The sequence below is a fragment of the Bacillus cereus group sp. BceL062 genome (genome assembly GCF_051780025.1).
Classification (GTDB): Bacteria; Bacillota; Bacilli; order Bacillales; family Bacillaceae_G; genus Bacillus_A; species Bacillus_A toyonensis.
The window spans coordinates 1-56,304 of record NZ_JBPWGY010000018.1; the positions used below are offsets into that span (position 1 = coordinate 1).

Here is a 56,304-nt window from a genome sequence, read left to right on the forward strand (position 1 = left end):
AGTTAGTTTGTCTAGCATCTAAAAATAAAAATTGACGTTTCACGTTGTTTGTTTCGTTCAGTTTTCAAAGAACTACTTGGTCGCTCATTTGCGACTTCCTTATGTTAACATTTTCGTTTTTCGATGTCAACTAAGTTTTTCAATTTCTTTCTTGTCGTTTTCTGCGTTTCCGCATCAGCGACGTTTATTAATTTACCATATACTAATCATTAACGTCAACACTTTTTAATAAAAAATTCTTTTTCTTACATAACGAATACATTCTTCTGCGTTAGCAACTCTTCGAAATAAACAAAAAATGATTTTATATCTTTCTTCCATCGCTTTTTTTACAACCTCATGAATACGCTCATCTTCAAAATCAAATAAAAGTTCCTCTAACTCTCTCTTCAATATGTATTCCATTTCTTTTTTCTCTTCTTTCGTCAACATAAGCCCAAGCAAATCATCACCTCAATCATTCCTTACAGAGCAATACAAGTTCCGCTAATTTTTACTTATCAAAAACAAATCATCAAAATCCTATCATTCATTATATCCACCACTTACGATATTAATCCCTTGTTCTCTTTTTTATATTTAAAGCATATATGTAACTGAAAAGGATTGGACAAAGGGGCGTAATATTATGTTTTTCTTTTTTATTACGAGCAAAAGAACTTTTAAACACATTAGCTTAATAGTGATACTTTCCTTATTTACAGCATGGCTACTCTTTTTAAAAACATATTCACATGAATCTGCTTTTTCAACTGCTACAGGTCCTAAGGTAATTTACAAAGGAGATACTGCTAAAAAACAAGTTGCGTTCACGTTTGATATTAGTTGGGGAGACAAAAAAGCGATTCCAATCCTTCAGACACTCAAAGAAAGAGAAATTAAGAATGCAACCTTCTTCCTTTCTGCTGCATGGGCCGAAAGACACCCCGATATCGTCGAACGTATCATGAAAGATGGACATGAAATCGGTAGTATGGGTTATAATTACACGTCTTACACTTCTCTAGAGCCAAATGAAATAAGAAGAGATCTTTTACGAGCCCAAGATGTTTTTACGAAACTTGGCGTAAAACAAGTCAAGCTATTGCGTCCACCTAGTGGTGAATTCAACAAAGCAACTCTTAAAATCGCAGAATCGCTCGGATACACTGTCGTTCATTGGAGTAATAATTCAAATGATTGGAAAAATCCAGGTGTAAATACTATCGTTTCCACTGTCTCTAATAATTTGAAGGGTGGAGATATTGTCTTATTACACGCATCTGATTCTGCTCTTCAAACAAATAAAGCTTTACCGCTACTTCTACAAAAGTTAAAGAGTGACGGATATCAACAAATATCCGTATCACAACTCATTTCCAACACAAGTACGAAAAGTGAAGATGTGAAGTAGTTTCTTTTCTGCTACCCTTTACACATAAATAGCTCTATTACCTTATCGAAAGGTAATAGAGCTATTTCCATCTCACTATTTCTCGTAGTATAACTCTCGCTGCGTAAAAATTCAAAAGTACTTTTCAATTAAGCAGCTTTACTCGTTTTTCCGATTAAACGATGTAATATAAGTAACTGATATGCATTACATAATAAAAGTGGTATAACCATTAAATATAACCAATCTGTATCATTAATCCTTAGTGCTGGCACCCATTCAAGAATTGTTACAACAACCATAAAGAACAGGGCAGGCACAAATGCTTTTTTATTTGTTTCTTTACTTTTTATATAAGCAACAATCGCTCCAAACACAAATAATATTCCAGCAACAAGTATGTTATTCCCTAATGAAACTTCTCCATTTGCAATGAGTACAGATCTTAAATACACAAAATCAAATAAAACGAATGCAATAAAGAAGAGCTGGACTACATTCCATAAAGATGACGATCGGAACATACCTAGTCCAAAACGATGAATCGTTAAATAGGCAAAGAACCCCATTTGACTTATAACACTAAAAATAAACCCTACACCCATCAACCAGAAAGAAACTGCTAAAATCTCCTTTACGTCGAAATTTTGAAAAAATTTATCGTACTTGTCCCACTCCAAAACAAACCCAATAATAACCGTGCTGACTCCACCAAGAAACAACGTCGTTAAAAATAGTCGTACCCACTTGCGGCTATTCACAACACATCCCCCATTATCCTTATATTTCTAATTAAATTGTATCAATGACAATTTCAAAAAGCTAGCCATGTTCATGTATAAATTCCTTAAAGATATTTATATTAAAAAGAGAGAACTGTGTTGAAAGGAGTTCCAACTTATGAAACGGATACTACTCGTTTTCGTTTCTTCTTTTCTACTTATTGCACTTGTAGCATGTGCACAAGGAAAAGAAACGAAATCCGAATTAGATTACGATCAAACAAAGAAAATGATTGTTGATATTTTAAAAACTGATCAAGGTAAGAAGGCCATTCAAGATGTATTAACTGATGAAAAAATGAAACAAGCACTCATACTAGATGAAACAGTAGTAAAGAAAACGATTGAAGATGCAATGGTATCCGACAAAGGGCAGCAATTCTGGGAAAAGCTCTTTAAAGACCCTGAGTTCTCATCGAAATTCGCTAAAAGTATGGGGAAAGAACAAACAAACTTAATGAAAACCTTACTAAAAGACCCTGAATACCAAGCAGGCGTTATAGAGATCATGAAAAACCCTGAAGTAGAAAAAATGATGTTGCAAACAATGAAGAGTAAAGAATACCGTCAATATTTACAACAAGTACTAACAGAAACTACTGAAAGCCCACTCTTCCAAGCTAAGATGATTGATATTATTAGTAAAGGTGTGCAAAAGGCTGAAAAAGGTGGCTCTGATAAAAAAGATGCAGGTGGCGAAGGTGGCTCCCAAAGCGGGAGTAAGGAACAACAGTAAAAAATAATAACTATAATAATGAGTGGACAATATATACCGTCCACTCATTATTATTTTATTTTTGCGCGACAGCTGTTTTATCAATTACTGTTTCAGCTATCGTGCGATAAATAATCCCCGTTGTATGCGTATCTTCATATACTGAAGGAGCGAAGTCTTCTTTATTCCAATCAGGTTGTTGAAGTGGAATGCGACCTATTACATCTGTTTGTAATTCGGCAGCTAATTTATCTCCTCCACCTCTTCCAAATACATACTCCTTCTCACCAGTTACTTTACTTTCAAAATACGCCATATTTTCAACGACACCAAGAATACTGTGTTCAGTGCGCAAAGCCATCGCTCCAGCACGCGCTGCTACAAATGCCGCTGTTGGATGAGGCGTCGTTACTATAATCTCTTTACAAGCCGGCAACATGGAATGCAAGTCTAGCGCAACATCACCTGTACCTGGCGGTAAATCTAATACTAAGTAATCTAAATCACCCCATTCTACTTCTGTGAAGAAATGATTTAACATTTTCCCAAGCATAGGTCCTCTCCAAATAACCGGTGCATTATCTTCCACAAAGAATCCCATTGAGATTACTTTTACACCTAGACGCTCCACTGGGATTATTTTATCTCCTCTTACAATAGGACGTTTTTCTATCCCCATCATATCAGGTACACTAAAACCGTAAATATCCGCATCAATGATACCAACTTTTTTCCCTAGACGAGCTAAAGCAATGGCAAGGTTAACGGAGACTGTTGATTTTCCCACTCCACCTTTTCCACTCGCAACTGCTAAAAATGTCGTTTTTGAATTCGGTGACAATAAAGATTCAATTTGCTCTTCTTGCGGTGGTACAAACTGAGCTAATTCCTCTTCTGTAAATTCTGCAAAACGAAGTCCAACTGTTGCTGCCCCAAGTTCCTTCACTAACTTTACGATGCCCGACTGCAACTGCATTTGTTCCGCAGTACCTGTTTTTACAATTGCAATTTTAACACTCACATGTTCCTTCTCCGGCTTGACTGTTACCTCTTTAATTGCATTTGTTTCTTTTAACGTTTTATGTAAAAACGGATCTACAATCCCTTCTAACGCTTCCACTACTTGCTCTTTCGTTACCATAATTAGCCCAGCCCCCTGTATGAAAAATAACGTAATGTTAATTGAATTTATCTCTCTTTATCCTTGAAATAAATGCGTTTACATTTTCAGTATAACATATTTTCCGAAAACTTCGTTAACGAGAGAAACTCAAAAAATCCCCCTTATTCTGGAGGATTTCCTTTTTCCGTGAAATAACGCAATATACCTCGATATACGGCAGCCGCTACCTTTTGCTGATATTTTTCCGAATTTAACATATACCTTTCGTTCACATTCGATAAAAATCCAGCTTCAATTAGAGCGCCTGGTGTTTTCGCATACTTTAATAAATACACATGAGAAATGGTTTTAGCAGAACGGTTCGTATTTTCTAAACTCGTTCTCAATTCAGCTTGTATAAACTTCGCAGCACGTTCATTTTCAGTTAAAGAACGATAGTAGAACGTTTGTGCCCCTTTAGAACCGCTACTAGTTAATGCATTTAAATGAATACTTGCAAAGAAATCGACATCTGGCTTATTAATAATCTCCACACGTCTTCTTAAATCCTCTGCTTTACGTCTACTATACGACTTTGTATCTTTGTTAGCTAAATCATAATCTCCTTCACGTGTCAAAATAACTAATGCACCTTGCTCTTGCAAATAATCTTGCACTTTTTTTGTAATTTCAAGAGTTATGTCTTTTTCTATAATATCCTTTCCACCAACAGCTCCTCCGTCTGGTCCACCATGCCCTGCATCTAATACAATTACTTTCCCTGATAAGGGTAAATTCCACGCTCGCCACGATTTTGTAATTTGAAATTCTTGTTTGACTAAAAAAAACAAAACAACCGCAGCGAGCGCAAAAGAGATAATTCGAATTCTCTTCATACCTTTCCTCCTCCAGCTAGTCCCTCTAATTACTTATATGGGACAAGAGGAAAGTTTATGCTTGTCTTAATGTAGCTTTAAACGATATCTTCTTTCACCTTTTTCATATCCTTCCTGCCACCACAATCCGATAAACTGCTGACAAGATTCAAAAAGTAATTCCTCATCTTTTAACTTAATTTCTCGTATAGTCATACTCGTTAAAAATTGAAATAGTGTTTCCGTTAATTGTTGCTCTTCTTCTAAAGCCCTATATTTCACATCAAAGAACGATTCGCCATAATAACCAAACTTACTGTATCTCGCTCCTAATAAATAAGATTCTATTCCTAGTTCAATACAGTAATCTTCATACTGACGATGAAGCTCTTGCATCTGAAAGGCATCACGAATATTTGAACGCAACGTTTTTAATGATAATTCTCGTAGCATCTTCCGCTCATATTTTAATTGCTTTTCTTTTTGTTTTTCTTTTAAGCTGACAATGACATTCATAGTACTTATAAAACCTCCCTAATACGTATTAGTCTAAACTTCTAAAGAAGAAGCATACGCGGGACGGTAGCACTAAAATATTCCAAACTTCAAAAATAAATAAGAGGAATTAAACATAAAAAAACCCCAACCAAAATGGTTGAGGTTTGTAGTTCGCAAAAATTAACGTTTTGAGAACTGAGGTGCACGACGTGCGCCTTTAAGACCGTATTTTTTACGCTCTTTCATACGTGCGTCACGAGTTAATAGACCTGCACGTTTTAGTGTTAGACGGTATTCTGGATCAGCTTTTAATAAAGCGCGAGAAATACCGTGACGAATAGCACCAGCTTGACCAGTGTATCCACCACCATTTACGTTTACAAGTACATCGTAGTTACCTAAAGTTTCTGTTGCAACTAGAGGTTGTTTAACTACTTCACGTAATGCAGCAAATGGGATATAGTTTTCAAAATCACGACCGTTAATGATAACGCGTCCTTCGCCTGGAACTAGGCGTACGCGCGCTACTGAACTCTTACGACGTCCAGTGCCATAGTATTGAACCTGTGCCAAAGTAAGCCCTCCTTTAATTAATTATCCGCGAAGTTCGTAAACTTCTGGTTTTTGTGCTTGGTGTGGATGCTCTGCTCCAGCATACACGTTTAATTTCTTAGATACTTGACGTCCTAAACGTCCTTTTGGAAGCATCCCTTTAATTGCAAGCTCTAACATTTGTACAGGGTAGTTTGTACGCATTTCTAGAGCTGTTCTTTGCTTAAGTCCACCTGGGTGGTTAGTGTGACGGTAGTAAATTTTATCGTTTAATTTATTACCTGTTAAATGAATTTTCTCAGCGTTAATAATAATTACATGATCACCCGTGTCAACGTGTGGTGTAAATGTAGGTTTGTTTTTACCACGTAAAATGGATGCTACTTCAGTAGATAGGCGACCTAAAGTTTGACCTTCAGCATCAACCACATACCATTTACGCTCAACTTCGTTAGCTTTTGCCATAAAAGTCGTACGCATGTGTTTCCCTCCTCGTTATCTTTTCCATAGAAAAAATCTATTGTTTATCTTAAACACGATTTCCTTCCGGGGCTAATCGTGGTTTTAGAAACAATACCATATGTTATGATATACTTTTGAGTTTCTAATGTCAAGCAAATGTTACACCAGGATTAGTTGTTATAGTTTACTTGCCATAAGTAAAGTCCATGACCTGGAGCCATCTTTCCAGCAAACTGGCGATTTTGTTTTGCTAAAATCTCTGGAATGCTATCAGGATCAACCTTTCCTTGCCCTACGTTAAGTAACGTACCAACAATAATTCTGACCATATTATATAAAAATCCATTACCTACAAAACGAAAAATTAATTCATCATCTTGCTCAATTAACTCGATTTCAAAAATTGTTCGCACTTTATCTTTTTTGTCAGTTTTTGCCGAACAAAAAGAAGTGAAATCATGCGTTCCAATAAAATAAGGAATCGCTTTTCTTATAGAGTTTATTTCAAGCGGATATGGATATTGATATACGTAATTTCTACGGAATACATCCGCAGTCTTTGATAATAATACACGATAACGATATTCTTTTCTCTCAACACCGTAACGTGCATGAAATTCTTCTGTTTTCTTCTCTACTTGCCTGATAACAATATCATCTGGCAACATTGTGTTTAAAGCATTACTCCATTGCCACTCTTCAAGAGACAAAGGTGTATCAAAGTGTATGACTTGTCCTTTCGCATGAACGGTAGAATCCGTTCTGCCTGATGCCTGAACACGAACAAGTTCACCCTTATGCAATTTCTGTAATGCCTTCTCTATTTCTTGTTGAACAGTACGATGCTGTGGTTGAATTTGGTAACCACAAAAATGCATGCCATCATATGCAACTGTACATTTTATTCTTTCCATCTTTCCGTTCTCCATTACAATCGCAACCATACTAAAATACAAGCTAGACAAAGTAAACTTATAATTGTTACTGTATCGCTCATTTTCCAGCGTAGTTGCCTAAATTTAGTTCGTCCTTCACCATTTCGATATCCACGTGCTTCCATCGCAATTGCTAAATCCTCAGCACGCTTAAAAGCACTAATAAAAAGTGGAACGAGTAGTGAAATAATTGCCTTCATCCTATCTTTTATCGGACCTCCAGCAAAATCAATACCACGTGACGCTTGTGCTTTCATAATTTTACTCGTTTCATCCATTAATGTCGGAATAAAACGAAGAGAAATAGACATCATTAATGCGATTTCATGAACAGGAACCTTTATACGCTTCAACGGCTTTAATAACGTCTCCAAACCATCTGTAATCTCAATAGGTGTCGTTGTTAACGTTAATAATGTCGTCATTAAAATAATAACAAAGAATCGTATAGAAATGTATATCCCTTGCTCTAATCCCTTTTCATGTATTGAAAACCAACCAAGCTGGAATAGTACATCCCCTTCTTTAGTTGTGAAGATATGCAGGAAAAATGTAAAAAGAAAAATCCATAAAATTGGTTTTAAGCCCGAAAGTACATAACGAATCGGCACTTTTGCAAAAAATAAAGCAATGAGTGCATATAAAAATAAAAATCCATATGAAATCGCATTATTTGCTAAGAAAACAACAAATACATATAAAAAGACAATCAACAGCTTCGTACGAGGATCAAGTTGATGAATGAGTGACTTACCTGGAATGTATCTCCCAATAATCAACTGCTGCATGATTCATGACCACCTTTTCGTAACACCTGTACAACTTCATGAGTAAGATCCTCTAAAGATAAGGTAGCCTTTGGAATTGAAATACCAAACTTCTCTTCAATTGCACGTTTATACTTTAAAGACATCGGAAGGTCCACACCAATTTGTTCTAGTTCATCAGCATGTGAAAATACTTCCTCTGCACTTCCTTGCAAAAAGACCGTTCCTTTATGCATGACCACAATTTGATCTGCATACTTAGCGGCATCCTCCATATTATGGGTAACAAGAATGACTGTAAGCCCCTGCTCCTTATGCAAACTATAAAACATCTCCATAAGCTCGTGCTGTCCTTTCGGATCAAGCCCCGCTGTAGGTTCATCTAATACAAGTACCTCGGGTTCCATCGCAAGTACGCCCGCTATTGCAACACGCCTCATTTGCCCACCGCTTAATTCAAACGGAGAACGTGCTAATAACTCTATATCCAATCCAACAAGCTGAATGGCATCTTTTGCCTTTTGCTTTGCCACTTCTTCAGATAAACCGAAATTAGTAGGCCCAAAACAAATATCTTTCTCCACTGTCTCTTCAAATAACTGATGTTCTGGGAACTGAAAGACAACCCCTACTTTTTTTCGTAGTGGCTTAAGCTTCTTCTCTTTCTTCCCTGCTGAAATTAAATGTTCACCAATTTGAACCGTACCATTTGTCGGCTGCAATAAACCATTTAAATGTTGAATCATCGTCGACTTACCTGAACCAGTATGACCGATAATGGCATAATAGCCTCCACTTGGAAACGACACGTCTACATCATAAAGCGCGCGTCTTTCAAATGGAGTTTTATATTGATAACGATGTTCTACTTTTTGGAATATAATCTCCAAAGTTCGTTCACCAAACTTTCCATTGTAAGATGCGTATTTTGCAAAAGAATTTCACTTCTTTTTAATAATTCTGCTATTTTTACTGAAAAAGGTACATCTAACCCAATTTCTTGGAGCATATGAGAGGACTTGAAAATTTGCTTTGGGGTCCCTTCCTCTAATATTTCTCCCTTGTTTAAAATAATGACACGGTCTGACTGTGCCGCTTCTTCTAAATCATGCGTAATTGATAATACGGTAATACCTTTTTGATTAACAAGCTGTCTAACCGTTTCTACTACTTCACGTCTCCCTTGAGGGTCTAACATTGACGTTGCTTCATCTAGTATTAAAATAGATGGCTGAAGTGCTAAAACACCTGCTATTGCAACTCGCTGCTTTTGCCCACCAGATAACGAATGGGGCTCATCATTAAGAAAATCTTCCATACGGACAAGTCGCAGGGCTTGTTCTAATCTTTCTACCATCTGTTCCCTTGGCATTCCGATATTTTCTAAGCCAAATACAACGTCATCTTGTACTGTCGTTCCAACAAATTGATTATCTGGATTTTGAAATACCATTCCAATTTGTTTTCGAACATCCCATACCGTTTCTTCTGATAAAACCATTGTATCATTTACAGTAATTGTCCCTGATTCCGGCAAAAACAAACCATTCAATAATTTTGCAAGTGTAGATTTACCTGAACCATTTTGTCCGATAACAGATACCCATTCTCCTTCATATAAGGAAAACGAAACATCTTTTAATGCATACGAGGCTGCCCCAGGATATTGAAATGATACATTTTCTGTCCGAAGTTTCTCTTTTTTCAATACAAGGCACCCTTTCCTTCGCCAAGTTAGCCTTTTTTATATTTAAAAAAAAAGGGCCATGACCAGTTACTTGAAAAGAACTGTCCTGCCCTTTTAATTATCATTATACTAACTCGATAATTACCATTGGTGCTGCGTCTCCGCGACGTGGACCAATTTTTGCAATACGAGTGTATCCGCCTTGGCGCTCAGCATAGCGTGGAGCTACATCAGCGAATAATTTTTGAAGTGCATCTTGACCAGTCTCAGCGTTAGCAACTTCATTGCGAATGAAAGCTGCTGCTTGACGACGAGCGTGAAGATCTCCGCGTTTACCTAAAGTGATCATTTTTTCCACTACAGAACGAAGTTCTTTTGCACGAGTTTCTGTCGTTTGGATGCGCTCGTTGATAATTAAATCAGTAGCTAAATCACGTAACATAGCTTTACGTTGCGCACTTGTACGGCCTAATTTTCTGTATGCCATTCGTAGTTCCCTCCTTTGTTGATGGGTTTAAATCCTCAGTCGTCTTTACGTAAACCTAAACCTAATTCCTCAAGTTTATGTTTAACTTCTTCTAAGGATTTACGTCCTAAGTTACGAACTTTCATCATATCTTCTTCTGTTTTGTTCGCAAGCTCTTGTACAGTATTAATTCCTGCACGTTTTAGGCAATTATAAGAACGAACAGAAAGATCTAGTTCTTCGATAGTCATCTCAAGAACTTTCTCTTTTTGATCTTCTTCCTTCTCGACCATAATCTCAGCATTTTGTGCTTCATCAGTTAAACCAACAAAGATATTTAAATGCTCAGTTAAGATTTTGGCCCCTAAAGAGATAGCTTCTTTTGGCCCGATGCTTCCATCCGTCCATACATCAAGCGTAAGCTTATCATAATTAGCCACTTGTCCGACACGTGTCTTTTCCACTTGGTAAGTTACACGTGATACTGGAGTATAAATAGAATCAATAGGAATTACTCCTATTGGTTGATCTTCGCTTTTATTTGCATCAGCTGGCGTATACCCACGGCCACGCTTTGCAGTTAAACGCACGCGGAAATGCGCATCCTTTGCTAACGTTGCAATGTGTAAATCTGGATTTAAGATTTCTACATCACTATCGTGAGTAATATCAGCAGCTGTGACAATACCTTCGCCCTGCACATCAATTTCCAACGTCTTCTCTTCTTCAGAGTAGATTTTAAGAGCTAACTTTTTCAAGTTTAAGATGATCGTCGTAACGTCTTCTACTACGCCCTCAACTGTTGAAAATTCATGTAATACGCCATCGATTTGGATAGCAGTAACAGCGGCACCAGGGAGTGAGGATAAAAGAATACGACGTAAGGAGTTACCCAAAGTAGTACCATATCCACGCTCAAGCGGTTCAATTACGAATTTACCATATTTAGCATCTTCGTTAAGTTCAACCGTTTCGATTTTCGGCTTTTCGATTTCAATCATTAACTAAACCCTCCTTCAAAACGTCGAAACCCCGGTTAAACAAAGGTATACCCCTTTGATTAACCGAAAGTCCCCCTTAGGCAGTTCCCGATTGTGCACAACAAGCGATGTTTCTGTACGAAATTTCTCGATAATGCATCATATCCATTATAGACAAAAGGGAAAATTCTATACAGAAAAATTACACACGACGACGTTTTGGTGGACGACATCCATTATGAGGAACTGGAGTAACATCTCTAATTGCTGTTACTTCTAGACCTGCAGCTTGAAGAGCACGAATTGCAGCTTCACGACCAGCACCAGGACCTTTAACAGTAACCTCTAAAGTTTTTAAACCGTGCTCCATTGCAACTTTAGCAGCAGCTTCAGCAGCCATTTGCGCAGCGAATGGAGTAGACTTACGAGATCCACGGAAACCAAGTGCACCAGCACTAGACCAAGAAAGTGCGTTACCATGAGTATCTGTAAGTGTTACGATTGTGTTGTTGAAAGTAGAACGAATATGAGCTATACCAGCTTCAATATTCTTTTTCACACGTTTTTTACGAGTGTTTGTTTTACGTGCCATTGTTAGTTCAACCTCCTTTACTTATTATTTCTTTTTATTTGCTACTGTACGACGTGGACCTTTACGTGTACGAGCATTGTTTTTAGAGTTTTGACCACGAACTGGTAAACCACGACGGTGACGAAGACCACGGTAAGAACCGATCTCCATTAGACGTTTAATGTTAAGAGATACTTCACGACGAAGGTCTCCCTCAACTTTAATGCTATCGATAACATCACGGATACGTCCTAGCTCGTCTTCCGTTAAATCACGAACTCGTGTTTCTGAAGAAATACCAGCTTCAGTAAGAATTTTTTCAGCAGTTGTGCGACCAATGCCGAATACGTAAGTTAAAGAAATAACAACGCGTTTGTCTCGAGGAATATCTACACCTGCGATACGTGCCATTCTGAATGCACCTCCTTCTGATTAACCTTGTTTTTGTTTATGTTTAGGGTTTTCACAAATAACCATTACTTTTCCACGTCTACGAATAACTTTACATTTTTCGCAGATTGGTTTAACTGACGGTCTTACTTTCATGTCTCGAACCTCCTTAAAGATTACGGAGTGCTATATTATTTAAAACGGTACGTAATACGACCACGATTTAAATCGTACGGAGATAATTCTACCGTAACTTTGTCTCCTGGTAAAATACGAATGAAGTTCATACGGATTTTACCAGAAACGTGAGCCAATACGACATGCCCATTCTCTAATTCTACTTTGAACATAGCATTTGGCAACGTTTCAAGAACGGTACCTTCGACTTCAATTACATCATCTTTAGCCATTCAATAGTTCTCCCTTCTTCAAATCAGTAACATTTTACACTGCTCTGAAATTCCGGAGAGCCAGCTACTTATAAAGTGGTAAGGATTTCGTATCCTGCTTCTGTAAGAGCAATCGTGTGCTCAAAATGGGCACACCATTTACCATCTACCGTTACCACTGTCCAGTCATCAGATAGTGTTTTTACATATCGTCTTCCTTGATTCACCATCGGCTCAACACAGATGACCATTCCCGGCTTTAATCTAGAGCCTCTATTTGGAGGACCATAGTGCGGGATTTGAGGGTCCTCATGTAAGTCTTGCCCGATTCCGTGACCAACATACTCCCTAACGATCGAGAATCCGTTCTCTTCAGCATGGGTTTGAACCGCATGTGAGATATTTGATAATCTTTCGCCTGGTTTTACTTGTTCTAAACCAAGATACAACGATTTTTCTGTGACATCAAGTAGCTTTTGAACAGATTCAGAAATGTTTCCAACTGGATACGTCCATGCAGAATCTCCATGGTACCCATTGTATTTCGCACCAATATCGATACTGATGATATCGCCCTCTTCGAGCTTTCGCTTCCCTGGAATTCCGTGTACAAGCTCTTCATTTACAGAAGCACATATGCTCCCCGGAAATCCGTTGTATCCTTTAAAAGATGGCGTAGCACCATATTTTTGAATCGTCTTTTCCGCTATTTGATCGAGCTCTTTCGTTGTAATTCCTGGAGTAATATGCTGTTTCAACTCTTGATGAGTTAAAGCAACGATCCTGCCAGCTTCTCGCATGATTTCTATCTCGCGAGGAGTTTTGCAGATGATCATTACGCTAAGCCTCCGATGAGAACATCGATATCAGCAAATACTTTATTGATGTCTTGCTCACCATTAATGCTTTGCAAGTAACCAAGCTCCTCATAGAAATCAAGCAAAGGTTTTGTTTGCTTAATATTTACATCTAAACGATTTGCTACAGTTTCTTCATTGTCATCAGAGCGTTGATATAAATCGCCACCACATTTATCGCACACATCAGCGTTTGCTGGTGGATTGAATTCTAAGTGGTAAGTCGCACCGCACTCTTTACAAATGCGACGGCCTGTAAGGCGTTTTAATAACAACCCTGAATCCACATTAATGTTTAAAACATAGTCGATTTTTTTGCCAAGATCTTTCATAATCTCTTCAAGAGCTGATGCTTGTGCAACAGTTCGTGGGAAACCATCTAATAAGAATCCTTTTACACAGTCTTCTTGACTTAAACGTTCACGAACGATTCCGATTGTAACTTCATCTGGAACAAGAGCACCTTTATCAATAAAAGATTTTGCTTGTAAACCCATTTCAGTTTCAGCCTTCATAGCTGCACGGAACATATCTCCTGTTGAGATGTGAGGGATGTTATACTTGGCAACAATCTGTTCGGCTTGTGTACCTTTACCAGCACCAGGAAGCCCCATTAAAATTAAGTTCATCCTTGTTCCCCCTCAGTACATGAGCATGTAGGGAAGACAAGCCTTCCCACTTACTCATTGCTTGATAAACCCTTTGTAATGGCGTTTTACCAGTTGGCTTTCTAGCTGCTTCATTGTTTCTAAAGCAACGCCGACAACGATTAACATACTCGTTCCACCGATCTGTGCAGATGGAGGAAGATTTCCCAATTTCGTAAAGATAACTGGTAAGATTGCAATCGCTGCTAGGAAAATTGATCCTACAAAGGTCAAACGATACAAGATTTTTGTTAAATATTGTTCCGTATTCTTACCCGGACGAATACCTGGAACATATCCACCTTGCTTATTTAGATTCTCTGACATTTGCTCTGGATTAACCTGAACAAATGCATAGAAATATGTGAAGGCTACAATGAGCGCAACATATATGATCATTCCCACTGGGTGAGAATAGTTAAAGTTTGCAATAATCCACTGCGATACATCATGTTTCGGGAAGAACTGTGCAATAGTTGGAGGTGTAATTAAGAATGAAACAGCAAAAATGACTGGAATAACACCCGCACTATTTACCTTAAGTGGTAAATGAGTGTTTTGTGCTCCAGCATGATTCCCATTCGCTCCTGTTACACGCTTCGCATATTGAATTGGGATCTTTCTAACAGCCTGTTGAATGAAAATAACACCAACAATAACTGCTAGCACAGCTAGTAAGATCAATACAACTTTAACGATACTCATGAACAATTGATCTCCGATATTTTGAAACTGTTGTTGATACACTTGAGATATAACACTTGGGATCGCTGCGGCAATACCACCAAAGATAAGGATGGAAATACCATTACCTACACCTTTAGCTGTAATCTGTTCACCTAACCACATTAAAAATGCAGTACCAGCAGTCAGTACCGTAGCAATGTATAAATAAGTGCTCCAACCAGGATTCAAAATTAATTGCCCACCTACCATACCGTTAAAACCGATTGACATACCAAACCCCTGAATAAACGCAAGAACAATTGTAAAGTAACGCGTGAATTGCGTTAGTTTACGACGGCCCATTTCACCTTGCTTCGACCATTCCGAAAATTTAGGAACAACATCCATCTGCAATAATTGCACGATGATGGATGCTGTAATATACGGCATGATTCCCATCGCGAAGATGGAGAAGTTTTTCAAGGCGCCACCGCCAAATGTATTTAGGATACCTAAGGCATTTAATTGATCTTGTGCTTTCAGTACGTCTCCATTTGTAAATGGCACTGGGATAAACGTGCCAATCCTGAATACGATTAACATCGCTAAAGTGAATAATATTTTACGTCTTATCTCAGCAACGCGCATAAAGTTGGAGATTGTACGAAACATTAGATCACCTCAACTGATCCGCCAGCTGCTTCAATTGCTTCTTTAGCACTTGAAGAGAACTTGTGCGCTTTAACAGTTAATTTTTTCTCTACTGCTCCGCTTGCAAGAATTTTAACACCGTCGTTTAACTTGCTGATAACGCCAGTTTCCAGCAATAATTCAGGTGTTACTTCTGTACCATCTTCAAAACGATTTAACGTTGATAAGTTTACAATAGTAAACTCTTTACGGTTAATGTTTGTGAAGCCGCGTTTTGGTAAACGACGGAATAATGGAGTTTGACCACCTTCGAAGCCAAGACGAACACCGCCACCAGAACGTGCGTTTTGTCCTTTATGACCTTTACCAGCAGTTTTACCGTTACCAGAACCGATACCACGACCGACACGGTTACGTACTTTACGAGAACCTTCTGCAGGTTTTAATTCATGAAGTTTCATTCCCAGGCACCTCCTTATATTAATGAGTTATCCTTAAGCTTCTTTTACAGTTATAAGGTGAGAAACTTTGTTGATCATACCAAGAATAGCAGGAGTTTCTTCCTTAACTACAGTTGAATTCAACTTTTTAAGACCTAAAGCTTCTACCGTCGCACGTTGATCTTGTGGACGACCAATTACACTACGAGTGAGGGTAATTTCTAACTTTTTCGCCATTTGTTTTCCCTCCTTAACCTAGTAGCTCTTCTACAGATTTACCGCGTAATTTTGCAACATCTTCAGCGCGCTTAAGTTCGCTTAATCCGTTCACAGTAGCGCGAATCATGTTGATTGGTGTGTTAGAACCAAGAGATTTCGAAAGAATATCTTGTACACCAGCTAATTCAAGTACCGCACGAACAGGTCCACCAGCAATAACACCAGTACCTTCAGCAGCAGGTTTTAAGAATACTTCACCAGCTCCAAAATGACCGTTGATTGTGTGTGGAATTGTTGTACCAACTAATGGTACAGCGATTAAGTTTTTCTTAGCGTCTTCGATAGCTTTGCGAATTGCGTCTGGTACCTCTTGTGCTTTACCAGTACCGAATCCAACATGACCGTTTTTATCGCCAACTACAACTAGTGCAGCAAAGCGGAAACGACGACCACCCTTAACAACTTTCGCGACACGATTTATCGTAACTACACGTTCTTCAAGTTCTAATTTACTTGGGTCAATGCGATGCATCAATTTTCCCTCCTTTGACCATTAAAATTGTAATCCAGCCTCACGAGCAGCTTCAGCTAGAGCTTTAACACGGCCATGGTATAAGTAACCACCGCGATCGAATACTACTTCTTTAACGCCTTTCTCTACAGCACGCTTAGCAACTGATTCTCCAACTTTCGTAGCAGCTTCAGTATTGCTAGTACCGTTAAGAGCAAGGTCTTTATCAAGAGTAGATGCACTTACTAACGTTACACCATTCACATCATCAATAACTTGAGCGTAAATATGTTGGTTAGAACGGAACACGTTTAAACGTGGACGTTCTGCAGTACCAGTAAGTTTAGCACGTACACGTGCATGTCTTTTCTTACGAGTCGCATTTTTATCAGCTTTAGTGATCATTCTTGTCACTCCTTTCTCTCACCTAACGGGTTTACTTAGCAGTTTTACCTTCTTTACGACGAACAACTTCGCCTTCGTAACGAATACCTTTACCTTTATATGGCTCAGGAGCACGTACAGCACGGATGTTAGCAGCAAATTCGCCAACACGTTGCTTGTCGATACCTTTAATTACGATTTTAGTTGGTGCAGGTACTTCAACTTCGATACCTGCTTCCGGAGTCATTTCTACTGGATGAGAATAACCTACGCTTAATACAAGTTTATCTCCTTGTTTTTGAGCACGGTAACCAACACCGACTAATTCAAGTCCGCGTGCGAAACCTGTAGTTACACCTTCAACCATGTTTCCGATTAAAGCACGAGTTGTACCGTGTAATGCACGGTGTTCCTTCTGTTCAGATGGACGCTCAACTGTTAGTGTATTTTCTTCAATTTTGATAGACATATCAGCATTGAATTTACGAGTTAATTCACCTTTAGGGCCTTTTACTGTTACAGTATTGTCTTCTGCAATTGTAATAGTAACACCTGCAGGGATTTCAAGAATCTTTTTACCAATACGAGACATGTGGTCACACCTCCGTTCGTTTTAAATATATATTACCAAACGTATGCTACTACTTCTCCACCAGTTTGTAATTGACGAGCATCTTTGTCTGTCATTACTCCCTTAGATGTAGAAACAAGAGCGATACCTAATCCGTTAAGTACACGTGGTACTTCATCAGCTTTAGCGTAAACGCGTAAGCCAGGTTTACTGATACGTTTTAATCCAGTGATTACACGTTCATTGTTTGCACCATATTTCAGGAAAATACGAAGGATACCTTGTTTGTTATCCTCGATGTATTCTACATCACGAATGAAACCTTCACGTTTTAAAAGTTCAGCGATCTCTTTTTTGATTTTAGAAGCAGGAACCTCTAATTTCTCATGACGTACCATGTTCGCATTACGGATGCGAGTAAGCATGTCTGCAATTGGATCTGTCATCACCATGTGTTTTACCTCCTTCCCATTTGTGGGTTTTACCAACTAGCTTTTTTAACACCAGGAATTTGACCTTTATATGCAAGTTCACGGAAACAAATACGGCAAAGTTTAAATTTGCGGTATACAGAATGCGGACGACCGCAGCGTTCGCAACGTGTATACTCTTGTACTTTAAACTTAGGAGTACGCTTTTGTTTCGCTATCATAGATTTTTTAGCCACGTTTTCGCCTCCTCTACTTAGCGTTGGCTTCCATTATTTTTGGAATGGCATACCGAATTGTGTTAAAAGTTCACGAGCTTCTTCATCAGTTTTCGCTGTAGTAACGATTACGATGTCCATACCGCGGACTTTGCTTACTTTATCATAATCGATCTCAGGGAAGATAAGTTGCTCTTTAACACCTAATGTGTAGTTCCCACGACCATCGAATGATTTCTTAGAAACACCACGGAAATCACGTACACGTGGTAAAGAAACTGACACTAATTTGTCGAAGAACTCATACATTTGCTCGCCGCGTAAAGTTACTTTCGCACCGATTGGCATACCTTCACGAAGACGGAAACCAGCGATTGATTTTTTAGCACGAGTTACAACAGGTTTTTGACCTGCGATTTGTGTTAATTCTTCTACTGCATTGTCTAAAGCTTTTGAGTTAGATACCGCGTCACCAACACCAGTGTTGATTACGATCTTTTCGATTTTCGGTACTTCCATCACAGATTTATAGTTAAACTTGCTCACTAGAGCAGGAGTAATTTCCTTTTGGAACTTCTCTTTAAGGCGATTCAATGAAGTGACCTCCTTTCTTAAGAAAATTATTTATCTAATAATTCACCAGATTTTTTTGCAATACGAACTTTTTTACCATCTTCTACTTTGAAGCCTACACGAGTAGGTTCACCTGTTTTCGGATCTAAAATCATAACGTTAGAAACGTGAATAGGTGCTTCTTTAGTAATAATTCCACCTTGTGGATTTAATTGAGATGGCTTAGAGTGCTTCTTAACGATATTGACACCCTCAACGATAACACGGTTTTGCTTTGGGAAAGCCACAAGGATAACGCCTTGTTTTCCTTTGTCTTTACCAGTGATTACCTGTACTTTATCACCTTTTTTTACATGCATCTTAATTCTGCACCTCCTTAGCAAGGCAATACCTTAAATTATAGAACTTCTGGAGCTAAAGAAACGATCTTCATGAAGTTGCTATCACGTAATTCACGAGCTACTGGTCCGAAGATACGAGTACCACGTGGGCTCTTATCGTCTTTAATGATAACCGCTGCGTTTTCATCAAATTTGATGTAAGAACCGTCCGGACGACGAGCTCCGCTCTTCGTACGTACTACTACTGCTTTAACAACGTCACCTTTTTTAACAACGCCACCTGGTGTTGCTTGTTTTACCGTAGCAACGATAATATCACCAATGTTAGCATATTTACGACCAGAGCCGCCTAATACTTTAATTGTTAAAAGTTCACGTGCACCAGAGTTGTCAGCAACTTTCAAACGAGATTCTTGTTGGATCATGTTATGAAACCTCCCTTCGGACTAAAAATTCCGATTCGTCTATTTAGATAATAACCGCTTCTTCAACGATTTCAACTAAACGGAAACGCTTAGTAGCAGAAAGCGGGCGAGTTTCCATGATTTTAACGATATCGCCAAGTTTCGCTTGGTTTTGCTCATCATGGGCTTTGTACTTCTTAGAATACTTAACACGTTTTCCGTACAAGGAATGAGTTTTGTAAGTTTCAACTAAAACTGTAATCGTTTTGTCCATTTTGTCAGACACTACACGACCAGTATAAACTTTGCGTTGGTTACGTTCGCTCACTATGCAAACCTCCCCTCAATTTATCGATTAATTCCGATCTCTCTTTCACGAACTACAGTTTTCATACGAGCAATTGCTTTACGCACTTCACGAATGCGAGTTGGATTCTCTAATTGTCCTGTAGCAAGTTGGAAGCGAAGATTAAACAACTCTTCCTTTAAAGCTTTAACTTTTGTTTCGATTTCGGCAGTGGTTAATTCACGAATATCATTAGTTTTCATTAGATTCACCACCATTTTCTTCACGTTTTACGAATTTACATTTCACAGGTAACTTGTGAGCTGCAAGACGTAATGCTTCGCGTGCTACCTCTTCAGACACACCCGCGATTTCGAACATAATTTTCCCAGGTTTTACTACTGCTACCCAGCCTTCTGGTGCCCCTTTACCGGAACCCATACGTACTTCTAGAGGTTTTGCAGTGTAAGGCTTAGAAGGGAAAATTTTAATCCATACTTTACCGCCACGTTTCATGTAACGAGTCATTGCACGACGAGCAGCTTCGATTTGACGGTTTGTAATCCATGAAGCAGCTTGTGCTTGTAAACCGAATTCACCGAAAGCAATTTCAGTTCCACCTTTTGCACGACCACGCATTTTACCACGATGCTCTCTACGATATTTTACGCGTTTTGGCATTAACATATTATTTTCCTCCTTCCTCAGAAGCTTTCTTTTTTGTAGGAAGGACTTCTCCACGGTAGATCCATACTTTTACGCCTAATTTACCGTATGTTGTATCAGCTTCAACTGCTGCATAGTCAATATCAGCGCGAAGTGTATGAAGTGGAACAGTTCCTTCACTGTAAGATTCTGCACGAGCGATATCAGCTCCGCCAAGACGACCAGAAACCTGTGTTTTAATACCCTTAGCACCTGCACGCATAGCACGTTGAATAACTTGCTTTTGTGCACGACGGAATGATACACGGTTTTCTAATTGACGAGCGATGTTTTCGCCTACTAATTTAGCGTTAAGATCAGCTCTCTTAACTTCTAAAATGTTGATGTGTACACGCTTGCCTGTTAATTGGTTAAGAGCTTTACGAAGTGCTTCAACTTCAGTACCACCTTTACCAATTACCATACCAGGTTTTGCAGTGTGAATTGTAACATTTACACGATTTGCTGCACGTTCGATTTCTACTTTAGCAACAGCAGAATCTTTTAAGCGTACAGTAATGTACTCACGGATTTTGATGTCTTCATGTAATAATGTAGCGTAATCTTTCTCAGCGAACCAACGAGATTCCCAGTCACGGATAACACCGACACGAAGACCAATTGGATTAACCTTTTGACCCATCGATTATCCCTCCTTCTTTTCTGATACCACAACTGTGATGTGGCTTGTGCGTTTGTTAATTTGGCTTGCACGACCCATTGCACGTGGACGGAAACGTTTCAACGTTGGACCTTCGTCAACGAAAACTTTTTCAACAACTAGGTTGTTAATATCCATCTCATAATTGTGCTCTGCATTTGCGATTGCAGATTTTAAAACTTTTTCTACAACTGGAGAAGCAGTTTTTGGTGTGTGGTTAAGGATAGCAATCGCTTCACCCACTTGCTTACCTCGGATTAAGTCTACTACTAAACGAACTTTACGAGGAGCAATACGAACTGTTCTCGCTACTGCTTTAGCTTGCATTGAAGTGCCTCCTCTCATTATCTTCTAGTTTTCTTATCGTCAGCAAGGTGACCTTTATACGTACGAGTTGGTGCGAATTCACCTAACTTATGGCCAACCATATCCTCAGTGATGTACACAGGTACGTGTTTACGACCATCATATACAGCGATTGTGTGTCCGATGAACTGAGGGAAGATAGTTGAACGGCGAGACCAAGTTTTAACAACTTGTTTTTGCTCAGATGCAACTAATTTTTCCATTTTGCTCATTAAGTGATCATCGACAAATGGTCCTTTTTTTAAGCTACGAGCCATTTTGGTGCCTCCCTTCGTGATTGGCGTACGGTTCTTGAAACGAACCGTACTACAATCCCATTATTTTTTACGACGACGAACGATAAATTTATCAGACGCTTTGTTTTTCTTACGAGTCTTGAATCCAAGAGTTGGTTTACCCCATGGAGACATTGGAGACTTACGTCCGATTGGAGAGCGTCCTTCACCACCACCGTGTGGGTGATCAACCGGGTTCATTACAGAACCACGAACTGTTGGGCGCTTACCTAACCAGCGAGAGCGACCTGCTTTACCGATTTTGATAAGTTCGTGTTGTTCGTTACCAACTTGACCGATTGAAGCGCGACAAGCAGATAATACAAGACGTACTTCACCAGAAGTTAAACGTACAAGTACGTATTTACCTTCTTTACCAAGTACTTGAGCAGATGTACCAGCAGAACGAACTAATTGTCCGCCACGACCAGGCTTAAGCTCGATGTTATGAACAACAGTACCTACTGGAATGTTGATTAATGGTAATGCGTTACCGATTTTAATGTCAGCTTCTGGGCCAGACATAACTTCCATACCTACTTCTAAAGATTTAGGAGCAAGAATGTAACGTTTTTCACCGTCAACGTAGTTAATTAATGCGATATTCGCAGAGCGGTTTGGATCGTATTCGATCGTAGCAACGCGTCCTGGAATTCCATCTTTGTTACGCTTAAAGTCGATGATACGGTATTGACGCTTATGTCCGCCACCTTGATGACGTACAGTAATTTTACCTTGGTTATTACGACCCGCCTTCTTGCTTAAAGGAGCAAGTAATGACTTTTCGGGTCTGTCAGTCGTGATTTCAGCGAAATCATTCGTAGTCATATTACGACGACCGTTAGTAGTTGGATTATACTTTTTAATTCCCATCTCAATTTCCCTCCTTCTTTAGTAAGAATTAAACGCCTTGGAAGATTTCGATTTCTTTGCTGTCAGCAGTTAGCTTAACGATTGCTTTACGACGACGGCTAGTAAAACCAGCGTGACGACCAACGCGTTTTGCTTTCGGCTTGTAGTTCATGATGTTCACTTTTTCTACTTTAACACCAAAGATCGCTTCAAGAGCATCTTTAACTTCTGTTTTATTAGATTTAACGTCCACATCGAACGTGTATTTTTTTTCAGCCATCATTTCCATAGAACGTTCAGTGATAACTGGGCGCTTAATGATATCACGAGGATCTCTCATTATGCAAGCACCTCCTCTACTTTTTCCACTGCCGCTTTTGTCATGATTAGCTTATCATGATGAAGCACGTCTAAAACGTTTACGCCATCAGCAGTGATTACTGTTACTCCAGGGATATTGCGAGCAGATAACTCTACAGATTCGTTTGCATCAGCAGTTACGATAAGAGCTTTCTTCTCAACAGTTAATCCTTTAAGTACTGCTAGCATATCTTTTGTTTTTGGTGCATTTAACACTAGGTCTTCAAGAACTACAATGTTGTTCTCAACTACTTTAGTAGCTAATGCAGATTTGATTGCTAAACGACGAACTTTCTTAGGAAGTTTGTACGCATAGCTTCTTGGTGTAGGTCCGAATACCGTACCACCACCACGCCATTGAGGAGAGCGGATAGACCCTTGACGAGCACGTCCAGTTCCTTTTTGACGCCATGGTTTACGACCACCACCGCGAACTTCAGAACGAGTTTTTACTTTGTGTGTACCTTGACGTAAAGATGCACGTTGCATCATTACAGCTTCGAAAAGTACAGCTTCATTTGGTTCGATACCGAAAATAGCTTCAGCTAATTCGATTTCACCAACCTGTGAACCAGTTTGGTTATATACAGTAACTTTTGGCATTGGAATTCCTCCTTCCTATTGTGAATTATTTGCTAACCTTCACAGCGCCTTGAACAACTACAAGAGATTTCTTAGCACCTGGAACGTTACCTTTTACTAGTAATAAGTTGCGCTCAGTGTCAACTTGAACGATTTCTAAGTTTTGGATAGTAACTTGGTCTCCACCCATACGTCCAGCAAGTTTTTTGCCTTTGAATACACGGTTCGGAGCAACTGGGCCCATTGAACCTGGACGACGGTGATAGCGAGAACCATGAGACATAGGTCCGCGAGATTGTCCGTGGCGTTTGATAACACCTTGGAAACCTTTACCTTTAGAAATTCCTGTTACGTCAACGATTTCACCTGCAGCGAAAACTTCAACTTTTACCTCTTGACCAACCTCTAATCCGTCCACGTCTGCATCGCGGATTTCGCGAATGAAGCGCTTAGGAGTTGTAGATGCTTTAGCAGTGTGGCCTTGTTCAGGTTTGTTAGTTAACTTTTCACGTTTATCTTCAAATCCTAACTGGATTGCATTGTAGCCATCAGTTTCAGTTGTTTTCTTTTGAAGAACAACGTTTGGATTAGCAGCGATAACTGTTACTGGGATTAACTCACCGTTCTCAGCAAATACTTGAGTCATACCGATCTTTCTTCCTAAGATTCCTTTGGTCATGAGTTACACCTCCTACATTTTTAAGTTATATAATTTATAGTTTGATTTCGATATCTACACCAGACGGTAAGTCTAAACGCATTAATGAATCTACTGTTTGTGGAGTAGGACTCACGATATCGATTAAACGTTTGTGTGTGCGCATTTCGAATTGCTCACGAGAATCTTTGTACTTATGAACAGCACGAAGAATTGTGTAAATAGTCTTCTCAGTTGGTAATGGGATCGGACCAGAAACTGTTGCCCCAGAACGCTTAGCTGTTTCTACAATTTTCTCAGCTGATTGATCAAGAATACGGTGATCATAAGCTTTTAAACGGATACGAATTTTTTCTTTTGCCATTATTTTCCCTCCTTCGTTCGCCTATTTCTAAAATAGACCTTCTCCATGGAAATTTCCCCACACCATGCCATGGCAAAGCGGCCGGGTGTGTCAGCAACCTTCCACTTCATCGCAGTCAAAGACCAACATTGTCTATTATACAATGTTATTCGTCTAGATGCAAGCATCTTTTTGTTTGCATCTGCTTTTCTCTACTTTTGCTATTATACATGGCACTTTAAAGAATTTCAAGTTTTCATCTAACAGAATTCATTTTACAGTTTTTGGGTTTTGTTTTGTTGGTTTTATATTACTATAGAAGAAACTCGTCAAAACATAAAAATAAAATCTTACTCATTATATAAACACAAACAAAAAACCCAAGGGAGAATCCCTTGGGTTTTTATATCAGTTAAGATTACTCAACGATAGTTGCAACTACGCCGTAACCTACTGTGCGTCCACCTTCACGAATAGAGAATTTAGTTCCCTCTTCGATAGCGATTGGAGCGATAAGTTCGATAGTCATTTCGATGTTGTCACCAGGCATTACCATTTCAGTACCTTCTGGTAATTGGATGATACCAGTTACGTCAGTTGTACGGAAGTAGAACTGAGGACGGTAGTTAGCGAAGAATGGAGTGTGACGTCCACCTTCTTCTTTAGATAATACGAAAACTTCAGCTTTGAATTTAGCGTGTGCTTTTACAGAGCCAGTTTTAGCAAGAACTTGTCCACGTTGGATGTCTTCACGAGCAACCCCACGAAGAAGAGCACCGATGTTGTCTCCAGCTTGAGCTTGGTCAAGAAGTTTACGGAACATTTCTACACCAGTTACAGTTGTAGAAGCATTCTCTTCAGCAAGACCGATGATTTCTACTACGTCACCAACTTTAACGATTCCGCGCTCTACACGACCAGTTGCAACTGTACCACGACCTGTGATAGAGAATACATCCTCGATAGGCATTAAGAATGGTTTGTCAGTTTCACGTTCTGGAGTTGGGATGTAAGCATCAACTTCAGTCATTAATTCAATGATTTTTGCTTCCCAATCAGCTTCTCCTTGAAGAGCTTTAAGAGCAGAACCTTTGATTACAGGAATGTCGTCGCCTGGGAATCCGTATTCAGATAATAGGTCACGAACTTCCATTTCTACTAATTCTAATAATTCTTCGTCGTCTACCATGTCGCATTTGTTTAAGAATACAACGATGTAAGGTACACCTACTTGACGAGAAAGAAGGATGTGCTCACGTGTTTGAGGCATTGGGCCATCAGCAGCAGATACTACTAAGATACCGCCGTCCATTTGAGCAGCACCAGTGATCATGTTTTTAACATAGTCAGCGTGACCTGGGCAGTCAACGTGTGCATAGTGACGAGTTTCAGTTTCGTACTCAACGTGTGCAGTTGAGATTGTGATTCCGCGCTCTCTTTCTTCTGGAGCAGCGTCGATTTGATCGTATCCGCGTGCTTCAGCACCACCAGCTTTTGCAAGAACTGTAGTGATCGCAGCAGTTAATGTAGTTTTACCATGGTCAACGTGGCCGATTGTACCGATGTTAACATGGGGTTTAGAACGTTCGAATTTAGCTTTAGCCATTCTAAATTCCTCCTTAGTTTATATAGGTTATTTTATATTTAGACTAGAAAGCGAAACCAAAGTCTCACTTTCTAAGCTTACATAAGTAGTTATACTTGAACAATCGATAAAAATCAATTATTCACCTTTATTTTTTTTAATAATTTCTTCTGAAACAGACTTCGGTACTTCTTCATAATGATCAAATGTCATTGAGAATGTTCCGCGTCCTTGAGTGTTTGAACGTAATGCTGTCGCATAACCGAACATTTCAGAAAGTGGAACCATAGCGCGAACAACTTGTGCGTTACCGCGAGCTTCCATACCTTCTACACGTCCACGACGAGATGTTACGTCACCCATGATGTCTCCCATGTATTCTTCAGGAATTACAACTTCAACTTTCATCATTGGCTCAAGAATTACTGGGTTACATTTAGAAACCGCAGCTTTAAGTGCCATAGATGCAGCGATTTTGAACGCCATCTCAGATGAATCGACATCATGGTAAGAACCGTCAACTAATGCTGCTTTAATGTCAACTAGTGGGTAACCAGCTAGTACACCATTTTTAAGTGAGTCTTCAAGACCCGCTCCAACAGCTGGGATGTATTCACGTGGAACTACACCGCCGACGATTTTGTTTTCGAATTCAAATCCTTTACCTTCTTCGTTAGGTGCAAACTCAATCCAAACGTGACCGAATTGTCCACGTCCACCAGATTGACGAGCGAACTTACCTTCAACTTTCGCAGCAGCGCGGAAAGTTTCACGGTATGCTACCTGAGGAGCACCAACGTTTGCTTCAACTTTGAATTCACGGCGCATACGGTCAACGATGATATCAAGGTGAAGTTCACCCATACCAGCGATGATTGTTTGGCCAGTTTCTTGGTCAGTGTGAGCACGGAATGTTGGATCTTCTTCAGAAAGCTTAGATAATGCTGTACCCATTTTATCTTGGTCAGCTTTAGATTTTGGTTCGATAGCTACAGAGATAACTGGCTCTGGGAATTCCATAGACTCAAGGATAACAAGGCTCTTCTCGTCACAAAGAGTATCACCAGTAGTAGTATCTTTTAAACCTACAGCAGCAGCGATGTCACCAGCGTAAACTGTTGAAATCTCTTCACGGCTGTTAGCGTGCATTTGTAGGATACGACCTACACGCTCACGCTTACCTTTAGTTGAGTTTTTCACGTATGATCCAGAGTTTAACACACCAGAGTACACACGGAAGAACGTTAACTTACCAACATAAGGGTCAGTCATGATTTTGAATGCTAAAGCTGCAAATGGTTCTTCATCGCTAGACTTACGTTCTACTTCTTCCTCTGTATCCGGAAGAGTACCTTTAATAGCAGGTACATCTAATGGAGATGGTAGGTAGTCGATAACTGCGTCTAACAGAATTTGAACACCTTTGTTTTTGAATGCAGAACCACAGATTACTGGGAAGAATTCTACAGAAGTTGTAGCCTTACGGATACCAGCTTTAAGCTCTTCTACAGTGATTTCTTCACCTTCTAGGTACTTCATCATCATTTCTTCATCAAGCTCAGCTACCGCTTCAATAAGCTTTCCACGGTATTCTTCAGCTAGCTCTTTGTGCTCTTCAGGAATTTCGACACGCTCGATGTCTGTTCCTAAATCGTTACCGTACATGTAAGCACACTCTTCAACAAGGTCAATGATACCATTGAACTCATCTTCAGCACCGATTGGTAACTGAATTGGATGTGCGTTTGCTTGTAAACGATCGTGGATTGTTCCTACAGAGTATAAGAAATCTGCACCGATCTTATCCATTTTGTTAACGAATACGATACGAGGTACACCGTAAGTAGTAGCCTGACGCCAAACAGTTTCTGTTTGTGGTTCTACACCAGATTGTGCATCAAGTACTGCTACCGCACCATCAAGTACGCGTAAAGAACGTTCTACTTCTACTGTGAAGTCTACGTGTCCTGGAGTGTCAATGATATTTACACGGTGACCTTTCCATTGAGCTGTAGTTGCAGCAGAAGTAATTGTGATACCACGCTCTTGCTCTTGCTCCATCCAGTCCATCTGAGATGCACCTTCATGAGTTTCACCGATTTTATGAATACGTCCTGTGTAATACAGAATACGCTCAGTTGCTGTAGTTTTACCAGCATCGATGTGAGCCATGATACCAATATTACGAGTGTTTTCTAAAGAGAACTCTCTTGTCATTTGGTGTCTTGCTCCTTCCATATATGGATTGGATTTTTTTATTTTAAGTAGCAAAAAAGCCACTTTATATTGTTACATATGCCAGTGTCCAGTACCCTCATTATGTAAAACGAGCGCCCAACGAAAGGGAGAGGCATTCTCCCTCTCCACACTTCCATAAGCGACAAATAAAGCGGTTTATGCTTACATTTATTTTACGTTGAATCCTACCAACGGTAATGAGCAAATGCTTTGTTAGCTTCTGCCATTTTATGAGTGTCTTCACGTTTCTTAACAGATGCACCAGCGTTGTTAGCTGCATCTAAGATTTCGTAAGCTAGACGCTCTTCCATAGTTTTTTCACCACGAAGACGAGCATAGTTTACTAACCAGCGAAGACCTAAAGTTGTACGGCGTTCTGGACGAACCTCAACTGGAACTTGGTAGTTAGCACCACCAACACGACGAGCGCGTACTTCAAGAACAGGCATGATGTTCTTAAGAGCTTGCTCGAATACTTCCATTGGTTCTTTATCTGAACGTTCACGAACGATATCGAAAGCGTTATAAAGAATTGTTTGAGATTTACCTTTTTTACCGTCAACCATCATTTTGTTGATTAGGCGTGTTACAAGTTTAGAATTGTACATTGGATCAGGTAACACGTCACGTTTCGCAACAGGTCCTTTACGAGGCATATTGAGTTCCTCCTTTCATTATAAGTTTATTATTTTTTAGCAGGTTTTGGTCGCTTAGTACCATATTTAGAACGTCCTTGCATACGTTTGTCAACACCAGCTGTATCAAGCGCTCCACGAACGATGTGGTAACGTACCCCTGGTAAATCCTTTACTCGACCACCGCGAATTAATACTACGCTATGCTCTTGTAGGTTATGACCGATACCTGGGATGTAAGCTGTAACTTCAATACCGTTTGTTAAACGTACACGAGCGTATTTACGTAACGCTGAGTTAGGTTTCTTTGGAGTCATTGTACCAACACGAGTACATACACCACGTTTTTGAGGTGCAGAGATATCAGTTGATTTTTTCTTTAAAGAGTTAAAACCTTTGTTTAACGCAGGTGATTTAGATTTCCATACTTTATCAGTACGACCATTTCTCACTAATTGGTTAATAGTAGGCATTTGATTATCCTCCCTTCGCATGTTTGTATGACCACATATCCAGGTGGTTCATTATTAGTTGAAAACAAAGTTTTTGCAAGGAAGAGCAAATGCTCTCTCCTCACAAAAACAGTTTTAACTTATTATTCCTATTGCTGAAGCTCCCACTTGAATCCTCGAAACTTTTCCAAGCTTACGAACTGATTCAACTTTGGTTATGGGTATGTTATGTTGCAAAGCAGTGCGAATGATAATATGGGTTAACCGCACATCAGCATCTTCTGCAATAACAACTTCTTTAACTATACCATTTTTGATTGCTTCCAATGTTCGTTTATGACCAACGACTACATTTTCAGCATTTGACACTTTTTGATAAGACATATAAATATCCTCCAAAGCATCGTTCAGGAGCAACCTTGATTATAGTAACATTTTGACTCATACAATGTCAACTAGGATTAGATGTTTTTATACAAAATTTACGACGGAAAATTTTACTGTTCCACATAAATCTCATCGTTTTCTACATTCATGTCATCTTGTGTTGTTTTTACAAGATCCACTTTGCGATAACGATTCATACCTGTTCCAGCAGGAACAAGTTTACCGATAATAACGTTCTCTTTCAGTCCTAGAAGCTCATCACGTTTACCTTTAATTGCTGCATCAGTTAAGACACGAGTTGTTTCTTGGAATGATGCTGCAGATAAGAATGAATCAGTTTCAAGTGAAGCTTTTGTAATACCAAGTAGAACAGGTCTAGCCGTTGCTGGTTGTTTACCTTGCAGTAACACCTTCGCATTCGCATCAGTAAACTGATGGATATCTAGTAATGTTCCTGGTAATACATCTGTTTCACCTGCATCACTTACACGAACTTTACGTAGCATTTGACGTACCATTACCTCTACGTGTTTGTCACCAATTTCTACCCCTTGCATACGGTATACTTTTTGAACTTCACGTAATAAGTATTCTTGAACTGCCGTAATGTCCGTTACTTTTAGTAATTCTTTCGGATCAATAGAACCTTCTGTTAACTCTTTACCGTGGCTAATTGGCTGTCCTGGCGTTACTTTCAGACGAGCACCGTAAGGAATAGCATACGTACGGGCTTCAACCTCACCCTGTACAACTACTTCTTGGCGATCTTTAACATCGTTGATCGCTGCGATAACACCGTCGATTTCACTGATAACTGCCTGACCTTTCGGATTACGAGCTTCAAAGATCTCTTGGATACGAGGTAAACCTTGTGTGATATCATCACCGGCAACCCCACCTGTATGGAACGTACGCATCGTTAACTGTGTACCTGGCTCACCGATAGATTGAGCCGCGATAATACCTACCGCTTCTCCTACTTCTACGTCTGTACCAGTTGCTAAGTTACGACCGTAACACTTCTTACATACACCATGGCGAGTGTTACACGTAAACGCTGAACGAATGTTTACAGTTTCAACACCCGAATTTTCAACGATATGAGCGATATCTTCAGTAATTAATTGATTTTCAGCAACTAATACTTCACCTGTTTCAGGATGTTTTACAGTTTTTCTTGCAAAACGTCCAACAAGACGATCATATAATGACTCAATTACTTCATTACCCTCTTTAATCGCACCGATTAGTAAACCGCGATCTGTTCCACAATCATCTTCACGAACAATTACATCTTGTGCAACGTCTACAAGACGACGTGTTAAGTAACCAGAATCGGCAGTCTTAAGTGCTGTATCGGCAAGACCTTTACGAGCACCATGCGTAGAGATGAAGTACTCAAGTACTGTTAAACCTTCACGGAAACTTGATTTGATCGGAAGTTCAATGATACGACCAGATGGATTGGCCATCAGACCACGCATACCAGCAAGCTGAGTGAAGTTAGATGCGTTACCACGGGCACCGGAATCACTCATCATGAAGATTGGATTGCGTTTATTCAAGGACTTCATCAGTTTTCCTTGGATAACGTCTTTTGCATTACTCCAAATAGAGATAACACGATCGTAACGTTCTTCTTCCGTGATTAAACCGCGACGGAATTGTTTAATTACATTATCTACTTTTGCTTGTGCTTCGTGGAGAATTTCATCTTTTTCACCTAATACAAGAATGTCAGATACCCCAACTGTAATACCAGCTTTTGTAGAGTATTTAAATCCTAAGTTCTTCATACGGTCAAGCATGCGAGACGTCTCTGTAATTTTGAAACGCTTGAATACTTCCGCAATGATGTTACCAAGAATCTTCTTGCTAAATGGTGCCACTTCTTCGCGACTAGCAATAATTTCTTTAATGTTCGCACCTTTTTCAACGAAATATTCCGCTGGTGTTTCTTTTTCAAGGTTTGAGTTTGTTGGTTCGTTAATATAAGGGAACGACTCTGGTAAGATTTCGTTAAATATTAATTTACCAACTGTTGTTAATAGAAGCTTACCTTTTTGCTCTTCAGTAAACGTTACATTATTTACTGAACTTGCAGCAACTGCAACACGCGTGTGCAGATGTACATATCCATTTTGGTATGCAAGTATTGCTTCGTTGGCATCTTTGAAGACCATACCTTCACCGATTGCACCTTCACGCTCAAGTGTTAAGTAGTAGTTACCTAATACCATATCCTGAGATGGAGTAACAACTGGTTTTCCGTCTTTTGGATTCAAGATGTTTTGTGCCGCTAACATAAGAATACGAGCTTCTGCTTGTGCTTCTGATGATAACGGAACGTGAACCGCCATTTGGTCACCGTCAAAGTCCGCGTTGTATGCAGTACATACAAGTGGGTGAAGACGGATTGCACGACCTTCTACTAGTGTAGGTTCAAACGCCTGGATACCAAGACGGTGAAGTGTTGGTGCGCGGTTTAGAAGTACTGGATGTTCTTTAATCACAGATTCTAAAACGTCCCAAACTTCAGGTTGTACACGCTCGATTTTACGTTTAGCACTCTTAATGTTGTGTGCTAAACCTTTTTCAACTAACTCTTTCATAACGAAAGGTTTGAACAGTTCAAGCGCCATTTCTTTCGGTAATCCACATTGGTACATCTTTAAGTTCGGTCCTACAACGATTACTGAACGACCAGAGTAGTCAACACGTTTACCTAATAAGTTTTGACGGAAACGTCCTTGTTTACCTTTAAGCATGTGAGATAGAGATTTTAATGGACGGTTACCTGGTCCAGTAACTGGACGGCCACGGCGACCATTATCGATTAATGCGTCTACAGCTTCTTGTAACATACGTTTTTCGTTTTGAACGATGATGCTTGGTGCACCTAAGTCCAATAGACGTTTTAAACGGTTGTTACGGTTAATTACACGACGGTATAAGTCGTTTAAATCAGAAGTAGCAAAACGTCCACCATCCAACTGTACCATTGGGCGTAGTTCTGGTGGGATAACTGGAAGAACATCTAGGATCATCCAAGATGGGTGATTTCCAGAGTTACGGAATGCTTCTAATACTTCTAGACGTTTAATAGCACGAGTACGGCGTTGTCCTTGTGCTGTTTTTAATTCTTCTTTTAAGAAGTCTACTTCTTTATCTAAATCGATATCTTGTAGTAGCTTTTTAATCGCTTCTGCACCCATAGCAGCTTGGAATGTGCTACCATATCGATCACGATATGCACGGTATTCTTTTTCAGAAAGTAATTGCTTCTTATCAAGTGGTGTATCTCCACTTTCTGTTACAACATAAGAAGCGAAATAAATTACTTCTTCAAGCGCGCGAGGGGACATGTCTAAGACAAGTCCCATGCGGCTCGGGATACCTTTGAAATACCAAATATGAGATACAGGAGCAGCTAATTCGATATGACCCATACGTTCACGACGAACTTTTGCACGCGTTACTTCAACGCCACATCGATCACAAACTACACCTTTATAACGTACACGTTTGTATTTTCCGCAATGACATTCCCAGTCCTTTTGTGGTCCGAAAATACGCTCACAGAACAAGCCATCTTTTTCAGGCTTTAACGTACGATAGTTAATTGTTTCTGGTTTCTTAACTTCACCGTATGACCAAGAACGAATCTTGTCAGGTGAAGCAAGTCCAATCTTCATATATTCAAAGTTATTTACATCTATCAAGGGGCCTACCTCCCTTTTAGTCTACAGGTTATCCCAATTATTCCTTAGTTGTCTCAACTTCGACATTCAATTTATCTGCTGATTGATGATCGTCGTCATCTTCTGTATCACGCATTTCGATTTCTTTATCGTCGCTAGACATCATTTTAACGTCCATACCTAAACTTTGCAGTTCTTTAATCAATACTTTGAATGATTCAGGAACGCCTGGTTCTGGAACATTTTCACCTTTAACAATTGCTTCATACGTCTTAACACGTCCGATAACATCATCAGACTTCACTGTTAAGATTTCTTGAAGAGTATAAGCAGCACCATAAGCTTCAAGTGCCCAAACCTCCATCTCACCGAAACGCTGTCCACCGAACTGAGCTTTACCTCCAAGAGGTTGCTGCGTTACAAGTGAGTATGGTCCAGTAGAACGAGCATGAAGTTTATCGTCAACCATGTGCGCAAGTTTGATCATATACATGACACCAACAGATACGCGGTTATCGAATGGTTCACCAGTACGTCCGTCATACAGGATTGTTTTCGCGTCATTTGCCATACCAGCTTCTTCAATTGTGCCCCATACATCTTCCTCACGAGCACCATCGAATACTGGTGTTGCAATGTGAATGCCAAGGTATCTTGCTGCCATACCAAGATGAAGCTCTAATACCTGACCGATATTCATACGAGATGGTACCCCTAATGGGTTTAACATGATATCGATTGGCGTACCATCTGGTAAGTAAGGCATATCTTCTTCTGGTAAAATACGAGAGATAACACCTTTGTTACCGTGACGTCCTGCCATCTTGTCACCTTCAGAAATTTTACGTTTTTGAACGATATACGCACGTACAAGTTGATTCACGCCTGGTGGCAATTCATCGCCATCTTCACGGTTGAATACTTTTACGTCTAAGATAATACCGCCACCACCATGTGGTACACGTAGTGATGTATCACGTACTTCACGTGCTTTTTCACCGAAGATTGCATGTAATAGACGTTCTTCTGCTGTTAGTTCTGTTACACCTTTAGGTGTTACTTTACCAACAAGTAGGTCTCCATCTTTTACTTCAGCACCGACGCGAATAATACCACGCTCATCAAGGTTACGAAGTGCATCTTCTCCGACGTTTGGAATATCACGTGTAATTTCTTCTGGTCCAAGCTTCGTATCACGAGCTTCTGACTCATATTCTTCAATATGAATAGAAGTGTACACATCATCTTTTACAAGGCGCTCACTCATAATGATCGCATCCTCATAGTTATAACCGTCCCATGTCATGAAGCCAACAAGCACGTTACGTCCAAGTGCTAGTTCACCTAATTCCATAGAAGGACCATCCGCAAGGATTTCACCTTTTACAACTTCATTTCCAACACTTACGATTGGACGTTGGTTGTAGCAAGTTCCTTGGTTAGAACGAATGAATTTTTGCATTTTGTAGCGATCTAAGTCGCCTTTTACTGTTTGACCGTCAACTTCTACATAGCGACGTACCCAAACTTCACGTGCTTCTACGCGTTCAACAACACCAGGGTGTTTACAGATTACTGCAGCACCTGAGTCTTTTGCTGATACGTACTCCATACCTGTACCTACAATCGGTGATTCCGGATTCATTAACGGAACCGCCTGACGTTGCATGTTCGCTCCCATAAGTGCGCGGTTAGAGTCATCGTTTTCTAAGAACGGAATACAAGCTGTCGCTGCCGACACTACTTGCTTTGGAGATACATCCATATAGTCGATGCGTTCTTTATTTGTGACAATGTTTTCACCACGGAAACGAGCTACGATATCTTCATCAAGGAATTCTCCTTCTTCAGATAATTTCATATTCGCTTGGGCTACAACATAATTATCTTCTTCATCTGCTGTTAAATAATCAACCTGCCCTGTTACAAGACCAGTTTCTGGGTCAACACGACGGTATGGTGTTTCAATGAAACCAAACTCATTTACTTTCGCGAACGAAGATAATGAGTTAATCAAACCGATGTTTGGTCCCTCTGGTGTTTCAATCGGACACATACGACCGTAGTGAGAGTAGTGAACGTCACGCACTTCAAAGCCTGCGCGCTCACGCGTTAAACCACCGGGTCCTAATGCAGATAGTCTTCGTTTGTGAGTTAACTCTGCTAATGGGTTTGTTTGGTCCATGAACTGAGATAACTGAGAACTTCCGAAGAACTCTTTAATAGATGCAATAACAGGACGGATGTTAATTAACGCCTGTGGTGTAATTGCATTTGTATCTTGAATCGACATTCTCTCACGAACAACACGTTCCATACGAGAAAGACCGATACGGAATTGGTTTTGTAAAAGCTCTCCTACTGAACGTAAACGACGGTTTCCTAAGTGGTCGATATCGTCTGTGTCCCCTACTTTGTATAGTAGGTTGAAGAAGTAGCTGATAGAAGCAAGGATATCACCTGGTGTAATATGTTTTATATCACGAGTAATATTTGCATTACCAATTACGTTAATTACGCGTTCGCCTTCTGACTCAGGAGCATAAATCTTAATAGATTGCAGCTCAACATCGCCTGCTACCACTCCACCCATTGGTTTCGCTGTTTTGAATCCAATGTTTTTCTCTAAGTAAGGTAGAATGCGATCAAGTGTACGACGATCTAAGACTGTTCCTTCTGCCGCTAAAATTTCACCAGTTTCTGGATCCACCAGTGTTTCAGCTAAACGTTGGTTAAACAATCTATTTTTAATGTGTAGCTTTTTGTTGATCTTATAGCGACCTACATTTGCTAAGTCGTAGCGCTTCGGATCAAAGAAACGAGACACAAGTAAGCTCTTTGCATTTTCTACTGTTGGTGGTTCACCAGGGCGTAGACGCTCATAAATTTCAAGCAATGCTTTTTCTGTGCTATCTGTGTTGTCTTTTTCTAATGTATTGCTTAAGTATTCGTTATCACCTAAAAGCTCGGTGATTTCTTGATCAGAGCCAAACCCTAATGCGCGTAACAAAACAGTTACAGGAAGTTTACGAGTACGGTCAATACGTACATATACAACATCCTTAGCATCTGTCTCATACTCTAACCAAGCCCCGCGGTTTGGAATTACAGTAGCAGTAAAACCACGTTTTCCGTTTTTATCCACTTTGCCACTATAGTATACGCTTGGAGAGCGAACTAACTGGGAAACGATAACACGTTCTGCACCGTTAATTACGAATGTTCCAGTCTCTGTCATGAGTGGGAAATCTCCCATGAACACATCTTGTTCTTTTACTTCACCAGTTTCCTTGTTGATTAGACGCACTTTTACACGAAGTGGTGCTGCATACGTCACATCACGCTCTTTGCATTCTTCTACAGAGTATTTAGGTTCACCTAAGCTGTAGTCGATAAATTCAAGCGATAGATTTCCCGTAAAGTCTTCGATCGGAGAAATGTCTTGGAACATTTCTCGCAAACCCTCATCAAGAAACCACTGATAAGAAGAGGTTTGAATTTCGATAAGATTTGGTAACTCTAATACTTCACTAATACGGGCATAACTTCTTCGTTGGCGGTGGCGTCCGTATTGAACTAGTTGACCTGTCAACTGCTTCACCCCTCAAATCATGAGTATTATAAATGCACAAAAAAATTTGTGCAAAATCACAAATAAATACAACTACTGCTATTAGCGTAGTTTTTTTCTCTTAAAGATAGATACGTTGAGTCTTTCTACCTGCTCAAAAAGAAAAATGGCTTCTTTAAGAAAACCATCATTCTGTTTCATAATCTGCTGATTTTACTATCTTTTCCAAGAGAAACAAAAATATACATCTTTTCTCAACGCAGAAAATCATATATTGGCATTGTATAATGTTAACATAGCCAAAAATAACCGTCAACGCTTTTTTGATTTTATGATATAATATCCTTTTTTCTTTTCTACAACTTCAACTTCAGAAAATACTTCTTCTAGTTTTTTTAGCGCAGATGGTGCACCTTGTTTCTTTTGAATAACAATCCACAATTCTCCACCTGAAACTAAATACTCTACAGCTTTTTCTAAAATCTCATGCACGATATCTTTACCAGCACGAATTGGAGGATTAGATAGAATAACAGCATACTTGCCATCTACATTTTCATAGACACTACTTTGCAAAATACGTACATTTTCAATTTTGTTATTAGCGGCATTTTCTTTTGCAAGCCCCAAGGCCCTTTCATTCACATCCACCATGTGAATTTCACGATCTCGAAACTCTTTCGCTAACGACAAACCGATTGGACCGTACCCACACCCTACGTCTAACACATTACCTTTAACATCTGGCATTTGAAACGCTTCAATTAAAAGACGAGAACCAAAGTCCACTTCGTTTTTCGAGAACACCCCATGGTCAGATAAAAAAGTAAATCGAGATTCACGAAGCGTAAATTCCCATCGTTTACGATCACTCTTACTAGAAGGGTCGTTAGAAAAATAATGGTCTGCCATATGGCCACCTCTTTTCTTTACAGTTAAAAAAAAAGCTCGCATGAGAGCGAGCTTTTTAAAGCATCAAAAGTTAATTACTTAACTTCTACAGCAGCGCCAACTTCTTCAAGTTTAGCTTTCATTTCTTCAGCTTCCTCTTTAGAAACGCCTTCTTTGATTGCTTTTGGAGTGTTGTCAACTAATTCTTTAGCTTCTTTTAAGCCAAGACCAGTGATTTCACGTACAGCTTTGATAACTTTGATTTTTTGAGCGCCAGCACTTGCAAGTACTACGTCAAATTCAGTTTTCTCAGCAGCAGCTTCACCAGCGCCACCAGCTACAGCTACAGGAGCAGCAGCAGTTACGCCGAATTCTTCCTCGATAGCTTTTACTAAGTCGTTAAGTTCTAATACAGTCATAGATTTAACTGCTTCAATGATTTGTTCTTTAGTCATTGTAAATATCCTCCCTTAAATAGGTTTGTATTGTTTTATAGATAACAAGTAATTATCTTTTAAAAAATTAAGCGCCTTGCTCTTCCTTTTGTTCTGCAACTGCTTTAGTAGCAAGTGCAAGGTTACGGATTGGAGCTTGAAGAACGCTAAGAAGCATAGAAAGTAAGCCTTCACGTGATGGAAGAGTAGCGATAGCTTTAACCTCATCAAGTGTTACAAGTTTACCTTCGATTACGCCCGCTTTAATTTCTAAAGCTTCATGTTTTGTAGCGAAGTCGTTTAATACTTTCGCAGGAGCAACTACATCCTCGTTACTGAACGCGATTGCGTTTGGTCCTGTTAAGAATTCGTTTAACTCAGCCATTTCAGCAGACTCTGCAGCACGACGAGTTAAAGAGTTTTTGTAAACTTTGAACTCAACGCCAGCTTCACGTAATTGCTTACGTAATTCTGTTGCTTCAGAAACTGTTAAACCACGGTAGTCAACAACGATTGTAGATTTACTAGCGCGAAGTTTGTCCGCGATTTCAGTTACAACTTGTTGTTTAGTTTCGATTACTTTGCTCATGTTATTACACCTCCTGTAGATTATATAGAAGATGTACCGAAAGTGCACTAAAAACCTCCATGCCCAACTTGTAGACATGGAGGCATATAGTCACAGAAAAAAGATTCCGCTTCGTATATTAACACCTAGGTAGGAAATTAAGTCGAATGACACCTACTGTCTACGGTACACTATTTAAATTCACAACATAAATGATTATATTAAAACTTCTTTATGAAGTCAACTTCCAATTTTTACGCAAGTGTAGAAACGTCTACGCGTACGCCAGGTCCCATTGTAGAAGCAACAGTTGCATTCTTCATGTAAGTACCTTTTGCAGCAGCTGGCTTAGCTTTTTGTAGCGTGTCAGCAATTGTTTTGAAGTTTTCTACTAGTTTAGCATCTTCGAAAGATACTTTACCGATTGGAACGTGGATGTTACCAGCTTTATCAACGCGGTATTCAACTTTACCAGCTTTGATTTCGTTAACAGCTTTAGTTACATCGAAAGTAACCGTTCCAGTTTTAGGGTTTGGCATTAAACCTTTAGGTCCTAATACGCGACCAAGTTTACCAACTTCACCCATCATGTCAGGAGTTGCTACTACTACATCGAAATCGAACCAACCTTGTTGGATTTTACCGATGTAATCAGCATCGCCTACGAATTCAGCGCCAGCAGCTTCAGCTTCTTTTGCTTTTTCGCCTTTAGCGAATACTAATACACGTTGTACTTTACCAGTACCGTGTGGAAGAACAACTGCGCCACGAATTTGTTGGTCAGCTTTCTTAGGGTCAACACCTAAACGGAATGCAGCTTCTACAGTTGCATCAAATTTAGCTGTGTTTGTTTTCTTTACTAATTCTACTGCTTCTGTTGCAGAGTAAGCAGTTGCACGATCAACAAGCTTCGCAGCTTCTACGTACTTTTTACCTCTTTTAGCCATTTTTATTTCCTCCTCGAATGTGGTTTTAGCGGAATAACCTCCCACGTTTACGCTTTTTTTCCAGGGATAACCTGAGGATGCGCGCCATCCTTTTATTTTAAAAAACGATAATCATTTACGATAATAAAGGTTGCGAATTGGAATTCCAGACCCGCAACCTTTTTTAAAAACAAATCGAATTAGTCTTCGATAACGATGCCCATACTGCGTGCAGTACCTTCAACCATACGCATTGCAGCTTCTACGCTAGCAGCGTTTAGGTCAGGCATTTTAGTTTCAGCGATTTCGCGTACTTTATCACGCTTAACAGTTGCCACTTTATTACGGTTTGGTTCACCAGAACCAGACTCAATACCAGCTACTTTCTTAAGAAGAACAGCAGCAGGAGGAGTTTTAGTAATGAAAGTGAATGAACGGTCCTCAAATACCGTAATTTCAACAGGGATGATAAGACCAGCTTGATCTGCTGTACGAGCGTTAAACTCTTTACAGAAGCCCATGATGTTAACACCTGCTTGTCCTAATGCTGGACCAACTGGTGGAGCTGGGTTAGCTTTACCTGCAGGAATTTGAAGCTTTACCATTTTAATTACCTTTTTAGCCACGAGACACACCTCCTTAAGTCCGTGATGTGGTCAATTGGACAGTGATTTGCCCTCCCACGTCATATTTTATCTGTAACGATAAAATCTTTCAAAAAACGTCTCCGATAACGAAGACGTACTGACTTAAAAGATATTATCACTTTTTACAATTCATTTCAAGTTTCATTTTATAATTTTTCAATTTGATGGAAGTCAAGTTCAACTGGAGTCTCGCGACCAAACATATCTACAAGCACACTAACTTTTTTCTTCTCCACATCAATTTCTTCAATAGCACCTGTATAATCTGCGAATGGTCCCTCATTTACACGTACTGTCTCATGAAGTTCAAAGTCGAAATCAACCACTTCATTGTCCATTCCCATATGCTTCATAATGGTAACAACTTCCTCTTCTAATAGAGGAGATGGTTTAGATCCAGAACCTGAAGAACCAACAAAACCTGTTACACCCGGTGTATTACGAACAACATACCAAGAGTCATCAGTCATGATTAGTTCCACTAACACGTAACCTGGGAACACTTTTCTTTTCATTATTTTTTCTTTACCATTTTTCATTTCTACTTCTACTTCTTCTGGGACAACAACACGGAAAATTTTATCTTGCATACCCATTGATTCTACACGTTTCTCTAGGTTTGCCTTTACTTTATTTTCATATCCAGAATAAGTATGGACAACATACCAACTTTTTTCCATTCATTTAGGACGAGCGTCCTTCCCTCCCTGACGTACATTTTTTTGCGCAAATGAAAAAACCCGTTCACCGGGCTTTTACACAGTTCTTATAAATAACATTATATCATGGATAAGTGCTTCTTATTCAAGAATTAACCAAGAATTAACCGAATTAAAGAAGAAATGCCCATATCAACTACTGCGAAGAAAATCGCAAAGAACACAACTGTAGCGATAACAGTCGCTGTTGAGCGGAGTAATTCATCTTTTTTAGGCCAACTTACTTTTTTCATTTCGCGACCTACATCGCCGAAAAAGTTCGTTAAACGCATCTGCGGGACCTCCAGTGTATTATTTATTTTGTTTCCTTGTGAACTGTATGCTTATTGCATGTTTTACAAAACTTCTTTATCTCAAGTCGCTCTACTGAGCTCGTATCTTTCATCGTAGAGTAGTTTCGATTTTTACACTCTTCACATGAGAGTACAACTTTTTTCCTCATTAGTTACACCAGCCTTGTAACATTATGTCCCTAAAAATGTATCATACAACAAAAGACAATGTCAATGTCATGACTCTCACTCTCGTTACAAAAAGAAAACAGGTGAATTAATTTACACCTGCGTTACTTTCTATGAATTTAAAGTTGTACTCTCTCTCATTTCCATATATCGTTCCAATTTTCTCTTCACCCGCTGTAAAGCGTTATCAATAGATTTCACATGTCTATTTAACTGTTCCGAAATCTCTTGATAAGAGCGGCCATCTAAGTATAAAGAAAGTACTTTCCTTTCTAAATCGCTTAATAATTCAGATATTTTAGACTCTATGTCGGTATATTCTTCTTGACTAATGATCATCTCTTCAGGATCAGTCACCTTCGCTTCGGAAATAACATCCAATAACGTTCGATCAGATTCCTCATCGTAAATCGGCTTATCTAAAGACACATACGAATTTAAAGGAATATGTTTTTGTCTTGTTGCTGTTTTAATAGCGGTAATAATTTGTCGAGTAATACACAGTTCAGCAAATGCTTTGAACGAAGACAGCTTGTCCTCTTTATAATCACGAATTGCTTTAAACAATCCAATCATACCTTCTTGAACAATATCTTCTCGATCGGCACCCACTAAGAAATAAGATCTTGATTTCGCGCGAACAAAGTTCTTATATTTATGAATTAAATATTCTAGAGCGTCAGTATTACCTTTTCGAACTAACTCAACGATTGCCTCATCCTCTAAATCACGAAATGTAACGTCGCCTACACTTACGAAGCCTGCTTCCACCTTGATCCCTCCGACCGCTATTTATTTAGCAATATTATACAGTAAAAAGACAAAGAGCGTCAATGCTTCAACGCTCTCCTCTTCTTAATTTTTCTAATTTTTCTGTAATATCCTCACTAAATATCTTTCGCATGGCAGGTTGTTTTTCTTTCGTGTCTTTTGTACGTCTTCTTACTTGTTGTTCCATCGCTTGTACTTCTAACTCTAATTCACGCGCAGATTTCCGAAGGGCACCTTGCGCAAATATAACCCATTGTTCCGTATAATCAGAAGTCGCAACATATATTTGTGTATTTATATTTCTAAGCTCAATCGCAAGTTTCTCTATCTTTTCGTCCGCAGTTTGATTTTTGCGCGTGAATATTACTTCCACTCGCGATTGTTTCATCTTTTTTTCAATACCGTGGACTGTATAGGCATCAAAGACTATCATTACTTTCGTTCCTGTATATCCTTGATAATCCGCCATCTTATCAATAAGCGCGTCTCTTGATGATTGCAAATCTACATCCCGTAGTTTTTTCAAGTCTCCCCAAGCTCCGATAATGTTGTAACCGTCAACGATTAAAATATCGTTCATTTTTTATTTACCAATTTCGTGACGTTTACGATATACCTCATACATTAACAAACTTGCAGCTACTGAAGCATTTAAGGATGTAACTTTACCAACCATCGGTAAAGTAATTAAGAAATCACACTTTTCACCAATAATACGACTCATACCTTTTCCTTCACTACCAATTACTAATCCAATCGGCATTTTACCATCTAAATTACGGTAATCCGTTTTTCCTTTGGCATCTGTACCAGCAATCCAAAGTCCGCGTTCCTTCAATTCATCAATTGTGCGAGATAAGTTAGTTACGCGCGCAACTGGAATATATTCAATTGCTCCTGTTGATGCTTTCGCAACTGATGCTGTAAGTCCTACAGCCCTTCTTTTCGGAATAATAACCCCATGAGCTCCTGTAGCATCAGCAGTACGCATAATAGAACCTAGGTTATGCGGATCTTCAATTTCATCTAAGATTAAGAAAAATGGATCTTCATTACGTTTCTCTGCTACTTTGAATAAATCTTCTAATTCAGCATACTGGTATGCAGCTACTTGAGCAATTACACCTTGATGATTACCCTCAACTAATTGATCTAACTTCTTCTTTGGTGCATGTTGTAAAATAATCTTATTTTCTTTCGCTAATGCTAGTACAATCTGCACTTGCCCTTTGGCAGCACCTTCCGCGATCCAAATTTTATTAATATCTCTCCCTGATCGTAACGCTTCAATTACAGGGTTACGTCCGATAATATATTCACTACTCATGATGATGTGCCCCCTTCCTTTTCTTCTAAAACTGTAATTGCCTTATATACAATTTCGTCTAATCTTTCACGATTATTTAATAAGTGATGATAACCAATTAGCGCTTCAAAGGCTGTACTATGTCGATATGTTTGTACATCCGTATTTTTCGGAACGGTACCTGAATTTGCATTACGCCCTCTTCTTAATACCGCCTCTTCTTCCTCTGTCAAAAATGACGTCTCTAATAAATGATAAACAACTTTCGCCTGTGCTTTTGCCGAAACAAAGCTCGTCCCTAAGCGATGTAATTGATTAGGACGAACCTTTCCTTTTTGAAGGAGGTGATAGCGGATATATTGTTCATATACCGCATCACCCATATATGCTAACGCTAAGCTGTTTAATTGCTTTGCATCAATCATTCTTATCCTCTTTTCCATCTTGTACCTTGTGCGGTATCTTCTAAAATAATATTACGTTCTTTTAAATCATCGCGAATTTGATCAGATAATGCGAAATCACGATTTTTACGAGCTTCAATACGCTTTTGGATAAGCGCCTCAATTTCCTCATCAAGCAATTCTTCTTTTGCTAATTCTAATCCTAAAATATCGAATAATGTTTCAAGTTGTTTCACGTATGCTTCAATTACAACTTTAGAAGTATGTTCTTCTAATAAATATTGATTTGCGTGATTTGCTACATTATATAATTCAGTAATCGCATTAGCAGTATTGAAGTCATCATCCATTGCTTCTTCAAATGCAGCCTGGAATTTTTCCATCTCAGCTAACCATTTCTCATTATGATCTGTTAAATTTGCGCTACTTTCCATACGATGCTTTAAGTTACCGTAAGCTGTTTTAATTCTTTCTAGCCCGTTATTCGTACTTTGTAATAACTCTTCACTAAAGTTAATTGGATGACGGTAATGTACTGATAGCATAAAGAATCTAATTAACTGTGGATCATATTGCTTAATGATATCGTGAACTAAAATGAAGTTTCCAAGTGACTTAGACATCTTCTCATTATCAATATTAATATATCCATTATGCATCCAGTAACGTGCAAATGTTTTTCCAGTCAACGCCTCGGACTGCGCAATTTCATTTTCATGATGAGGAAATGCTAAGTCTTGACCACCAGCATGAATGTCAATTGTATCCCCTAAGTACTTACGTGCCATCGCTGAGCATTCAATATGCCACCCTGGACGTCCTTTCCCCCAAGGGCTTTCCCAGAAGATTTCTCCCTCTTTTGCAGCTTTCCATAAAGCAAAGTCAAGAGGGTCTTGTTTCTTTTCTCCTACTTCAATACGTGCACCATGACGTAAATCAGCGATTGGCTGATGCGATAATTTACCATAACCTTCGAATTCTTTCGTTCTAAAGTACACATCACCTTCTGATTCATATGCATACCCTTTATTCACAAGTTCTTGAATAAATTCAATAATAATATCCATATTTTCTGTTACACGCGGATGAACTGTTGCATGTTTGCAACCTAGTGCGGTTACATCTTCAAAATATGCTTCAACGAAACGGTCAGCAATTGTCGGTACATCTTCACCTAATTCATTTGCTGCTTTAATTAATTTATCATCTACGTCAGTAAAGTTAGATACATACTGCACTTCGTACCCTTTGTATTCTAAATAACGGCGTACTGTATCGAACACCATAGGGGGTCTCGCATTCCCAATATGGATGTAGTTATATACTGTAGGACCGCAAACATACATCTTTACCTTATTTTCTTCTAATGGAATAAACTCTTCCTTTTGACGTGTTAGCGTATTATAAATGTGAATAGTCATTTTTATCCTTCCTTTCTACCTTTACTTCAAGTTGCTTTTTCAATTTATCAAGTTCTGCTTCCATAACCTTTAATTTATCAAAAATCGGATCCGGAAGATCGGAATGATTTAACTCTTGACCAATCTTCACTCCATTTTGAATAACGACTCGGCCAGGTATACCTACAACTGTAGAATGCGCAGGGACTTCTTTTAATACAACGGATCCTGCTCCAATTTTAGAATTCTCTCCAACAGTAATTGAGCCTAGTACTTTAGCACCTGTTGCAATTAATACATTATCCTGAATTGTAGGGTGCCTCTTTCCCTTTTCTTTTCCCGTACCACCTAATGTAACACCTTGATAAATTGTTACATTATCACCAATCTCACACGTTTCTCCAATTACAACCCCCATTCCATGGTCAATGAAAAAATGACGACCAATTGTTGCTCCTGGATGAATCTCAATGCCAGTAAAAAACCGACTAACTTGTGAAATCCAACGTGCAATAAAAAAGAAATTCTTTTTATAAAAAGCATGTGCAATTCGATGGGCCCAAACTGCATGTAATCCAGAGTAAGTCAAAATGACTTCAAAATAACTTCGTGCCGCTGGATCCTGTTCAAAAACGACTTCAATATCTTCCCGAAGCCTCTTAAACATCGATGTCCCCTCCCCTTTATGGGCTGCTTTTTCGAGTGAACTAACTCCCTTAACTCCCCACTTATCCTCTAAATCTTTATACAAGGAGATCAAACTTATACTTATACCCACTTTTACGGTATAAAAAAAGACGCCTCTGTCATATTGACAGAGACGCCTTTTAAGCGCGGTTCCACTCTGTTTAGGCTAATAAAAAAGCCTCAAACTCATCCATGATAACGGTGTACACCGCTTCTGCTTACTTTACGCCCTAAGACATTTCACGAAACAATTCGTTGTTCAGCAGAAGACTCGAAGGGGCATTTCAAAAATCCGCTTATAAACCACTTCCAGCCTAAAGGTGGTTCTCTCTGTAAAAAGCCTGATTTTCTACTTCTCCTTCTCGTCGCTTTTCCTTATTAGATTTTAAGTATACTTATTATATTTCTAAACCTAGAAAATGTTAACCAATTACTTTTTGAAGACGATTTAAAACTTTTTCTTTCCCAAGAAGTGCAATCGCATTAGGAAGCTCTGGACCATGTGTTTGACCAGTAGTAGCAACACGGATTGGCATAAATAAGTTTTTACCTTTATGCCCTGTTTCCTTTTGAACTGCTTTAATAGCTGCCTTAATCGCTGCAGGCTCCATCGCTTCGAGAGCTTCTATTTGACCAGCAAATGCACGAAGTACTTCGGGTACCTGTTCACCATTTAACACTTCTTGTCCTTCTTCTTCATAATCAACATGATCTTTAAAGAACATTTCAGAAAGCTCTACGATTTCAGCTCCGAAACTCATTTGGTCATGATATAAAGCAATTACATCACGAATCCAAGCTTGTTCTTGTTCACTTAAAGTTTCGCCCACACGTCCAGCTTTCACTAAATGCGGTAAACTTAACTCTACAACCGTATCTAAATCTTGCTTTTTCATATACTGGTTGTTCATCCATTTTAATTTTTGAGAATCAAATAATGCAGGTGATTTTGATAAACGAGCTGCATCGAACATTTTGATGAACTCATCTTTAGAGAAGATTTCTTCTTCTCCTACCGGCGACCAACCTAGTAGTGCAATAAAGTTAAAGATTGCTTCTGGAAGATATCCTAGCTCTTTATATTGCTCAATAAATTGAATAATAGATTCATCACGTTTACTTAACTTTTTACGGCTTTCGTTAACAATTAGGGTCATATGACCGAATTGTGGGATGTCCCAACCGAAAGCTTCATAAATCATCATTTGTTTTGGCGTATTTGAAATATGATCATCGCCACGAAGCACATGTGTAATCTCCATTAAGTGATCATCTACTGCTACCGCAAAGTTATAAGTTGGAATTCCATCTTTTTTCACGATAACAAAATCACCGAAATCATTTGAATGGAATGCAACTTCATCTTTTACGATGTCTTTGAATGTGTAATCACGATCAGCTGGTACACGGAAACGAATACTTGGAATACGTCCCTCAGCTTCAAATTCTTTCATTTGTTCTTCAGTTAAATCACGATGGTTACCTGCATAACGAGGTGTTTCACCACGAGAAATTTGTCCTTCACGCTCTGCTTCCAGCTCTTCTTCTGTCATATAACATTTGTAAGCTAAACCACGCTCTAATAAATCTAGATATAATTTTTTATAAATATCTAAACGCTCTGTTTGACGATATGGTCCGAATTCACCACCAACATCAACACCTTCATCCCAGTCCATACCGAGCCATTTCAAGTATTTTAATTGGCTTTCTTCTCCACCTGCAACATTACGTTTTACATCAGTATCTTCAATACGAATAATAAACTTACCATCTTGATGACGAGCAAATAAATAATTAAATAATGCCGTACGCGCATTTCCGATATGTAAGTGTCCTGTTGGACTTGGCGCATAGCGCACTCTCACTTGCTTTTCCATAATTGGTACACCTTCCATTCTTAATGTCAACACATTCTATAATTGTACAACAAAAAAATGTGATTATCCATCTTACGAATTAAAAACCATTATTTTTTCTGTAATAATACCACTGCTTGAGAAGCAATTCCTTCTTCTCTACCTGTAAATCCTAATTTTTCTGTTGTTGTTGCCTTTACATTAATGTTATCTATAGACGTTTCTAACAGTTCACTAATACGTTTACGCATACTTTCAATATGCGGTGCCATTTTTGGCTTTTGAGCAATAATTGTACAATCTAGGTTTCCTAGCTCGTAACCTTGTTCGCGTACAAATTCCCAAACCTTTTGTAGTAATATAGCTGAATCTGCATCTTTAAAGGCAGGATCAGTATCAGGAAAATGCTTTCCAATATCTCCTGCTGCAATTGCTCCTAGACATGCGTCAGCAATCGTATGTAACAATACATCCGCATCTGAGTGACCGATTAATCCCTTCTCATGAGGAATTGTAATTCCGCCGATAATTAACGGTCTACCTTCCGCAAATTCATGTACATCAAAACCTTGTCCAATTCGAAACATTCTTTACATCCTCCTTGAGCTAAACCACTGAGCTTTATGACTCTATATTATATCGATATCCTTACAAAGAAAAGCCCGGCTATTGCCGAGCTTTCCTTTGTTATACACCATCACGGCTATTTTTTCTGAACATGAAGGAAACTTTCAGCAATTAGTAAATCCTCTGGAGTCGTCACTTTAATATTATAGTAACTCCCCTCTACTACACCTACTTGCTTACCAATGCGTTCTACGAGACTTGCATCATCTGTACCAAGAAAACAGCTCTGTTTTGCACTTCTATGAGCTTCTAACAAAAGCGAAACAGAGAACCCTTGCGGTGTTTGTACAGCCTTAAGCTGAGATCGTTCTACCGTTTCGACAACAACACCTTGCTCTACTTTCTTCACTGTATCCTTTACTGGCACTGCACAAATGGAAGCCCCATATTTTTCTGCTGCTGTTAATACATCTTGAATCACTTTATTCGTTACGAATGGGCGCGCTCCGTCATGCACAAGAACGTATTTCACATCACTTGCATGCTGAATCGCGTTATATACACTATCTTGTCTTTCAGCCCCACCTTGAATAAATTGCACCTGTTTTTCAATCGGATACTTCTGCATTAATTCTTCAAAATACGGGCGTTCCTCTTCGTTAATTGCCATAACAATACTTTTGCACGCCTTATCTCTTTCAAAAGCACGTAATGTATGCACGATAATCGGTACTTCATTTATAAGTAAGAACAACTTATTTTTGCCAGCACCCATCCGCTTTCCTTGACCGGCTGCCGGAATAATTAATGTATACATATTAATAATCCTCTACCTATAATGCTTTTTCTAATAATTTACGTTTTGCGAAAATCATACGACCAGCCGATGTTTGTAATACGCTAGTAACTAGTACATTAAGTTGCGAACCTACATACTCTCTACCATCTTCTACTACAATCATCGTACCATCATCTAAGTACGCAACACCTTGGTTTTGCTCTTTACCATCTTTCACAACATAAACACTTAATTCTTCGCCAGGGAGTACAACTGGTTTAATTGCATTAGCTAAATCATTAATGTTTAACACCGTTACTCCTTGTAATTCAGAAACTTTGTTTAAGTTAAAATCATTTGTTACTACAGTTCCACCGGTGATTTTAGCTAACTTTACAAGTTTGCTATCCACCTCTTGGATATCCTCGAAATCGCCTTCATAAATTTCTACCGGAATCGGCATCTCTTTTTGAATACGATTTAAAATGTCTAGTCCTCTGCGACCACGATTACGCTTTAAAGCATCAGAGGAGTCGGCAATATGCTGAAGCTCTTCTAATACGAATTGTGGAATTACAATTGTTCCTTCTAAAAACTTCGTTTGGCAAATATCAGCAATACGTCCATCAATAATTACACTCGTATCGAGAATTTTCCAATGAGCCGTAGATTTTTCTACCTCTATCTCTTCGTTCTCACTATTGTTTTTCTTCTTACCTCCGCGTTGGGGTAATGTAAATAATCCTAGCAATTCATTCCTCTTTTTAAATCCTACTTGGAATCCTAAATATCCAAGTAAAAGAGTAAAGAACACTTGCAATACTGTGCTAATAACCGGAATTGTAAATTCACGAATTGGTATTAAAATTAAATATGCAACAATGAGACCAGAGATTAACCCTAATGTACCAAATAAAACATCTGCTACAGGCGCCTTTACAAGAGCCTCTTCAATATGCTTAATAAGTTGAACAATATAATCTACAAGCCAAAATGTTGTTAAAAATAAAATAATTGCACCAATAATTGCACGAACATACGATCCTTCCAATAAAGGAACAGCACCGATGTCTAATACATTAATAACTTTTGGGATTAAGTAAATCCCTAACGCTCCCCCGATTACTAGAAAGAAGAGCTGTACGATCCGTTTTAACATCCAACCACCTCCTACTCATTATTAACCATTGTTTCGCTAATCAAAACGCCGAATGCAAAAGCGGACGTGTTTTTTTATAAATAGTTTTATTTACCAATATATCATATCATATACCAAAAATGTTCTAGTGTCGTTATATTATGGAATCAATGTAATATTCTTAATTGTGTCTACTCATATAGAGATGCTCTTGAATTCTTTTTAAGCCTTCTCGTATTTTCTTCGCCCTTACTTCTCCAATTCCTTCCACATCATCCAATTCATGAATAGTCGCGCGACAAACACCTTGCAACGTTTTGAATCGATTAATTAAATTTTCAATGATAAGTGGCGGAACACGAGAGATTTTGCTTGTGATTCGATATCCCCTTGGCGTCACACTTTCTTCTAAACTCGTTTGCCCTGGGTAGCCAAGTAATTTAACTAAATCACTATCCTCTAAAAGTTGTGTATTTGCAAGGTCCTGCAACTTTTTCAAAATTTGATGATGGTCTTGTGTTTTTTCTTGGTGATAATCTTTGATTAATAATGCTGCCTCTGCCTCTAAATCAGCTAGTAGTTCTGTAAGTTGTAAACGGATTAACCTACCTTCTGTTCCTAGCTCATGAATATAGCTCAGTATTTCATTTTTAATACGCAGTACCATTTCAACACTATGTAAAACGTGAACGACCTCGGACATTGTAACGACCTCTTCAAATTCTAGAATACCCAAATTCGTAATACCATCATTCCATACAGCCTTATATTTTTCTAACGTTTGAATAGCTTGATTTGCCTTTGTTAAAATAACCCCTATATCTTTTAGTGTATAACGTAAGTTCCCTTGATATAGCGTAATTACGTTACGTCTTTGTGAAATAGCTACAACAAGGCTACCCGTCTGCTTCGCTACACGTTCTGCTGTTCGGTGACGCATGCCTGTTTCAATAGAATCAATAGATGCCTCTGGAACTAACTGTGCATTTGCTATTAAAATTTTACTTCCCGTTTCATTTAAAATAAGTGCCCCGTCCATTTTTGCTAATTCATATAAACTAGCAGGAGAGAATGCACAATTAATGTGAAAACCGCCATCAACAATACTTTTAATCTGCTCATTATATCCAAGAACAATTAGTCCTCCTGTTTGTGCGCGAAGTACATTATCTATCCCTTCGCGCAGTGGTGTCCCTGGGGCCACGAGCTGTAAAATATTAATCATACTTTTGACACGTTGCTTATTTTCTTCCATAGCCTAGCCTCCTAATGTCAAACGAAGCGCTTCTCCTAAATTAGAAACACCTACAACCTCAATCCCATCTGGAATTGTCCATCCTCCTAAGTTTTTTCTAGGAATAATAACACGTTGAAATCCTAATTTAGCCGCTTCTTGTACACGTTGTTCGATTCTTGATACTCTTCTTATTTCTCCAGTTAATCCTACTTCTCCTATTACTGCATCGGTTGGTGCCGTAGATTTATCCCTAAAACTTGAGGCTATACTTAAAGCCACTGCTAAATCAATTGCCGGTTCATCTAATTTCAAACCACCAGCTACTTTTAAATATGCATCTTGATTTTGCAATAGTAAGCCTGTTCTTTTTTCTAATACTGCCATAATAAGCGAAACACGGTTATGATCAATTCCCGTCGCCATTCTTCGAGGATTTCCAAAACTAGTAGGGGAGATTAAAGCTTGTATTTCTACTAAAACCGGTCTTGTTCCTTCCATTGAAGCAACTACCGTTGACCCTGCAACACCAACCGGCCTTTCCTCAAGGAAGATTTCAGAAGGATTTAAAACTTCCGCAAGACCAAGCTCTTTCATTTCAAAGATACCCATTTCATTCGTGGAACCAAAACGGTTCTTCACAGCTCGTAAAATACGATACGTATGGTGTCGATCTCCCTCAAAGTAGAGAACTGCATCGACCATATGTTCTAACATACGAGGTCCTGCAATTGCTCCTTCTTTTGTCACATGCCCGACGATGAAAATAGGAATTCCTTTTGTTTTTGCAAGTTTCATTAATTCCGCTGTACATTCACGTACTTGTGCCACACTTCCTGGTGCTGACGTCACTTCAGGTAAATGTATCGTTTGAATAGAATCAATAACAACAAAAGCTGGATTCATTTCTTCAATATGTGCTGCAATACGCTGCAAGTCTGTCTCTGCTACAACAAATAGATTGCTACCCTTTACATGCAAACGATCTGCACGAAGTTTAATCTGCTTTGCCGACTCCTCACCCGATATGTATAATACATCATATGAAGAATCTGCTAATTGCGATGAAATCTGTAATAGTAATGTTGATTTTCCAATCCCAGGGTCTCCACCAATAAGTACTAAGGACCCATCTACAATTCCGCCACCAAGCACACGGTTAAACTCTTGAAATTCCGTTTCAATACGTGCCTCAGACTTTGTTTCTACTTCAGTAAGACGTCTTGGTTTTGTTACTTCCGTTTGAATTGCATTCGCGTAATTAAGGCGCCTTGATGATACAACTGGTTCCATCTCTTCAACAAGTGTATTCCATTGACCACATCCGGGACATTTACCCATATATTTCGGTGACTGATAACCACATTCTTGACATATAAATTTCGTTTTCTTTTTAGCCATACCTTTTTATAGTTCACTTCACTTTCGTCTATAAACGTTTATCCTTCTCGTACAAGAAAGAGGGCTATCGCGTAGCCCTCTTTGTTTGTCTATACTTATTTTACCTTTTCCGCACTATGAATGACAAATGATTCTCCTTCTACATCAAAGATAACTTTTTGTCCTTTCTCAATAGCACCTTTTAAAAGTTCTTCAGATAGTCTATCTTCTACATGCTTCTGAATTGCCCTACGAAGCGGACGAGCACCGTACTCACGATCAAATCCTTTATCAGCAATAGCAGAAATTGCCCCTTCTGTTAATTGCAATTCGATTTCTTGTTCTTTTAAGCGATTCACTAACTGATTTACCATAAGAGTTACTATTTCTTGAATATGTTTTTTCTCAAGCATATGGAATACGATAATTTCATCAATACGGTTTAAGAATTCTGGACGAAATGCTTTTTTCAGTTCATCCATTACTTTACCTTTCATATCCGAATAATCGCGGCTCTCATCTTGTACGTTAAATCCAAGATACTTATTACGTTTTAATGCATCTGCCCCAACGTTAGATGTCATAATAACAATTGTATTACGGAAATCTACTGTACGTCCTTTAGAATCGGTTAAACGACCATCTTCTAATACTTGTAGTAAAATATTAAACACATCCGGATGAGCTTTCTCTACCTCATCTAATAAGACAACTGAATATGGCTTGCGACGAACTTTCTCTGTTAATTGTCCACCTTCTTCATATCCAACATATCCTGGAGGAGAACCAACTAAACGGGAAGTAGAATGCTTCTCCATGTACTCTGACATATCGATGCGAATCATTGCATCTTCATCACCGAACATAGATTCTGCTAGTGCTCTTGCAAGTTCTGTTTTACCTACACCTGTTGGCCCTAAGAAAATAAATGAACCAATTGGGCGCTTCGGATCTTTTAATCCTGCTCTCGCACGACGAACAGCTTTTGCTACAGCTACTACCGCTTCATCTTGACCAATTAAACGATCATGAAGAATGGATTCTAAGTTTAATAATTTATCAGTCTCTGTTTGTGCAAGTTTAGAAACTGGGATACGCGTCCATGTAGAAACGACATTTGCAATATCTTCTACCGTAACCTCTGAATTTTCTTTTCCTTGTTGCTCTTTCCATTGACGTTTTGTATCTTCTAACTTCTCTCGTAAGCGTTGTTCCATATCACGTAAAGATGCAGCCTTTTCAAATTCTTGACTTTGTACAGCCGCATCTTTTTCTTTTCGAATCTCCTCAAGCTTCACTTCAAGCTCTTTTAAGTTTGGTGGTGTTGTATAAGAACGTAAGCGAACTTTTGAAGCAGCTTCATCAATTAAATCAATTGCTTTATCCGGTAAAAAGCGATCTGTAATATAACGATCTGAAAGTTTTACAGCTGCATCAATAGCGTCATCTGTAATAGATACACGGTGATGCGCCTCATAACGGTCACGTAAACCTTTCAAGATTTGAATCGATTCTTCTAAACTTGGCTCATCAACATGAATTGGTTGAAAACGTCTTTCTAAAGCCGCGTCTTTTTCAATATATTTGCGATACTCATCTAAAGTTGTCGCTCCAATACATTGTAACTCTCCTCGTGCTAAAGATGGTTTTAAAATATTCGATGCATCGATTGCACCTTCTGCTCCACCTGCACCAATTAATGTATGAAGCTCATCAATAAATAGAATAATATTGCCTGCTTGGCGAATTTCATCCATCACTTTCTTTAAACGGTCTTCAAATTCACCGCGATATTTCGTTCCAGCTACTACTGTACCCATGTCTAGTGTCATAACACGCTTATCTCTTAAAGTTTCAGGAACTTCATTATTTACAATTTGCTGTGCTAATCCTTCTGCAATTGCCGTTTTACCTACACCAGGCTCACCGATTAATACTGGGTTGTTTTTCGTTCTACGGCTTAACACCTCAATTACACGTTGAATTTCTTTACCACGTCCAATAACAGGGTCTAAGCGATTTTCACGTGCAACAACTGTTAAGTCCCTTGCTAAACTGTCAAGTGTCGGTGTATTTGCATTTGTTGCTGAACCACCTTGATGACCTGAACTAGCTTCATTACTTCCAAGAAGTTGTAACACTTGTTGTCTCGCTTTATTTAAACTTACACCTAAATTATTTAAAACACGTGCCGCTACACCTTCACCTTCACGGATTAAACCGAGTAAAATGTGTTCTGTTCCAACGTAAGAATGGCCTAGCTTACGCGCTTCATCCATAGATAATTCAATAACCTTTTTGGCACGAGGTGTATAATGTACAGTTTGAGAAGCTTCTGTTCCACGCCCAATTAACGCTTCTACTTCTTTTTGAACTTTCTCTGGACTTAATCCAAGAGCAATTAACGCTTTTGCTGCAATTCCTTCACCTTCGCGTACAAGCCCAAGTAAAATATGTTCTGTTCCAATATTATTATGCCCAATACGAATGGCTTCCTCTTGAGATAAAGCTAATACTTTCTGTGCTCTTTCTGTAAATCTTCCAAACATCATAGAAATCGCCTCCTACTTGCGCTTAGTTTTTTTCAATACGTAATCGCTCACGGATTAAGGTTGATCTTCGATAATCTCTTTCTTCTGGCCCTAAAGGTCCTCCTGCGTATTGTTGTAAAATGCCCGGTTGAGTAAGAACCATTAACTCCGTCAAAATATTTCTCGATATACCTTTTATATATCCTAGATCAATACCAAGTCGTACATCTGATAAGCAATTAGCAGCTTCTGCAGATTGAATTAAACGACTGTTTGCTAGTATGCCGTAAGAACGATAAACCTTATCTTCAAGTTCAATACTTGAATTTTGTACAATTAATTCTCTAGCCATTTTTTCTTGCTGTATAATTTGTTGAATGACACCTTTTAAATCTGCAATAATATCTTCTTCAGACTTTCCTAGCGTCATTTGATTTGACACTTGAAATATATTACCTAACGCTTCGCTACCTTCACCGTATATTCCTCTTAC

General features: G+C 39.0%; 72 protein-coding genes and 2 other annotated features (1 of these 74 only partly in view). Of the genes, 2 read left to right on the plus strand and 70 right to left on the minus strand.

Annotation, left to right across the window (positions count from 1 at the left end):
- Positions 1-225 precede the first annotated feature (225 nt).
- Positions 226-444: a hypothetical protein gene (locus ACS2MN_RS28360; protein ID WP_000901142.1), complete on the minus strand. Its 219-nt coding sequence runs from the start codon at positions 442-444 to the stop codon at positions 226-228.
- Positions 445-628: 184 nt separating this feature from the next.
- On the opposite strand from ACS2MN_RS28360, the gene pdaB reads away from it, so the two are divergent.
- The gene (gene pdaB / locus ACS2MN_RS28365) at positions 629-1,393 is read left to right on the plus strand and encodes a polysaccharide deacetylase family sporulation protein PdaB (RefSeq protein ID WP_000464722.1); all 765 of its coding nucleotides are present in this window, start codon (positions 629-631) and stop codon (positions 1,391-1,393) included.
- A 128-nt stretch (positions 1,394-1,521) separates the two neighbouring features.
- Here pdaB and kbaA read toward each other — a convergent pair whose 3' ends face one another.
- Positions 1,522-2,133, minus strand: coding sequence for a KinB signaling pathway activation protein KbaA (gene kbaA, locus ACS2MN_RS28370; protein WP_001088537.1), 612 nt, complete (start codon positions 2,131-2,133; stop codon positions 1,522-1,524).
- 139 nt (positions 2,134-2,272) lie between these two features.
- Between kbaA and gerD the strand changes: the two genes are divergently transcribed.
- Positions 2,273-2,890: a spore germination lipoprotein GerD gene (gene gerD / locus ACS2MN_RS28375; protein WP_000821768.1), complete on the plus strand. Its 618-nt coding sequence runs from the start codon at positions 2,273-2,275 to the stop codon at positions 2,888-2,890.
- Positions 2,891-2,945: 55 nt separating this feature from the next.
- Here the strand turns inward: gerD and ACS2MN_RS28380 are convergent, their stop codons facing one another.
- The 68 genes from ACS2MN_RS28380 to ACS2MN_RS28715 all read right to left on the minus strand — a co-directional run.
- The gene (locus tag ACS2MN_RS28380) at positions 2,946-4,010 is read right to left on the minus strand and encodes an Mrp/NBP35 family ATP-binding protein (RefSeq protein WP_000256619.1); all 1,065 of its coding nucleotides are present in this window, start codon (positions 4,008-4,010) and stop codon (positions 2,946-2,948) included.
- A gap of 143 nt (positions 4,011-4,153) precedes the next feature.
- On the minus strand, positions 4,154-4,867 hold the full coding sequence (cwlD, locus tag ACS2MN_RS28385) for an N-acetylmuramoyl-L-alanine amidase CwlD (protein WP_000822443.1): 714 nt from the start codon (positions 4,865-4,867) through the stop codon (positions 4,154-4,156).
- A gap of 66 nt (positions 4,868-4,933) precedes the next feature.
- The gene (locus ACS2MN_RS28390; protein WP_001101001.1) at positions 4,934-5,362 is read right to left on the minus strand and encodes a DUF2521 family protein; all 429 of its coding nucleotides are present in this window, start codon (positions 5,360-5,362) and stop codon (positions 4,934-4,936) included.
- 162 nt (positions 5,363-5,524) lie between these two features.
- Positions 5,525-5,917 carry a 30S ribosomal protein S9 gene (gene rpsI, locus ACS2MN_RS28395; RefSeq protein ID WP_000079986.1) on the minus strand — a complete coding sequence of 131 codons (393 nt, stop codon included), beginning with the start codon at positions 5,915-5,917 and terminating at the stop codon, positions 5,525-5,527.
- Between the two features lie 21 nt (positions 5,918-5,938).
- Entirely contained in the window at positions 5,939-6,376 is a 438-nt protein-coding gene (gene rplM, locus ACS2MN_RS28400) for a 50S ribosomal protein L13 (RefSeq protein WP_001260795.1), read from the minus strand.
- A gap of 152 nt (positions 6,377-6,528) precedes the next feature.
- Complete coding sequence (gene truA, locus ACS2MN_RS28405; protein ID WP_000439682.1) at positions 6,529-7,272, minus strand: tRNA pseudouridine(38-40) synthase TruA; 744 nt, start codon at positions 7,270-7,272, stop codon at positions 6,529-6,531.
- 14 nt (positions 7,273-7,286) lie between these two features.
- Positions 7,287-8,081 carry an energy-coupling factor transporter transmembrane component T family protein gene (locus tag ACS2MN_RS28410; RefSeq protein WP_001186520.1) on the minus strand — a complete coding sequence of 265 codons (795 nt, stop codon included), beginning with the start codon at positions 8,079-8,081 and terminating at the stop codon, positions 7,287-7,289.
- A complete protein-coding gene (locus ACS2MN_RS28415) occupies positions 8,069-8,950 on the minus strand; it encodes an energy-coupling factor ABC transporter ATP-binding protein (protein WP_098805605.1) in 882 nt (293 codons plus the stop codon). The genes ACS2MN_RS28410 and ACS2MN_RS28415 overlap by 13 nt, the downstream gene beginning before the upstream one ends.
- Positions 8,926-9,768, minus strand: coding sequence for an energy-coupling factor ABC transporter ATP-binding protein (locus ACS2MN_RS28420; protein WP_098805604.1), 843 nt, complete (start codon positions 9,766-9,768; stop codon positions 8,926-8,928). The genes ACS2MN_RS28415 and ACS2MN_RS28420 overlap by 25 nt, the downstream gene beginning before the upstream one ends.
- A gap of 103 nt (positions 9,769-9,871) precedes the next feature.
- Positions 9,872-10,234 carry a 50S ribosomal protein L17 gene (gene rplQ / locus ACS2MN_RS28425; RefSeq protein WP_000331490.1) on the minus strand — a complete coding sequence of 121 codons (363 nt, stop codon included), beginning with the start codon at positions 10,232-10,234 and terminating at the stop codon, positions 9,872-9,874.
- 35 nt (positions 10,235-10,269) lie between these two features.
- Positions 10,270-11,214: a DNA-directed RNA polymerase subunit alpha gene (locus ACS2MN_RS28430; protein ID WP_000569643.1), complete on the minus strand. Its 945-nt coding sequence runs from the start codon at positions 11,212-11,214 to the stop codon at positions 10,270-10,272.
- 181 nt (positions 11,215-11,395) lie between these two features.
- The gene (gene rpsK / locus ACS2MN_RS28435) at positions 11,396-11,785 is read right to left on the minus strand and encodes a 30S ribosomal protein S11 (protein WP_000101797.1); all 390 of its coding nucleotides are present in this window, start codon (positions 11,783-11,785) and stop codon (positions 11,396-11,398) included.
- Between the two features lie 24 nt (positions 11,786-11,809).
- A complete protein-coding gene (gene rpsM, locus ACS2MN_RS28440; protein WP_000090793.1) occupies positions 11,810-12,175 on the minus strand; it encodes a 30S ribosomal protein S13 in 366 nt (121 codons plus the stop codon).
- A 21-nt stretch (positions 12,176-12,196) separates the two neighbouring features.
- The gene (gene rpmJ / locus ACS2MN_RS28445; RefSeq protein WP_000868344.1) at positions 12,197-12,310 is read right to left on the minus strand and encodes a 50S ribosomal protein L36; all 114 of its coding nucleotides are present in this window, start codon (positions 12,308-12,310) and stop codon (positions 12,197-12,199) included.
- A gap of 35 nt (positions 12,311-12,345) precedes the next feature.
- Complete coding sequence (gene infA / locus ACS2MN_RS28450) at positions 12,346-12,564, minus strand: translation initiation factor IF-1 (protein WP_001029884.1); 219 nt, start codon at positions 12,562-12,564, stop codon at positions 12,346-12,348.
- A gap of 68 nt (positions 12,565-12,632) precedes the next feature.
- The gene (map, locus tag ACS2MN_RS28455; RefSeq protein ID WP_098805603.1) at positions 12,633-13,379 is read right to left on the minus strand and encodes a type I methionyl aminopeptidase; all 747 of its coding nucleotides are present in this window, start codon (positions 13,377-13,379) and stop codon (positions 12,633-12,635) included.
- On the minus strand, positions 13,379-14,029 hold the full coding sequence (locus ACS2MN_RS28460) for an adenylate kinase (protein ID WP_001048990.1): 651 nt from the start codon (positions 14,027-14,029) through the stop codon (positions 13,379-13,381). Before ACS2MN_RS28460 ends, map begins: the two co-directional genes overlap by 1 nt.
- 54 nt (positions 14,030-14,083) lie before the next feature.
- Positions 14,084-15,385 (minus strand): preprotein translocase subunit SecY, encoded by a 1,302-nt coding sequence (gene secY, locus ACS2MN_RS28465; protein ID WP_000490120.1) that lies wholly within the window; start codon positions 15,383-15,385, stop codon positions 14,084-14,086.
- A complete protein-coding gene (gene rplO / locus ACS2MN_RS28470) occupies positions 15,385-15,825 on the minus strand; it encodes a 50S ribosomal protein L15 (RefSeq protein WP_000766083.1) in 441 nt (146 codons plus the stop codon). The genes secY and rplO overlap by 1 nt, the downstream gene beginning before the upstream one ends.
- A gap of 33 nt (positions 15,826-15,858) precedes the next feature.
- Positions 15,859-16,041 (minus strand): 50S ribosomal protein L30, encoded by a 183-nt coding sequence (gene rpmD / locus ACS2MN_RS28475; RefSeq protein WP_001085231.1) that lies wholly within the window; start codon positions 16,039-16,041, stop codon positions 15,859-15,861.
- 13 nt (positions 16,042-16,054) lie between these two features.
- Complete coding sequence (gene rpsE / locus ACS2MN_RS28480) at positions 16,055-16,555, minus strand: 30S ribosomal protein S5 (protein ID WP_000554646.1); 501 nt, start codon at positions 16,553-16,555, stop codon at positions 16,055-16,057.
- A gap of 21 nt (positions 16,556-16,576) precedes the next feature.
- Positions 16,577-16,939 carry a 50S ribosomal protein L18 gene (gene rplR / locus ACS2MN_RS28485; RefSeq protein ID WP_000628818.1) on the minus strand — a complete coding sequence of 121 codons (363 nt, stop codon included), beginning with the start codon at positions 16,937-16,939 and terminating at the stop codon, positions 16,577-16,579.
- 31 nt (positions 16,940-16,970) lie between these two features.
- On the minus strand, positions 16,971-17,510 hold the full coding sequence (rplF, locus tag ACS2MN_RS28490; RefSeq protein ID WP_000086552.1) for a 50S ribosomal protein L6: 540 nt from the start codon (positions 17,508-17,510) through the stop codon (positions 16,971-16,973).
- Positions 17,511-17,542: 32 nt separating this feature from the next.
- Positions 17,543-17,941, minus strand: coding sequence for a 30S ribosomal protein S8 (rpsH, locus tag ACS2MN_RS28495; protein WP_000245511.1), 399 nt, complete (start codon positions 17,939-17,941; stop codon positions 17,543-17,545).
- 29 nt (positions 17,942-17,970) lie between these two features.
- Entirely contained in the window at positions 17,971-18,156 is a 186-nt protein-coding gene (rpsN, locus tag ACS2MN_RS28500; protein ID WP_001085700.1) for a 30S ribosomal protein S14, read from the minus strand.
- Positions 18,157-18,189: 33 nt separating this feature from the next.
- On the minus strand, positions 18,190-18,729 hold the full coding sequence (rplE, locus tag ACS2MN_RS28505; RefSeq protein ID WP_001080829.1) for a 50S ribosomal protein L5: 540 nt from the start codon (positions 18,727-18,729) through the stop codon (positions 18,190-18,192).
- A 26-nt stretch (positions 18,730-18,755) separates the two neighbouring features.
- Positions 18,756-19,067: a 50S ribosomal protein L24 gene (gene rplX, locus ACS2MN_RS28510; RefSeq protein ID WP_000558200.1), complete on the minus strand. Its 312-nt coding sequence runs from the start codon at positions 19,065-19,067 to the stop codon at positions 18,756-18,758.
- A 38-nt stretch (positions 19,068-19,105) separates the two neighbouring features.
- Positions 19,106-19,474: a 50S ribosomal protein L14 gene (gene rplN, locus ACS2MN_RS28515; protein WP_000615912.1), complete on the minus strand. Its 369-nt coding sequence runs from the start codon at positions 19,472-19,474 to the stop codon at positions 19,106-19,108.
- 43 nt (positions 19,475-19,517) lie between these two features.
- Positions 19,518-19,781 carry a 30S ribosomal protein S17 gene (rpsQ, locus tag ACS2MN_RS28520; protein ID WP_000004106.1) on the minus strand — a complete coding sequence of 88 codons (264 nt, stop codon included), beginning with the start codon at positions 19,779-19,781 and terminating at the stop codon, positions 19,518-19,520.
- A 20-nt stretch (positions 19,782-19,801) separates the two neighbouring features.
- Complete coding sequence (gene rpmC, locus ACS2MN_RS28525; RefSeq protein ID WP_000855718.1) at positions 19,802-20,002, minus strand: 50S ribosomal protein L29; 201 nt, start codon at positions 20,000-20,002, stop codon at positions 19,802-19,804.
- Complete coding sequence (gene rplP, locus ACS2MN_RS28530; RefSeq protein ID WP_000928969.1) at positions 19,992-20,426, minus strand: 50S ribosomal protein L16; 435 nt, start codon at positions 20,424-20,426, stop codon at positions 19,992-19,994. The genes rpmC and rplP overlap by 11 nt, the downstream gene beginning before the upstream one ends.
- Before the next feature lies 1 nt (position 20,427).
- Positions 20,428-21,087 (minus strand): 30S ribosomal protein S3, encoded by a 660-nt coding sequence (gene rpsC / locus ACS2MN_RS28535; protein WP_000529958.1) that lies wholly within the window; start codon positions 21,085-21,087, stop codon positions 20,428-20,430.
- Positions 21,088-21,090: 3 nt separating this feature from the next.
- Entirely contained in the window at positions 21,091-21,432 is a 342-nt protein-coding gene (gene rplV / locus ACS2MN_RS28540; RefSeq protein ID WP_001148024.1) for a 50S ribosomal protein L22, read from the minus strand.
- A 17-nt stretch (positions 21,433-21,449) separates the two neighbouring features.
- Positions 21,450-21,728 (minus strand): 30S ribosomal protein S19, encoded by a 279-nt coding sequence (gene rpsS, locus ACS2MN_RS28545; RefSeq protein ID WP_000124454.1) that lies wholly within the window; start codon positions 21,726-21,728, stop codon positions 21,450-21,452.
- A gap of 60 nt (positions 21,729-21,788) precedes the next feature.
- The gene (gene rplB, locus ACS2MN_RS28550) at positions 21,789-22,619 is read right to left on the minus strand and encodes a 50S ribosomal protein L2 (RefSeq protein WP_000511583.1); all 831 of its coding nucleotides are present in this window, start codon (positions 22,617-22,619) and stop codon (positions 21,789-21,791) included.
- A 28-nt stretch (positions 22,620-22,647) separates the two neighbouring features.
- On the minus strand, positions 22,648-22,938 hold the full coding sequence (gene rplW, locus ACS2MN_RS28555) for a 50S ribosomal protein L23 (RefSeq protein ID WP_001205558.1): 291 nt from the start codon (positions 22,936-22,938) through the stop codon (positions 22,648-22,650).
- Complete coding sequence (gene rplD / locus ACS2MN_RS28560) at positions 22,938-23,561, minus strand: 50S ribosomal protein L4 (protein ID WP_001127258.1); 624 nt, start codon at positions 23,559-23,561, stop codon at positions 22,938-22,940. Before rplD ends, rplW begins: the two co-directional genes overlap by 1 nt.
- Before the next feature lie 25 nt (positions 23,562-23,586).
- Entirely contained in the window at positions 23,587-24,219 is a 633-nt protein-coding gene (gene rplC / locus ACS2MN_RS28565; RefSeq protein WP_000160209.1) for a 50S ribosomal protein L3, read from the minus strand.
- Positions 24,220-24,253: 34 nt separating this feature from the next.
- Positions 24,254-24,562, minus strand: coding sequence for a 30S ribosomal protein S10 (gene rpsJ, locus ACS2MN_RS28570; RefSeq protein ID WP_001040595.1), 309 nt, complete (start codon positions 24,560-24,562; stop codon positions 24,254-24,256).
- Between the two features lie 397 nt (positions 24,563-24,959).
- Entirely contained in the window at positions 24,960-26,147 is a 1,188-nt protein-coding gene (gene tuf / locus ACS2MN_RS28575) for an elongation factor Tu (protein WP_001029617.1), read from the minus strand.
- A 117-nt stretch (positions 26,148-26,264) separates the two neighbouring features.
- A complete protein-coding gene (gene fusA, locus ACS2MN_RS28580) occupies positions 26,265-28,343 on the minus strand; it encodes an elongation factor G (protein WP_000196385.1) in 2,079 nt (692 codons plus the stop codon).
- A 206-nt stretch (positions 28,344-28,549) separates the two neighbouring features.
- Positions 28,550-29,020 carry a 30S ribosomal protein S7 gene (gene rpsG / locus ACS2MN_RS28585; protein ID WP_001137492.1) on the minus strand — a complete coding sequence of 157 codons (471 nt, stop codon included), beginning with the start codon at positions 29,018-29,020 and terminating at the stop codon, positions 28,550-28,552.
- A gap of 29 nt (positions 29,021-29,049) precedes the next feature.
- A complete protein-coding gene (rpsL, locus tag ACS2MN_RS28590; protein WP_001142341.1) occupies positions 29,050-29,472 on the minus strand; it encodes a 30S ribosomal protein S12 in 423 nt (140 codons plus the stop codon).
- A gap of 114 nt (positions 29,473-29,586) precedes the next feature.
- A complete protein-coding gene (locus tag ACS2MN_RS28595) occupies positions 29,587-29,835 on the minus strand; it encodes a ribosomal L7Ae/L30e/S12e/Gadd45 family protein (RefSeq protein WP_098805602.1) in 249 nt (82 codons plus the stop codon).
- A 113-nt stretch (positions 29,836-29,948) separates the two neighbouring features.
- On the minus strand, positions 29,949-33,560 hold the full coding sequence (rpoC, locus tag ACS2MN_RS28600; RefSeq protein WP_000567945.1) for a DNA-directed RNA polymerase subunit beta': 3,612 nt from the start codon (positions 33,558-33,560) through the stop codon (positions 29,949-29,951).
- A 37-nt stretch (positions 33,561-33,597) separates the two neighbouring features.
- Complete coding sequence (gene rpoB / locus ACS2MN_RS28605; RefSeq protein WP_000147560.1) at positions 33,598-37,131, minus strand: DNA-directed RNA polymerase subunit beta; 3,534 nt, start codon at positions 37,129-37,131, stop codon at positions 33,598-33,600.
- A 291-nt stretch (positions 37,132-37,422) separates the two neighbouring features.
- The gene (locus ACS2MN_RS28610; RefSeq protein WP_000763277.1) at positions 37,423-38,022 is read right to left on the minus strand and encodes a class I SAM-dependent methyltransferase; all 600 of its coding nucleotides are present in this window, start codon (positions 38,020-38,022) and stop codon (positions 37,423-37,425) included.
- A 74-nt stretch (positions 38,023-38,096) separates the two neighbouring features.
- On the minus strand, positions 38,097-38,456 hold the full coding sequence (gene rplL, locus ACS2MN_RS28615) for a 50S ribosomal protein L7/L12 (protein WP_000159737.1): 360 nt from the start codon (positions 38,454-38,456) through the stop codon (positions 38,097-38,099).
- Positions 38,457-38,523: 67 nt separating this feature from the next.
- On the minus strand, positions 38,524-39,024 hold the full coding sequence (rplJ, locus tag ACS2MN_RS28620) for a 50S ribosomal protein L10 (RefSeq protein WP_000048718.1): 501 nt from the start codon (positions 39,022-39,024) through the stop codon (positions 38,524-38,526).
- Between the two features lie 39 nt (positions 39,025-39,063).
- Positions 39,064-39,208, minus strand: a sequence feature (ribosomal protein L10 leader region).
- Between the two features lie 49 nt (positions 39,209-39,257).
- The gene (gene rplA, locus ACS2MN_RS28625) at positions 39,258-39,950 is read right to left on the minus strand and encodes a 50S ribosomal protein L1 (protein ID WP_002093855.1); all 693 of its coding nucleotides are present in this window, start codon (positions 39,948-39,950) and stop codon (positions 39,258-39,260) included.
- Positions 39,951-40,129: 179 nt separating this feature from the next.
- Positions 40,130-40,555 (minus strand): 50S ribosomal protein L11, encoded by a 426-nt coding sequence (gene rplK / locus ACS2MN_RS28630; protein ID WP_001085872.1) that lies wholly within the window; start codon positions 40,553-40,555, stop codon positions 40,130-40,132.
- Positions 40,556-40,722: 167 nt separating this feature from the next.
- Positions 40,723-41,256 (minus strand): transcription termination/antitermination protein NusG, encoded by a 534-nt coding sequence (nusG, locus tag ACS2MN_RS28635; protein WP_000415793.1) that lies wholly within the window; start codon positions 41,254-41,256, stop codon positions 40,723-40,725.
- A gap of 131 nt (positions 41,257-41,387) precedes the next feature.
- A complete protein-coding gene (secE, locus tag ACS2MN_RS28640; protein WP_001241321.1) occupies positions 41,388-41,567 on the minus strand; it encodes a preprotein translocase subunit SecE in 180 nt (59 codons plus the stop codon).
- 23 nt (positions 41,568-41,590) lie between these two features.
- Complete coding sequence (gene rpmG, locus ACS2MN_RS28645) at positions 41,591-41,737, minus strand: 50S ribosomal protein L33 (RefSeq protein ID WP_012260172.1); 147 nt, start codon at positions 41,735-41,737, stop codon at positions 41,591-41,593.
- Positions 41,738-41,867: 130 nt separating this feature from the next.
- Positions 41,868-42,527, minus strand: a complete 660-nt coding sequence (locus ACS2MN_RS28650; RefSeq protein WP_000387198.1) for an RNA polymerase sporulation sigma factor SigH — start codon at positions 42,525-42,527, stop codon at positions 41,868-41,870.
- 67 nt (positions 42,528-42,594) lie between these two features.
- Entirely contained in the window at positions 42,595-43,107 is a 513-nt protein-coding gene (locus ACS2MN_RS28655; protein ID WP_000997879.1) for an NYN domain-containing protein, read from the minus strand.
- Between the two features lie 3 nt (positions 43,108-43,110).
- Complete coding sequence (gene rlmB, locus ACS2MN_RS28660; protein ID WP_000093761.1) at positions 43,111-43,854, minus strand: 23S rRNA (guanosine(2251)-2'-O)-methyltransferase RlmB; 744 nt, start codon at positions 43,852-43,854, stop codon at positions 43,111-43,113.
- The gene (locus tag ACS2MN_RS28665; RefSeq protein WP_000564266.1) at positions 43,851-44,258 is read right to left on the minus strand and encodes a Mini-ribonuclease 3; all 408 of its coding nucleotides are present in this window, start codon (positions 44,256-44,258) and stop codon (positions 43,851-43,853) included. Before ACS2MN_RS28665 ends, rlmB begins: the two co-directional genes overlap by 4 nt.
- A 2-nt stretch (positions 44,259-44,260) precedes the next feature.
- Positions 44,261-45,658, minus strand: a complete 1,398-nt coding sequence (gene cysS, locus ACS2MN_RS28670; protein ID WP_000152262.1) for a cysteine--tRNA ligase — start codon at positions 45,656-45,658, stop codon at positions 44,261-44,263.
- Positions 45,639-46,304, minus strand: a complete 666-nt coding sequence (gene cysE / locus ACS2MN_RS28675) for a serine O-acetyltransferase (RefSeq protein ID WP_000476498.1) — start codon at positions 46,302-46,304, stop codon at positions 45,639-45,641. The genes cysS and cysE overlap by 20 nt, the downstream gene beginning before the upstream one ends.
- A gap of 146 nt (positions 46,305-46,450) precedes the next feature.
- Positions 46,451-46,699 (minus strand) — a binding site (T-box leader).
- Between the two features lie 47 nt (positions 46,700-46,746).
- Positions 46,747-48,204 (minus strand): glutamate--tRNA ligase, encoded by a 1,458-nt coding sequence (gltX, locus tag ACS2MN_RS28680; RefSeq protein ID WP_000415160.1) that lies wholly within the window; start codon positions 48,202-48,204, stop codon positions 46,747-46,749.
- Positions 48,205-48,293: 89 nt separating this feature from the next.
- Positions 48,294-48,770 carry a 2-C-methyl-D-erythritol 2,4-cyclodiphosphate synthase gene (ispF, locus tag ACS2MN_RS28685; RefSeq protein WP_000488380.1) on the minus strand — a complete coding sequence of 159 codons (477 nt, stop codon included), beginning with the start codon at positions 48,768-48,770 and terminating at the stop codon, positions 48,294-48,296.
- A 116-nt stretch (positions 48,771-48,886) separates the two neighbouring features.
- Entirely contained in the window at positions 48,887-49,567 is a 681-nt protein-coding gene (ispD, locus tag ACS2MN_RS28690; protein ID WP_088054621.1) for a 2-C-methyl-D-erythritol 4-phosphate cytidylyltransferase, read from the minus strand.
- A 16-nt stretch (positions 49,568-49,583) separates the two neighbouring features.
- Entirely contained in the window at positions 49,584-50,687 is a 1,104-nt protein-coding gene (locus ACS2MN_RS28695) for a PIN/TRAM domain-containing protein (RefSeq protein WP_000919680.1), read from the minus strand.
- Between the two features lie 160 nt (positions 50,688-50,847).
- Complete coding sequence (gene disA / locus ACS2MN_RS28700; protein ID WP_000392164.1) at positions 50,848-51,921, minus strand: DNA integrity scanning diadenylate cyclase DisA; 1,074 nt, start codon at positions 51,919-51,921, stop codon at positions 50,848-50,850.
- Between the two features lie 3 nt (positions 51,922-51,924).
- The gene (gene radA, locus ACS2MN_RS28705; protein WP_001085199.1) at positions 51,925-53,301 is read right to left on the minus strand and encodes a DNA repair protein RadA; all 1,377 of its coding nucleotides are present in this window, start codon (positions 53,299-53,301) and stop codon (positions 51,925-51,927) included.
- 95 nt (positions 53,302-53,396) lie between these two features.
- Complete coding sequence (gene clpC / locus ACS2MN_RS28710; protein ID WP_000971171.1) at positions 53,397-55,832, minus strand: ATP-dependent protease ATP-binding subunit ClpC; 2,436 nt, start codon at positions 55,830-55,832, stop codon at positions 53,397-53,399.
- Positions 55,833-55,854: 22 nt separating this feature from the next.
- Positions 55,855-56,304, minus strand: the end of a protein-coding gene (locus tag ACS2MN_RS28715) for a protein arginine kinase (protein ID WP_000050835.1). 615 nt of this gene lie beyond the right edge of the window; only the last 450 of its 1,065 coding nucleotides appear in the window; its start codon lies beyond the right edge, outside the window — the gene reads right to left on this strand; it ends in the stop codon at positions 55,855-55,857.

Excerpts from the sequence above, each read along its gene's own strand:
- cysS (WP_000152262.1), bottom strand. The coding sequence starts at position 45,658 with ATGACTATTCACATTTATAATACGCTAACACGTCAAAAGGAAGAGTTT.
- ACS2MN_RS28460 (WP_001048990.1), bottom strand. The coding sequence starts at position 14,029 with ATGAACTTAATTTTAATGGGGCTTCCTGGTGCTGGTAAAGGTACACAA.
- rplP (WP_000928969.1), bottom strand. The coding sequence starts at position 20,426 with ATGTTAATGCCAAAACGCGTAAAATATCGTAGAGAGCATCGTGGTAAA.
- rpsG (WP_001137492.1), bottom strand. The coding sequence starts at position 29,020 with ATGCCTCGTAAAGGACCTGTTGCGAAACGTGACGTGTTACCTGATCCA.
- ACS2MN_RS28595 (WP_098805602.1), bottom strand. The coding sequence starts at position 29,835 with ATGTCTTATCAAAAAGTGTCAAATGCTGAAAATGTAGTCGTTGGTCAT.
- rplV (WP_001148024.1), bottom strand. The coding sequence starts at position 21,432 with ATGCAAGCTAAAGCAGTAGCGAGAACAGTTCGTATTGCTCCTCGTAAA.
- secE (WP_001241321.1), bottom strand. The coding sequence starts at position 41,567 with ATGCGTTTAACGAACTTTTTCGGCGATGTAGGTCGCGAAATGAAAAAA.
- rplC (WP_000160209.1), bottom strand. The coding sequence starts at position 24,219 with ATGACCAAAGGAATCTTAGGAAGAAAGATCGGTATGACTCAAGTATTT.
- nusG (WP_000415793.1), bottom strand. The coding sequence starts at position 41,256 with ATGGAAAAAAGTTGGTATGTTGTCCATACTTATTCTGGATATGAAAAT.
- ACS2MN_RS28665 (WP_000564266.1), bottom strand. The coding sequence starts at position 44,258 with ATGATTGATGCAAAGCAATTAAACAGCTTAGCGTTAGCATATATGGGT.
- rpmD (WP_001085231.1), bottom strand. The coding sequence starts at position 16,041 with ATGGCGAAAAAGTTAGAAATTACCCTCACTCGTAGTGTAATTGGTCGT.
- rplL (WP_000159737.1), bottom strand. The coding sequence starts at position 38,456 with ATGACTAAAGAACAAATCATTGAAGCAGTTAAATCTATGACTGTATTA.
- rpmG (WP_012260172.1), bottom strand. The coding sequence starts at position 41,737 with ATGAGGAAAAAAGTTGTACTCTCATGTGAAGAGTGTAAAAATCGAAAC.
- ispF (WP_000488380.1), bottom strand. The coding sequence starts at position 48,770 with ATGTTTCGAATTGGACAAGGTTTTGATGTACATGAATTTGCGGAAGGT.
- infA (WP_001029884.1), bottom strand. The coding sequence starts at position 12,564 with ATGGCTAAAGATGATGTAATTGAAGTCGAAGGTACCGTTCTTGAAACG.
- ACS2MN_RS28695 (WP_000919680.1), bottom strand. The coding sequence starts at position 50,687 with ATGTTAAAACGGATCGTACAGCTCTTCTTTCTAGTAATCGGGGGAGCG.
- ACS2MN_RS28380 (WP_000256619.1), bottom strand. The coding sequence starts at position 4,010 with ATGGTAACGAAAGAGCAAGTAGTGGAAGCGTTAGAAGGGATTGTAGAT.
- cwlD (WP_000822443.1), bottom strand. The coding sequence starts at position 4,867 with ATGAAGAGAATTCGAATTATCTCTTTTGCGCTCGCTGCGGTTGTTTTG.
- rpsK (WP_000101797.1), bottom strand. The coding sequence starts at position 11,785 with ATGGCACGTAAAACAAACACTCGTAAAAAACGTGTGAAAAAGAATATT.
- rplB (WP_000511583.1), bottom strand. The coding sequence starts at position 22,619 with ATGGGAATTAAAAAGTATAATCCAACTACTAACGGTCGTCGTAATATG.
- rpmC (WP_000855718.1), bottom strand. The coding sequence starts at position 20,002 with ATGAAAACTAATGATATTCGTGAATTAACCACTGCCGAAATCGAAACA.
- gltX (WP_000415160.1), bottom strand. The coding sequence starts at position 48,204 with ATGGAAAAGCAAGTGAGAGTGCGCTATGCGCCAAGTCCAACAGGACAC.
- rpmJ (WP_000868344.1), bottom strand. The coding sequence starts at position 12,310 with ATGAAAGTAAGACCGTCAGTTAAACCAATCTGCGAAAAATGTAAAGTT.
- pdaB (WP_000464722.1), top strand. The coding sequence starts at position 629 with ATGTTTTTCTTTTTTATTACGAGCAAAAGAACTTTTAAACACATTAGC.
- rplJ (WP_000048718.1), bottom strand. The coding sequence starts at position 39,024 with ATGAGCAAAGTAATCGAAACTAAACAACAAGTTGTAACTGAAATCGCG.
- ispD (WP_088054621.1), bottom strand. The coding sequence starts at position 49,567 with ATGTATACATTAATTATTCCGGCAGCCGGTCAAGGAAAGCGGATGGGT.
- ACS2MN_RS28430 (WP_000569643.1), bottom strand. The coding sequence starts at position 11,214 with ATGATTGAAATCGAAAAGCCGAAAATCGAAACGGTTGAACTTAACGAA.
- rpsL (WP_001142341.1), bottom strand. The coding sequence starts at position 29,472 with ATGCCTACTATTAACCAATTAGTGAGAAATGGTCGTACTGATAAAGTA.
- rplW (WP_001205558.1), bottom strand. The coding sequence starts at position 22,938 with ATGAGAGATCCTCGTGATATCATTAAGCGCCCAGTTATCACTGAACGT.
- clpC (WP_000971171.1), bottom strand. The coding sequence starts at position 55,832 with ATGATGTTTGGAAGATTTACAGAAAGAGCACAGAAAGTATTAGCTTTA.
- disA (WP_000392164.1), bottom strand. The coding sequence starts at position 51,921 with ATGGAAGAAAATAAGCAACGTGTCAAAAGTATGATTAATATTTTACAG.
- ACS2MN_RS28610 (WP_000763277.1), bottom strand. The coding sequence starts at position 38,022 with ATGGCAGACCATTATTTTTCTAACGACCCTTCTAGTAAGAGTGATCGT.
- rplN (WP_000615912.1), bottom strand. The coding sequence starts at position 19,474 with ATGATCCAACAAGAATCTCGTTTGAAAGTTGCTGACAACTCTGGTGCA.
- fusA (WP_000196385.1), bottom strand. The coding sequence starts at position 28,343 with ATGACAAGAGAGTTCTCTTTAGAAAACACTCGTAATATTGGTATCATG.
- truA (WP_000439682.1), bottom strand. The coding sequence starts at position 7,272 with ATGGAAAGAATAAAATGTACAGTTGCATATGATGGCATGCATTTTTGT.
- map (WP_098805603.1), bottom strand. The coding sequence starts at position 13,379 with ATGATCATCTGCAAAACTCCTCGCGAGATAGAAATCATGCGAGAAGCT.
- rpsH (WP_000245511.1), bottom strand. The coding sequence starts at position 17,941 with ATGGTGATGACAGATCCAATTGCAGACATGCTTACTCGCATCCGTAAT.
- rplA (WP_002093855.1), bottom strand. The coding sequence starts at position 39,950 with ATGGCTAAAAGAGGTAAAAAGTACGTAGAAGCTGCGAAGCTTGTTGAT.
- cysE (WP_000476498.1), bottom strand. The coding sequence starts at position 46,304 with ATGTTTAAGAGGCTTCGGGAAGATATTGAAGTCGTTTTTGAACAGGAT.
- rplM (WP_001260795.1), bottom strand. The coding sequence starts at position 6,376 with ATGCGTACGACTTTTATGGCAAAAGCTAACGAAGTTGAGCGTAAATGG.
- rplR (WP_000628818.1), bottom strand. The coding sequence starts at position 16,939 with ATGATCACTAAAGCTGATAAAAATGCGACTCGTAAGAAAAGACATGCA.
- rpsS (WP_000124454.1), bottom strand. The coding sequence starts at position 21,728 with ATGGCTCGTAGCTTAAAAAAAGGACCATTTGTCGATGATCACTTAATG.
- ACS2MN_RS28655 (WP_000997879.1), bottom strand. The coding sequence starts at position 43,107 with ATGAACGATATTTTAATCGTTGACGGTTACAACATTATCGGAGCTTGG.
- ACS2MN_RS28390 (WP_001101001.1), bottom strand. The coding sequence starts at position 5,362 with ATGAATGTCATTGTCAGCTTAAAAGAAAAACAAAAAGAAAAGCAATTA.
- rlmB (WP_000093761.1), bottom strand. The coding sequence starts at position 43,854 with ATGAGTAGTGAATATATTATCGGACGTAACCCTGTAATTGAAGCGTTA.
- rplQ (WP_000331490.1), bottom strand. The coding sequence starts at position 10,234 with ATGGCATACAGAAAATTAGGCCGTACAAGTGCGCAACGTAAAGCTATG.
- ACS2MN_RS28410 (WP_001186520.1), bottom strand. The coding sequence starts at position 8,081 with ATGCAGCAGTTGATTATTGGGAGATACATTCCAGGTAAGTCACTCATT.
- gerD (WP_000821768.1), top strand. The coding sequence starts at position 2,273 with ATGAAACGGATACTACTCGTTTTCGTTTCTTCTTTTCTACTTATTGCA.
- rplX (WP_000558200.1), bottom strand. The coding sequence starts at position 19,067 with ATGCATGTAAAAAAAGGTGATAAAGTACAGGTAATCACTGGTAAAGAC.
- secY (WP_000490120.1), bottom strand. The coding sequence starts at position 15,385 with ATGTTTCGTACAATCTCCAACTTTATGCGCGTTGCTGAGATAAGACGT.
- rplO (WP_000766083.1), bottom strand. The coding sequence starts at position 15,825 with ATGAAACTTCATGAATTAAAACCTGCAGAAGGTTCTCGTAAAGTACGT.
- rpsC (WP_000529958.1), bottom strand. The coding sequence starts at position 21,087 with ATGGGTCAAAAGGTTAATCCAATTGGTCTTCGTGTCGGTGTTATCCGT.
- rplF (WP_000086552.1), bottom strand. The coding sequence starts at position 17,510 with ATGTCTCGTATTGGTAAAAAGATTCTTGAAATCCCTGCAGGTGTTACT.
- rplD (WP_001127258.1), bottom strand. The coding sequence starts at position 23,561 with ATGCCAAAAGTTACTGTATATAACCAAACTGGTTCACAGGTTGGTGAA.
- radA (WP_001085199.1), bottom strand. The coding sequence starts at position 53,301 with ATGGCTAAAAAGAAAACGAAATTTATATGTCAAGAATGTGGTTATCAG.
- tuf (WP_001029617.1), bottom strand. The coding sequence starts at position 26,147 with ATGGCTAAAGCTAAATTCGAACGTTCTAAACCCCATGTTAACATCGGT.
- rpsJ (WP_001040595.1), bottom strand. The coding sequence starts at position 24,562 with ATGGCAAAAGAAAAAATTCGTATCCGTTTAAAAGCTTATGATCACCGT.
- rpsE (WP_000554646.1), bottom strand. The coding sequence starts at position 16,555 with ATGCATCGCATTGACCCAAGTAAATTAGAACTTGAAGAACGTGTAGTT.
- rpsM (WP_000090793.1), bottom strand. The coding sequence starts at position 12,175 with ATGGCACGTATCGCAGGTGTAGATATTCCTCGAGACAAACGCGTTGTT.